The sequence below is a fragment of the Humibacillus xanthopallidus genome (genome assembly GCF_044793955.1).
Classification (GTDB): domain Bacteria; phylum Actinomycetota; class Actinomycetes; order Actinomycetales; family Dermatophilaceae; genus Humibacillus; species Humibacillus xanthopallidus_C.
On record NZ_CP084995.1, the window covers coordinates 1950516 to 2007441 of the forward strand.

A 56926-nucleotide genomic window follows, 5' to 3' on the forward strand; every position below is an offset into this window, starting at 1 on the left:
CCGAGAGCCACCTCGTGCGGGTGCCCCTGACGACCCTCGCCGACAGCTGGGCCGGGGCGGGCTTCGTGCGCATCCACCGCTCCTCCCTGGTCGCGCTCGGCCACATCACCGAGTGGCGCACCGAGGGCGGTCGCACGACGGTCGTCGTCGGCGGGCACGAGCTCGTCGTGAGCCGGCGACACACGCGCGAGCTGCGCGACCTGCTCGTGCGTCGTGCCCAGCCGCTGCGCGGGGCGCCGTGAACGAGCGCCCGGCCCGCGAGCAGCCGCCGCGTCGGGTCAGGGTCACGAGTCCCCGAACGGGAGCGACCCGCACCCGCGTGACGTCGGTGGCCTCCGAGATCGACGCCCAGACGCGCCTCGGCGAGGTCTATGTCACCTCCCTCATCCGCAGTCAGCTGCGGCTCGCGCTCGGGGTGCTCCTCGCCCTCGCGCTCACCCTCGGGGCGCTGCCGCTTCTCTTCCACCTCTTCCCGGCCATCGGGCGCTTCGAGGTGCTCGGCATCCCGGCGCCGTGGCTGCTGCTCACCGTCGTGGCCTCATCGGAGATCATCGGGCTCGGCTGGCTCTACGTGCGCCAGGCCGAGCGCAACGAGGAGAACTTCAGCGACCTGCTGGAGGGCCGGTGAGCACCGCCGCCGCAAGCATCGTCGCGGTCGTGCTCGTCTCCATCGCCACCCTCGCCGTGGGGGCCTTCGGACTGCGCGTCTCCCGCACGATGAGCGACTTCTACGTCGCCTCCCGTGGGGTCGGTCCGATCCTCAACGCCTCGGCCATCAGTGGCGAATACCTCTCTGCCGCATCGTTCCTCGGCGCCGCGGGGCTGATCCTCGCCCGAGGTGTCGACATGCTCTGGCTGCCGGTCGGCTGGACGGCCGGCTACCTCGTGCTGCTCGTCTTCGTGGCGGCGCCCCTGCGCCGGTCGGGGGCCTACACGCTGCCCGACTTCGCGCAGCTGCGCCTCGAGTCGATGCACGTGCGGCGGCTCTCCAGCGTGCTCGTCGTGGCCATCGGGCTGCTCTACCTCATCCCGCAGTTCCAGGGCGCCGGCCTCACCCTGCGCACCCTCACCGGGGCGCCGCTGTGGGTCGGGCAGGTCGCCGTCGCCGTCGTCGTCTGCCTCAACGTGCTGCCGGGCGGCATGCGCAGCGTGACACTCATCCAGGCCTTCCACTACTGGCTCAAGCTCGTCGCGCTCCTGACGCCGATGTTCTTCTTCGCCGGCATGTGGGCGACCGACCGGATGCCCTCCGGCGTGGGCGCCGTCGAGATGGCCGACTGGATCGAGCCGCTGAGTGGCGACCACGCCCTCTACCTGACCTACTCCCTCGTGCTCGCGACCTTCTTCGGCACGATGGGCCTGCCCCACGTCGTCGTCCGCTTCTACACCAACCGCGACGGGCGGGCCGCTCGGCGCACGACGCTCGTCGTGCTCGTGCTGCTCGCGAGCTTCTATGTGCTGCCGGTCCTCTACGGGGTGCTGGGGCGGAAGCTCGCCTTCGACCTCGTGGCGCAGGGCCGCGCCGACACGGTCGTCCTCGAGCTGCCGAGCCGCGTCTTCGACGGTGCGCTCGGTCAGGGGCTCACGGCGCTCGTCGCGGCAGGGGCCTTCGCGGCGTTCCTGTCGACCTCGACCGGCCTCGTCGTCTCGGTCGCTGGTGTCCTCAGCCAGGACCTGCTGCGCCGTGGCACGGGGTCGGGCCTGCGGGGCGGCATACGGTCGTTCCGGCTCGCGACGGTGCTCGCCGTGAGCATCGCGGTCGTGCTGACCTTCGTGTCCGCGGGGGTGCCGGTGGCGAGAGCCGTCGAGCTCGCCTTCGCCGTCGCCGCGTCGACCTTCTGCCCGATGCTGCTGCTCGGCATCTGGTGGCGTGGCCTCACGGCGCGCGGTGTCATCGCCGGACTCGTCGTCGGGGGAGGGCTCTCGATGTCGGCCGTCGTCGCCACGACCTTCGGCGCCGACTGGGAGGGCTGGTTCGGGGTCGTCATCCGCCAACCGGCCGCGGTGACGGTGCCCATGGCCTTCGCCACGATGATCATCGTCTCGATCATCACGCGGTCGACGGTGCCCGAGCACGTGGGCCTCACGATGGTGCGGCTGCACGCCCCCGAGCACATCGACCTCGACCGGGGCTCCTTCCACCCGGATCCGTCGCGCAACCCCCAGCGGTCGGTGCAGGGCGCTACCGCTCGTCGTGACAACGTGACCGTTCGTCGCGGCTGAGACGGCGCACGGCGACTCGACGAGCCCTTTCACAGATCAGGCCGGTTCTGCCGCTGCGCAGCCGGGCCCGCCCCTCCTAGCGTGTGCACCGCCGGTCGCATGATCGGCGAGCGCCGAGCGACAGCGACGTCGAACGCATCACCACAGGGGGGTGGGCGGCCGACGGGGCTGGCGCGACGCGCTGACAGACACCCAGGCACCGGCACGACCCAACCGCCCCGGAGGTGGCCCCGTGAGCAACGAAGCTCCAGATCTCGTGGGCGACGATCCCAACGTCGCCATGCAGAACTCCCCGGAGTTCGAGCAACTGCGAAACAAGTTCCGCAAGTTCGTCTTCCCGCTGACCGCGATGTTCCTCGCGTGGTACTTCCTGTTCGTCCTGCTCTCCGTCTTTGCCAAGGACTTCATGGGCACGCGGGTCTTCGGCAACATCACGTGGGGCCTGATCCTCGGGCTCCTGCAGTTCGTGACGACGTTCGCCATCACGATGTACTACGCCCGCTGGGCCGACCGGGTCTTCGACCCCGAGGCCGAAGCCCTTGCTCAGAAGATGGGAGGGTCGCAGTGAGCTCGCTCCTCGCCTCCGCGCCCGCACTCGTGCCCACGGCCACCACGGTGGGCAACCCGGCCATCAACATCGGCATCTTCGCCCTCTTCGTCGTCGTCACGCTGGCGATCGTCATCCGCGCCTCGCGCAACAACCGCAGCGCCGCCGAGTACTACGCCGGCGGTCGCGCCTTCACCGGTCGCCAGAACGGCATCGCGATCGCCGGTGACTACCTCTCGGCCGCCTCGTTCCTCGGTATCGCCGGCGCCATCGCCATCAACGGCTACGACGGGTTCCTCTACTCCATCGGCTTCCTCGTGGCCTGGCTCGTGGCCCTGCTGCTCGTCGCCGAGCTGCTCCGCAACGTCGGCAAGTACACGATGGCCGACGTGCTGAGCTTCCGGCTGCGTCAGCGGCCGGTGCGCATCGCGGCCGCGATCTCGACGCTCGCCGTCTCCTTCTTCTACCTGCTGGCCCAGATGGCCGGTGCCGGTGGTCTCGTCGCCCTCCTGCTCGGCATCGAGGGGGTGCTGGGGCAGCGGCTCGTCATCGTGGTCGTCGGACTCATCATGATCTTCTACGTCATCTACGGCGGCATGAAGGGCACGACGTGGGTGCAGATCATCAAGGCCGTGCTGCTCATCATCGGTGCCGGCGTCATGACGGTCTGGGTGCTCAGCATGTTCGGGTTCAGCCTCTCGACCCTGCTCGGTGAGGCCACGGCGGCATCGCAGGAGGCCGGCGGCAAGGACCTGCTCCAGCCGGGACTGCAGTACAAGAACCCGATCGACTTCATCTCGCTGTCGATGGCACTCGTCTTCGGCACGGCGGGTCTGCCGCACGTGCTCATGCGCTTCTACACCGTGCCGACCTCCCGCGAGGCTCGCCGCTCGGTGGTGTGGGCCATCTGGCTCATCGGCATCTTCTACCTCTTCACGCTGGTGCTGGGCTTCGGCGCAGCCGAGCTCGTGGGAGCCTCGACGATCAAGAACGCCCCTGGTGGCGTCAACTCGGCAGCCCCGCTGCTCGCCTTCGAGCTGGGTGGCGAGATCCTCCTGGGCATCATCTCGGCGGTGGCGTTCGCGACGATCCTCGCGGTCGTCGCGGGTCTGACGATCACGGCCAGTGCCTCGCTCTCGCACGACGTCTACAACACGGTCGTCAAGAAGGGCACCGCCACCCCGGAGGAAGAGGTCAAGGTGGCTCGCATCTCGGCCCTCGTCCTCGGCGCGATCGCGATCGTCGGCGGCATCTTCGCCCTCGGGCAGAACATCGCCTTCCTCGTGGCTCTCGCCTTCGCCATCGCGGCGAGCGCGAACCTGCCGACGATCCTCTACTCGCTCTTCTGGAAGCGGTTCAACACCCGTGGCGCGTTGTGGAGCATCTACGGCGGCCTGATCAGCGCCATCACGCTGATCATCTTCAGCCCCGTCGTGTCGGGCAAGCCGGTCGACCCCATCACCGGCAAGAGCCCGTCGATGCTGCAGGGTGTCGACTTCCACCTCTTCCCGCTCGACAACCCGGGCATCATCTCGATCCCGCTGGGCTTCATCCTCGGCTACATCGGGACGGTGACGAGCAAGGAGTACAGCGCGGCGAAGTATGCCGAGATGGAGGTCCGTTCGCTCACCGGCCACGGCGCCGAGACGGCCTCGAGCCACTGATCCACCCACACCACGGAGGTCGGCCTCGACCTCTCGCACCGGACGGCCACGCCCAGCAGGGCGTGGCCGTTCGGTCGTGATGTGCCGATTTCCTTGCGGGGGTGTCTGTGCGGGCGGACTCTGGGGGGAGCGGGGATCCCTGACGTGGGAGGCGCGAGATGGACACGGTCCTGGAGCTCGAGATCGAGCCGGGCACGGCACCCGGGGAGTTCACGGTGCGCGTCGCCCGCTCGGTGGCGGGAGGGGAGCCGACCGCGCGCTTCACCCTCGACGTCGACGCTTTGCTCGCGACGCGCCAGCAGCTCGAGTCGGTGCTGCTCGCCTCCTCGGTGTCGAGCCGGCGGATCCTGCCCGCGGCCGAGGTGTCGGTGCAGTCGACGGGGGCGATGCTCTTCGACGCGATCTTCGTCGGCGAGGTGGCGGCCACCTACCGAGCCAGTCGCGCCGTCGCCGCCGATCGCGGTCGCGGACTGCAGATCCGGTTGCGGTTGGGGGCGCCCGGGCTCGCGGCGCTCCCCTGGGAGATGCTCTACGACCGCGACAGCCAGGCCTACCTCTGCCGGCAGGAGCCCCTCGTCCGGCAGGTCGAGGGAGCCCACCCGCCCTCGGCCCTCGCGATCAAGCCACCGCTGCAGGTGCTGGCCGTCGTGTCGTCGCCGCGCGGGCTCCAGCCCCTCGATGTCGCCGTCGAGCGTGAGCACCTCGAGGAGGCCCTCGCCCAGCACGTGCGCTCGGGTCGCGTCCGACTCGAATGGGTCGAGCACGCCTCCTGGGAGGAGCTGCACGACCGACTGCTCCGACGGCCGTGGCACGTGCTGCACTTCATCGGGCACGGCACCTTCGACGACGCCGCCGACGAGGGCCTCATCGCCCTCGTGGGCTCGGACGGGCGCGCCGACTTCGTCAACGCCAGCAGCCTCGCGGACCTGCTGCACGAGGCCTCCCCGACGCCGCGCCTCGTCGTGCTCAACTCGTGCGAGTCCGGCGCCTCCAGCTCCGATGACCCCTTCTCCGGCACGGCTGCGGCGCTGGCGCGCAGCGGCATCCAGTCGGTGGCGGCCATGCAGTTCACCATCAGCGACCGTGCTGCCCTTGCCTTCGCCCGCGGCTTCTACACGGCGCTGGCCAACGGGCGCACCATCGACGAGGCCATGCGCAGCGGCAGGATCGGCATCCTCGGCCTCGGCCGGGGCACCCTCGAGTGGGTCACGCCCGTGCTCTATGTCAGGGGCCCCGACACCCGGCTCTTCGATGTCGCCGACCTGCCACCTGAGGACGAGGCTGCCCCCACGGCGCCGGTGGTCGCGGCGCCGGTGGACACCCCATCGACCCCGCCACCCGAGGCTGCGGAGCCGTCAGGGCCGCCAGAGCCGCCAGGGCCGTCGGGGCCGGTGGTGCCGTCGGTGCCCTCAGGTCGTGACGGCCGAGGGCGGCTCATCACGACGGGCATCGTGCTCGCGCTGGTCCTCGTGCTCGGCGGTGTGGCCACGGCCGTCTACCGGTCGGTGCGCGGCGACGACGCCACGGCGCTGGGAACGGGGCCGACCACCTCACAGACGAGCGAGGCGGCGACGGCGCCCGAGTCCGGCGGCGAGGCGCCCACCCCGGTCGAGCTGGCCGTGCCAGGTGACACGCGGTGGCTGGCCAGCGGAGTCACGTGTGCTCCCGGGACCACCCTCGACATCTCGGCCTCCGGCACGATCCAGCACGACCAGTCGGCGGACTCGACGGTCGGGCCGGACGGGCTGACCGACGAGCGCTACCACCAGTACAACGTCGAGGGCCTCCCCGATGCCAACACTGCAGGTCTCATCGGCGGCCTCGACGAGTCCGAGCCCTTCTTCATCGGCACCGGTGTGAGCTACGACTGCCCTCGCGACGGGGAGCTGACCCTCGGCATCAACGACATCAACCTCGAGGCGAACTCCGGTGCGCTGACGGTGACGATCGCCTCCCGACCGACGTGACCGGCCCTGCCCGGTGGGGTGGTCTCAGAGGATGACGAGGTCGTCGCGGTGGATGACCTCGCGCTCGTACTCCGGCCCGAGCTCTCGGGCCAGCTCCTTCGTGGAGCGACCGAGCAGGCCCGGCAGCTCGGCGGAGGAGTAGTTGACGAGGCCGCGGGCGACGGAGGTGCCGTCGGGTCCGCAGACGTCGACGGGGTCGCCGTCGTGGAAGGTGCCCTCGACGCCGACGATGCCGGCCGGCAGCAACGACTTCTTGCGGTGCACGAGCGCGGCCACCGCGCCGTCGTCGATGATGAGCCGGCCACGCGCGGTCGTCGCGTGCTCGAGCCACAGCCGCCGCGAGCGGCCGCGCACGCCGACGGGCAGGAAGATCGTGCCGACGTCGTGGCCCGCGAGCACCTCCGTCACCCGGTCGGCGGCGGTGACGGTCGTGACGACCCCGGCCGCGGTCGCGATGCGGGCCGCCTCGATCTTCGTCGTCATGCCGCCGGTGCCCACCTTGGAGCCGCTGCCGCCGATCTCGATGCCGACGAGGTCGTCCGGCCCGGCGATCACCGGGACCCGGCTCGTGCCGGGTCGGCTCGGCGGACCGTCATAGAGCGCGTCGACGTCAGACAGCAACACGAGCGCGTCGGCGTCGATGAGGTGGGCGACGAGCGCCGCGAGCCGGTCGTTGTCGCCGAAGCGGATCTCGCTCGTCGCCACCGTGTCGTTCTCGTTGACGATGGGCAGCACGGCGAGGTCGAGCAGGCGCTCGAGCGTGCGACGGGCGTTGGCGTAGTGCGAGCGCCGCGTGACGTCGTCGGCGGTGAGCAGGACCTGGCCCACGGTGACCCCGTGCGCGCCGAAGGCATGGCTGTAGGCCGCGAGCAACGCTCCCTGACCGACCGATGCGGCGGCCTGCTGGGTGGCGAGGTCGCGCGGTCGGGCTGCCAGGCCGAGCGGGTGGATGCCGGCGGCGATGGCTCCCGAGCTGACGAGGACGATCTGGGTGCCGTGCGCGTGGCGGTGGGCCAGCGCGTTGGCGAGCGCGACGAGGCGCCCCCGGTCGATGCCGCCGTCGGCACCGGTCAGAGAGCTCGAGCCGACCTTGACGACGATGCGGCGAGCACTGCTGATCGCGGAGCGAGGAGACACAGGACCGACTGTAGTGAGCGTGGCGGCCCGTCGCCGCGCGGCCACGTCCCGTGGGCACCCAGGGTCACCCAGGGTCACCCAGGGTCACCGAGGCTTCATCGACGAGGAGCAGTCCGTATGCCGTCCGGCCCGGTCCTCAGGGAGCGACGCGTCGGGCGCACGAGGCGATCCCGAGCCAGGAGTGGCGGTTGCCGGCCCAGCAGAAGCCGAGCTTGGGTGCCCGCTTGCTGATCCACAGGCCCGGCACGCGACGGTCGCCGATGCGGGAGCCCGGGGTCTGGAAGCAGTGGTTCTTCTCGAGCGCCTCGGGGTTGGCCGTCAACAGGGCGAGGCCCTCGACGATCGTCAGCGGCGACCGTCCCTCCGAGGCGAAGTCGACCATGGCCTCGTCGGGGGTGCGACCCAGGTGCTCCTCGCCGCGGCGGACGTCGACGACGGCATACGGCACGGTCGGCACGTCGAGCCCCTCGATGGGCGTGAAGTCGTCGATGTCAGCCGTGTCGCCGGAGAGGACGCCGGCCCGCGACCCCAGGTGCTGGGTCGTGATGGCGTGCGACGGGCGGAGCGTGGGCAGCACCACGACGAAGGGCATGCGCTCACGACTGGCCTGCGGCAGGTGGGCGGCACTCTCGCGCAAGGGCGCTCGCAGTCCGTCGACCCGTGCGGCCAGGTCGGCCGGCGACCAGCCGAGGTGGCGCAGGTGTCCGACGGCGTGCAGCCGCTCGATCTGACGATCGAGCTCGGCGTCGACGTCGGCGGGGGTCAGGTGGGGGAGCGAGGTCGGCAGAGCAGTCATGAGGTCCTCTCGGTGGTGGCCATGGTTCAACGAGGTCGGGCGCCGCAGGGTTCCGCCGCACGGAGCGTACTGCCGTCCATCCCACGGGAGGCCCGGTGCGGGTGCGGTCCCACGACCTACGCTTGAGACATGTCCACGCCGATCGACCCCGCCGTCGCCTCACAGGTCAACGCGCTCGCCGACCTCGCCCGGGCGGCCTCGCGGCGCCTCGCCCTCATGTCGCGCGCCGAGAAGGACGCCGTCCTGCTGCACCTCGCCGACGCCGTCGAGGCGGCCACGCCGGCCGTCATCGCCGCCAACGCCGAGGACCTCGAGCGCGGCCGCGCCCGGGGCATGAGCGAGAGTCTCCAGGACCGGCTGCGCCTCGACGAGACCCGCGTCGCCGCGGTCGCCCAGGCGCTGCGCGACGTCGCAGCGCTGCCCGACCCGGTCGGCGAGATCGTGCGCGGGTCGACCCTCGCCAACGGCTTGCAGATCCGCCAGGTGCGGGTGCCGATGGGCGTCATCGGCATGATCTACGAGGCCCGTCCCAACGTCACCGTCGACGCTGCGGGGCTCTGCCTCAAGTCGGGCAACGCCGTGATCCTGCGCGGAGGGTCGGCAGCTGCCAGCAGCAACCACGCCCTCGTCGAGGCGATGCGCGCATCGCTGGCGGCGCAGGGGCTCCCGGTCGAGGCCGTCACGCTGCTCGAGGAGGGCGGCCGAGACGCGGCCCGAGCGCTCATGACGGCCCGCGGCCACGTCGACCTCGTCATCCCGCGCGGGGGCGCCGACCTCATCCAGACCGTCGTCACCGAGTCGACGGTGCCCGTCATCGAGACCGGGGTCGGCGTGTGCCACGTCTACGTCGACCGCGCCGCCGATCTCGACAAGGCACAGGCGATCACGCTCAACGCCAAGACGCACCGGCCGAGCGTGTGCAACGCCGCCGAGTCCCTCCTCGTGCACCGTGACGTCGCCGCCGACTTCCTCCCCAAGGCGCTGACCGATCTCGCCGGCGCAGGGGTGCGACTGCACGTGGCACCCGAGGTGGCCGACTACGCCGAGGCGGCCGGGGCGGCATACGACCTCGCGAGCGAGCGCGACTTCGGCACGGAGTGGCACGGCCTGGAGATGAGCGTCGCCGTCGTCGACGACCTCGACGAGGCGGTGGAGCGGATCCGACGCTTCGGCACCGGGCACACCGAGGCCATCGTCACCGAGGACCGCGGGGCGGCACGACGCTTCACGGCCGAGGTCGATGCGGCGGCCGTCATGGTCAACGCGAGCACCCGCTTCACCGACGGCGGTGAGTTCGGCTTCGGGGCCGAGATCGGCATCTCGACCCAGAAGCTGCACGCGCGCGGCCCGATGGCGCTGCCCGAGCTGACGACGACGAAGTGGATCGTCGAGGGCGACGGACACGTCCGCTGAGGCGCCGCCTCCCGAGATGGGTCTGTGACGTGGCCGTGGCACAGCGCCCACACAGCCCCGTGCATAATGAGGCGCAATGGAAGCCACAGAGGTCCGCAAGCTCGCCCAGCTCGAGGATGGGCACTGGTGGTATCGGGAGCGTCGGCACCTGCTCGCCAAGGCGATCGCAGGTCTGACCCCGGGCCGCGCCCTCGACGTCGGGGCAGCCGGTGGGGGCAACACCCGCGTCCTGCGTGACCACGGTTGGCAGGCCGTCGCGCTCGAGTACGGCGCCGACGGTGCCGAGGTGGCCGCCGGTCGCGGGCTCGCGACGCTGCGTTCCGATGCGACCTCCCTGCCCCTCGCCGACGACAGTCTCGACCTCGTCGTCGCCTTCGACCTGCTCGAGCACCTGCACGACGACGACGCCGCCGTCGCCGAGGTGCACCGGGTGCTGCGCCCCGGCGGCACCTACCTCATCGCCGTGCCGGCAGACCCGCGGCTCTGGTCGAACCACGACGAGGCGGTCGACCACGTGCGCCGCTACACCCGGCCCGGCCTCGTCGACCTGCTCCAGCGCGGCCGCTTCGAGGTGGAGTCCGTGCAGTCCTGGAACGTGCTGCTGCGCCCGGTCGTGGCGATGCGACGCAAGTCGAGCTCCGGCTCCGACCTCGATGACCTGCACCCTGTCGTCAACTTCGGGCTGCGCACCATCATCACGGCCGAGCGCTACCTGCCGGTCAAGGACCTGCCCGGCGTCAGCCTGTTGATGCGGGCCCGCCCGATCGCCTGATCAGCGACCCGGCGTGCTCACCGTGGTGCGCTGGGCCTCACCCGCCGGCTCACGGGCCGGCTCATCCATCGGCTCCCGGACCGGCTCACGGATGCGGCCCTCGGCCGGGTTGGCGGGCAGGGGCGTGTCGGTGGGTCCGTGCTCGCTCCGGTCGGTCGTCAGCGAGTCGTAGGCGATGAAGTAGGTGGGCCGGCCCTGCATGTGCGCATACATCCGCCCGATGTACTCGCCGAGGATGCCGACGCAGACGAGCTGCACGGCGCCGAAGGCCGACACGATCGCGACCGTCGAGGTCCAGCCGGCGACGGTGTGGCCCTGCGACCGCGCGATGAGCGTGTAGAGGAAGAGGAGCACGGCGATGACGGCGCCGCCGAGCCCGGCGAAGGTCGCCATGCGCAGCGGCGCGGTCGAGAAGCCGGTCAGCGAGTCGAGCGAGAGCCGGATCATCTTGAGGAGCGGGTACTTCGACGTGCCGGCGGCGCGCTCGTCGCGCTTGTACTCGACCGTGTCGGAGGGGAAGCCCAGCGCAGGCACGATGAAGCGCAGCACCCGGTTGTGCTCCGGGAGGCTGTTGACGGCATCGACAGTGGCGCGCGACATGAGGCGGAAGTCGCCGGCGTCGGCGTGCGCCTTGGTCTGCGACATGACGGTGATGAGGCGGTAGAAGGCACGAGCGGAGGCCCGCTTGAACCACGTGTCGGTCGAGCGGTCGGCGCGCACCCCGTAGACGACGTCGACGCCGTCGTCCTTGGCCGCCGCCAGCATCTGGGGGATGACCTCGGGCGGGTCCTGCAGGTCGGCGTCGAGCGTGACGACGTAGTCGCCGAGGGAGCTGACGAGCCCGGCCGAGATGGCAGCCTGGTGGCCGGCGTTGGCCCGCAGGCGCACGACGCGCAGCGCGGGCCACTCGCGGTGGTAGCGCTGGAGCAGCGCAGCCGTGAGGTCCGAGCTGCCGTCGTCGACGGCGACGACCTCGTAGCTGACGTCCATCCCGTCGAGGAGGGGGCGCAGCCGCTCGACGAGCAGAGGGAGCACCTCCTGCTCGTTGTACATCGGGATGACGACGGACAACTGCGGGACCATGGGCACCAGCCTACGGCCGCGCGTGAGGTGGGACTGTCACGTCGCTGTGACGGTGCTGTGGTGGCGTCTGCGACGCCGTCGGGGCGCCCGGCGTCGTAGCGTGGGGCCCCGTGAGCCCCGCACCTGCGTCCCCAGCAGCCGGTATGCCGTCCGGCCGGCCCCCGATCGGGGCGCCGGTGCTCGGGCGGTTCACGAAGTGGGGTGACGGCAGGCACTGGGAGTGGGTCGGGCGCTACCTCGGGGCCGACGAGCACGGCGACTGGTGGTTCGCCCCACCCGGCACGCGCTGTGTCCGACCCGGCCGGGACTTCATCGAGGACGTCGGTTGGGTCTCCGTGACTCCGGTCGGCAGGGGGTGGGCGGCGAGCTTCTACCCCGACCCCAAGCACATCTCCGTCTACGTCGACATGACGACTCCTGCCGTCTGGCAGAAGCGCGCGGGCACCGGCGGGCAGGGCGACGAGGGCCCCGAGTGGGAGGTGACGATGGTCGACCTCGACCTCGACGTCGTGCTGACCCGTGAGGGCCACCTCTTCGTGGACGACGAGGACGAGTTCGCCGAGCACCAGGTGTCGCTCGGTTACCCGCCAGAGGTCATCGACCTGGCCCGTCGGGCGTGCGACGAGGTTCGCGCCGGCATCGAGGCTGGAGCCGAGCCCTGGCGCTCGGTCGGTTTCGCCCGCCTCCATGCCGCCCTGTGGGGCTGACTGCGCCCCGCGAGCGCTAGGCTGGCGGCATGTCTCAACGGGTCAGCGCGCTTGTTGCCGCGACGGAGGAAGCCACGCGTGAGCTTCCGATGCCGGTGATCGCCTACTTCATCATCGCCTTCGTGTCCTTCATCGTGCTGCTCGGCATCACGTGGAGCTTCCGCAACACCGCTGCCAAGGTGGGCCAGCCGCGCCGTGCTCCGGGAGCGCCGGGCACCGGCCAGCCCGGCAGCGCCGACCACGCGCGCGACACCGACGGGACCAGCCACTGAGCATGCGCCTCGGGGTCATGGGCGGGACCTTCGACCCGATCCACCATGGCCACCTGGTCGCCGCCAGCGAGGTGCAGTCGAGGTTCGCGCTCGACGAGGTGGTCTTCGTGCCCACCGGCGAGCCGTGGCAGAAGGCCGACCGGCACGTCTCCCCGGCCGAGCACCGCTACCTCATGACGGTCATCGCGACCGCCTCCAACCCGCGCTTCACGGTCAGCCGCGTCGACATCGAGCGTCCCGGCCCGACCTACACGATCGACACCCTGCGCGACATCCGGGCCGAGCGGCCCGACGACGAGCTGTTCTTCATCACCGGCGCCGACGCCCTCGCCGAGATCCTCTCGTGGAAGGACGCCGAGCAGCTCTGGCAGCGCGCCCACTTCATCGGGGTGACGCGGCCGGGGCACGAGCTGTCCGACAAGGGCCTGCCGGAGGACCGCGTCACGCTGCAGGAGGTGCCGGCGATGGCGATCAGCTCCACCGACTGCCGTGCCCGCGTGGCCGCCGCCGAGCCCGTCTGGTACCTCGTGCCGGACGGGGTCGTCCAGTACGTCAACAAGTACCACCTCTACGTCAACCCGCAGGGGCCTTCGCCCCTCGTGCACTCCTCGACCCAAGGACTTCCGTGACTGCCGCCCAACGCTCACTCCAGCTCGCCAAGGTGGCCGCCCTGGCCGCCGAGGAGAAGATCGCCGAGAAGGTGATGGCGATCGACGTGAGTGACCAGATGCCACTCACCGACGTCTTCGTCATCGCCTCCGCTCCGTCCGAGCGCCAGGTCGGCGCCATCGTCGACGAGGTCGAGGATCGCCTCCGCGAGCTCGGCAGCAAGCCGCTGCGCCGCGAGGGTGAGCGCGAGGGGCGCTGGGTGCTCATCGACTTCGGCGACATCATCGTCCACGTGCAGCACGAGGAGGAGCGCGACTACTACGCCCTCGAGCGGCTCTGGAAGGACTGCCCCGAGATCGACCTGTCGCTCGTGGAGCCCTTCCCGCGACCGGTGAAGCAGGATGCCGACGACGCACAGGACGCCACACCGGACGACGCCGAAGACGACGCCGAGGCGTGAGCCCCGTGCCGGGCGGCCCGCCGCCGCGGCGGATCGTCGTGATGCGCCACGCCGAGACGGTCGACAACGCCGCCCGCGTGTGGCAAGGACACCGCGACTCGGCGCTGTCCGACCGGGGCAGGGAGCAGGTGGCGGCCGCGGCACCCCACGTGGCGGCATACCGCCCCGTGGTGATCGTCTCGAGCGACCTCCAGCGGGCGGTCTCGACGGCCCGAGCCGTGGGCGAGCTGACCGGGCTGCCGGTGCGTCTCGACGAGCGGTTGCGCGAGGTGCACGTGGGGGAGTGGCAGGGACTGCACGTCGACGACGTGCACGCCCGCTACCCCGACCTCGTCGCGGCACTCGACCGCGGTGAGGACGTGCGCAAGGGCGTGACGGGCGAGACGCGCGAGGAGGTTGCGACCCGGGCGGGGGCCGTGCTGCGCGAGGTCAGCGATGGTCTGGCACCCGGCGCGACGGCGCTCGTCGTGGCGCACGGCGTGTCGGCCCGGGTCGGCGTGAGCGACCTCGTCGGCCTCGACCAGGACCTCTCCGACCGCGTCCTCCGTGGCCTCGACAACTGCCACTGGGCCCTGCTGGTGGAGGCGGGCAAGAGCTTCTCGGCGACGGTCCGATGGCGCATCGCGGGCTGGAACCTGGGCCCCTCGACGACCTGAGCGGCGCGCCCGGGAGGGCCCGCGCGGAGCCCGGCTGGGCACGTGCCCCCGATTTGGGATCGGGCCGCGCGACCCGCTATTGTTACGCAGTCGCCTCAGCGGGGCGACACCCGAAAGGGGCTGTGGCGCAGCTGGTAGCGCACCTCCATGGCATGGAGGGGGTCAGGGGTTCGAGTCCCCTCAGCTCCACCGAAGAGGAAGGGCCGGACGCGATGCGTCCGGCCCTTCGTCGTGCGGGCCCGTCGCGGTCCTCAACCGTGGGGCCGCGTCGTCACGACGTCGATGCGGTTGGTGCGCCAGTCCGCGATCGTCTCGGTCGTGCGTGGCGGCAGGCGCCTCGTGGTGACGCTGCCGAGCATCCGCTCGAGGGTCGACCGGGGCTTGAACGCCGAGCGGGTCGTCGCGCCCTCCAGGCTGCGGGTGCCGTCGTGGCCCGGCACCGCGCTGACGGCCAGGTCCCCCTGCTGGAGCGACCGGGGGTCGAACTCGATGGTGCTCGTCACGACGACGAGCCGGTCGGTGACGGTGACGGTGCCCTCCTTCCAGAGAGCGTCCGGCACCTCGCCGCCGAGCTCGAGACTCGTCTTCTCGCCCGGGCCCAACGCCACCCGGCCGGCGGGGAAGGCGTCGGTGTAGATGCCGTAGGAGTCGGTGAGGTCGAGCAGTGCGGCCCAGAGGGGCACCTTCGTCGTGTTCTCGAGGGTCACGGTGAACTTCGGCGGCTTCTCGCCCGCGTAGGCGATCTCGACGGTTCCACCGTCCTCGGTGCTGCCCTCTGCCGTCACGACGGCAACGCGCACGGCATGGGTGCCGAGCTGGCTGGTCGGGTTGGTGAGGTTCGACAGGCGCAGCCACCGGGCCACGTGCTCGAGGGCGTCGATCGTGCGCTCCTCTCGCCCTTCCCCGGCGACGACGGGCACGAGCGGTCTCACGAGCCCCGGGCGCGTGATCACGAAGCCGCCCGGCGTCGCTTCGACCTGCAGGTCAGGCTTCGCCGGCGCGTCACCAGGTGCCTCGATCAGGTCGATGAGGGTCGAGTCGGCGTTGTCGGCGGCCGCACGCAGGGCGGCGGTGCCGGCAGCGTCCCCGGCCACGGCCACCGACAGGGGCTTGAGCGGGATGGACGTGACGACCGCACGGTAGATGGACGAGGGGTCGATCTCCGGCGTCACCGTCACCACGGACCGGTCGGGCAGCACACGCGAGACGAGGGCGGTGGCGAGGGGCTCGCGCGGGCCCTGGGCGGACAACGGGTAGATGGCCAGCTCGGTGGTGTCGGTCGTGTCACCGACGCGGATCGGCTCCGGCACCCCGTGCACCGCGCCCGAGTCGATCGTCCAGCCCTCCGGGCGCCTGCTCAGCGTCAGCGGGCGCGGTGAGTCCGGGATGGCGCCCCCGAGGAACGGGCGGTCGAGCTCGTTCGAGTCGACCGTCTCGAACTGCGGGTGCTGGTCGCGCACGGTGGTCGTGACCTGCGAGGTGACCATGAGCAGGATGTCGCGGTAGGACGGCTTGCCCTCCGACTGCACGAGCGCCTTCTCGAGCGCCGCCGACATCGCCCCCCGGTGCTGCCCCTGCGTCCTGATCTCCTTGGCCTTCTCCGAGGACCGACACGCGGCGAGCAGGACGTGCCTCCCCGCTGGTGGCGTCCACCGCTCGTGCGGTGCCTGGTCGAGGTCACGGGTGCCGGTGCCCGCCTGCGCGGCGGCCGCCTGGGCTGCGGCCTGCTGCACGGTGCCCGGCAGGAAGGTCTCGATGGGCCGGTGCCGCAGGTCCGGCGGGGCCTGGCGCACGACCTCGGTCACGTCACGGGTGGCGTCGCCGGAGTGGCAGCAGTCGAGCACGACGAGCAGGTGGCAGCCCGTCGCCGCGACCTGCGAGATGAGCACCGCCAGCTCCTTGTCCGCGAGGTCCCAACCCCCCGGCTCACGGCTGTCGACGAAGACGAGCGTCTCGTTCTGGTGGTCGGGCTCGAAGTCCCACAGCTCCTGCGGCGCCTCCTGGTGCGCGCCGTGACCGCTGTAGTAAAAGAGCGCGACGTCGTCCGCGTCGGCCTGCCCCAGGTGTGCGGCGAACTCCCTCGTGACGGCCTCGCGGGTCGCGTCCTCGTCCGTCACGATGACCATGCTGAGCTCGCCCGCGGGCACCCGACCCTTGAGGATGTCGCTGAAGGCGGTGACGTCGTTGACGCACCCCGACAGGGGCGGCACGACGCCGGTGTAGGCGTCGATGCCGACGAGCAGTGCGTAGACGTGTCCGGACATGGTGGTGGTGCTCCTACTCGTCGAGGGACAGGATGGCGGTCTGCCAGGCCCCGGGGTGCAACCGATCCCACCCGGTCCAGTTCGGACAACCGTGCGACGTGCGTGCGGAAGTCTCCTCGCCGACGCCGTCCGTCGCGAGCAGGCAGAGTGCGACGACCGAGTTGGCAGACGGGGTCTTCTCCCTGCCGAGGGTCGCCCACGGGATGCGCGCCTCGACCTCGTAGCCGTCTGCGCCTCGTGCGACCTGTGCCAGCACCTCAGGGGCATCAGTGAAGACGGGTAGCTGATCGTCGGTGGTGCGTCCCGAGGAGACGCCCTGCGTGGTGGTGGCCATCGTCACCGCCACGTCACCGGAACGCGCCTCGTCGGTGACCTGCAAGCGCTGCGCACTGTCACCGGAGAGCACGGTGACACCGTCGACATACGGGTATGCCGTCGCGCCGGCCACGGCATCCACGCCCGCTGTCGAGTCCACGACCTGCGCGTAGACGTAGAGCCCGGCGTTGTCCCACCGGGCCTTCCACGATGCGCGTGGGCCAGGTGCCCCACCCCGATCCGCCCCGACGAGCATCGGATGGCTGGCGCCGGTGGCCCACTCGTCGAACTGCCCGTCGATGCGAGGGACCTCGAGGGCACAGGGAACGATCAGCGGCTGGGCGACGTCGCCGCTCGAGGTGATGGATCGCCCGCACGTGTCCGAGTAGGGGCCGATCCGGATGTTCCACCACACCACCAACGCGACGATGACGACCACCGTCGCGACAACGGAGAGCAGGCACCCTCTGGCGCGGCGCCGACGCACCTGCGGGGGGCTCGGTGTGCCGACGGCCAGAAGCACCTTGCGCACCCGTGACCCAAGCGTGGGCGGTGCCGCAGGCGTCGATGCCGCGGCGGACCGCGGTGCCGGCCCAGGCGCAGGAGCGACCGCGTCCGGTGCGATGCGAAGCGGCACCTGGGGGGCCGGGCCGGCGTCCTCCAGGCCGTCTAGGAGGTGCTGCACGTCGCGGTGGCCCGGCTGCTCGAGGGCCACCTGCTCGAGAAGTGGCCGCGCGATGTCGCGCCTGCCGGCCTCGAGGGCGGCGACGGCAGCGTCGTAGAGCGAGGCGACGCGCCGGTCTGCCGCCGCCGACGAGAGCGGGGCTGGCCCTGCCGCCAGCTGGCCGTCCTCGTCGCGCGCGGCGGGCGAGCTGAGGACGGTGAAGGGCTGACCGGTCTCGGACCGCAGCAGGACGGGGGTGCCCCACTCCGAGGCTTCGTCCGAGACCGCCATGGCCTTGCGGACCTCGCACAGGGTGGCCTCGATGCCGAGTCCCTGGGTGAGGAACCAGTAGAACTGGTGGCTGAAGTCGAGCGCCGCGCGGTCGGAGATCTCGGACTGCATCGCCACGACGGCTGGCAGGCCTTGGCGGACGAGGGCCTGACCCACCCCGGAGAAGGCGTCTCCGCTGCTGGTCCGGGCACCCTCGCAGGCGTTCAGGACGGCGAGCTGGAGACTGCTGGCGTCGTGCAACAGCGTTCCGAGTCGGGCGCCGGTGACGAAGTGGGCGGCACCGTGGTCCTCGCGTTCGAGGGCGAGAACGCCCTCCTGCGTCACCTCGTCAAAACCGCCGTGACCGATGAAGTGGAAGACGTGGACGTCCTGGAGCAGCGCCCGCTGCAGGTTGGCGAGCGTGGCATCGGCGACCACCACGAGCTCGAGCAGGCCCGACGCCACGAGGTCCTCGGTCGTGAGACGCAGGAGGCGCTCTTCCCGCTCGACGTCGAGCCGGGCCAGGTCGGACGGACTCGAGATCATGACGAGCACCCGAAGCGGCGGGTGCACGGTGACGGGCGGCGCCGGGTCCGCCGAGGAGAGCACCCGCACCACCGGCGTCTTCTTCGACAGCGTGAGAAAGCGTTCCAGCTCGCTGTCGTAGAGGTACTCCCACGGCAGCGCATCGAGGTCGGGGACTGCCTCGAGCCGCAATCTGATCCGCAGCTCAGAGCCGTCCCTCACACAGGCTGCAAGGCTCTCGCGGAAGGTCGCTCCGACGTCGCCGGCGAAGAGCGCGTCCGCGAGCTGCTGGCCGTATGCGCGCACCTCGGTGACCCGGCCCGCGAGCGGCACGAGTCTCCGAGAGGCAACCCGGGGAGGACCGACCGCATTGATGAAGCGGGCGAGCTCGACGGGGGCGAAGGGGTTGACGAAGGGGGCAGACGCCTCGCCGGCGGGCGAGGCCAGGACCCGGACGGCATACCCCGCCGGCGTGCCGACGATGTCGACGTCGAAGTTCGCGTAGCCCCCTCCCATGGCGGTGCTCCTTCCGTCGGGTCAGGAGCCGGCTTCGTCGTCGAGGACGAGGTGCTGCCAGGTGGCGGGGAGGCCCTGGTTCGTGCCGGTGCGCACCGGGTTGCTGCTGATCATGCGGGCGAGCTTCCACGTCGTCGTCGAGTTGGCCGCGTCGCTGACGTTGACGTTCATCGCCCACAGCGAGCCGCGTGCGGGTGGCGTCGAGAGGCCGACGTCGGCCCAGGGCACTGCCATCTCGACGTCGTAACCGCCCGGTCGGTCGGTGCGCGAGAGGATGACGTCGCTGAGCGCGCCGCCGGCCCGGATCGCCCCCGCGTTGGCCATGTTGAACGACGCGAGGCCCCCGAGCGGGGTGACGCCGACCATGACGTGGAAGTCCTTGCCGGAGCGGGGTTTCGTCGAGGGCGGCAGCGTCGAGACGTCGGGGCCGAACTCGAAGCTCACACCGTCGCCCTGCCAGAACTGGGTCGGCTTGTTGGCCTCGACGTTGCGGCGGTTCGCGTCGTCGACGGTCAGGCGAAGGTAGAGGAACCGGGAGTCCCACTGGCCCTGCCAGGTGGCTTGCAGGTCGTCGGGCCCGGGCTTCGGCTGCCCGGGGAAGACCTGGGTCGCGAGGCGTCCCTCCGGCACGTCGGCCCAGTCGGCGAAGCTGCCGTCGATCTCGGGGGCCGTCGCCGCGCACCCCAGGGTCACGGCGTCGTCGGGCACGGTGGGGAAGACGGACTCGGAGCCGCAGGCCTGCGCGACGGACGACGAGGTGGAGTACCACCAGGTGAAGCCGGCGAACGCGAGCACGAGCACGCCGACCACGGCGCCGACCCAGGTGAGGACGCGACGGAGGCCGCTTGGCCGGGTGTCACGCGCAGCCCACCCGCCCGCAGACCCGCCACCGCCCGCAGAGCCGCCACCGCCCACCGAGCCGCCTGATGACCCGCCCGGGGTGGGCGGGGGAGGCGGTGGGGCCTGCCGTTGCCGAGGAGGCGGCACCCGCGACGGGCCAGGGTCGACCTCCGGGGTGGACTCGACGACGTCATGGTGGGTGTCAGTGGGGCCCGAGCCGTCGCCCGGCTCCGGGGGCCGCACGCGTTCGAGGAGCAGGGTGGCGTCGCGGAAGTCGGGGCTCTCGGCCGTGATCTGCTCGAGCAGCGGCTGGGCCGTGCCCGGCGCCCCGGCGCTGATCGCGACCCGCGCGGCGTCGTAGAGCGACTCGAGACGCGTCTCCGGCGTGGCCGCCGTGGAGGGGCTGCCCGTGAAGGTGAACGGCTGGTCGGTGCCGGAGCGGAGCAGCACCGCGGTGCCCCACTCGGAGGCCTCGTCGGACACGGCCATCGCCTTGCGGACCTCGCACATGGCGGCGTCGATGCCGAGGCCCTGGGTGAGGAACCAGTAGAACTCGTGGCTGAAGACGAGGGCGGCGCGGTCGGAGATCTCGGTCTGCATGGCCACGACGGCAGGCAGACCCTGACGCACGAGGGCCTGGCCGACGCCGGAGAAGGCGTCGCGCCCCGACGTGCGGGCACCCTCGCAGGCGTTGAGGACGGCCAGCTGCATGTTGCGGGCGTCGTGCAGCAGGGTGCCGAGGCGGTTGCCGGAGACGCGGTGGCTGCTGCCGTCGTCCCTCTCCAGCACGAGCACGCCCTCCTGGGCGTCGTCGTCGAACCCGCCGTGGCCGATGAAGTGGAACACGTGGTAGTCGCCGAGCAGCGCCCGCTGGAGAGCCGTGAGGGTGGCGGTGTCGAGCACGGTCACGGCCAGCTGGCCGCTCTTGACCATGTCGGCCGTCGTGGCGAGCAGCAGGTCCTTCTCGCGCTCGACAGCGAGCTCGGGCATGTCCGACGGGCTCGAGATCATGACGAGAACCCGGAGCGGCGACTCGACGAGGACGGCCGGCGGCCGCTGGAGCGAGTCGAGCAGTCGCACGACCGGCGTCTCCTGCGACAGGGTGAGGAAGCGCTCCAGGCGGCTGTCGTAGACGTACTCCCACGGCACCGGGTCGAGCTCGGGCACCGCGTCGAGACGCAACCGCACCCGCAGGTCCTTGCCCTGCGCCCCGGCCGTGTCGAGGCTCGAGGTGAAGGCGTCGCGCACGGGCCCGGTGAGCAGCGCGTCGCCCAGCCGTCGCCCGTAGTCCTTCACCCCGCCGACGCGGGCGGCGACGGGGACGAGCCTGCGCGAGGCGACCCTCGGTGGCCCGACGGCGATCATGAACTGCGCGAGTTCCGTTGCCACGAAAGGCAGCACGAAGGGCGCTGACGTCTCGCCAGCGGGCGAGGAGACGACGCGGACGGCATACGTCGTGCCGTCGCGTGTCAGCGCGAGGTCGAAGTCGAGATAGTCACGGCTCATCGCAGTCCTCTATCCGCAGGAACCGCTCCCTGCACCTGACAGTACGCCCGCCGGCGGCCGGTGATACGGGATTCGGCGAGTTCGCACGGTTCGCCGAATTCGCCCGGGGCGCACGACATCCGTAGAATGGCGGGCGAGCGCGCGGTCGCGCTCGCGGACGAGGGAGCCGTACCCGCCCAGCGACAAGACGGCCAGATCGGGAACTCATGTTCTGGTTCGTGCTCTTCCTCTCCGGTGCGTTGGAGGCCGTCTGGGCCACCGCGCTCGCTGCCTCCGACGGCTTCCGCCGCCCCCGGCCGACGATCCTCTTCGCCATCTCGCTCGTGCTCAGCATGGCCGGCCTCGCCTGGGCGATGACGGGCCTGCCGGCCGGCACGGCGTATGCCGTGTGGGTGGGGATCGGCGCCGTGGGCACCGTCCTGCTCGCCGTCGCTCGCGGCAAGGAGCGCCTCGACCTCGCGCGGGGGCTGCTGCTGCTCCTGCTCGTCGGGTGCGTGGCGGGCCTCAAGGCGGTGGCATGATGCCGTGGCTCGTTCTGCTCGCCAGCGCTGTCCTCGAGGCGGTCTGGGCCTCGGCGCTCGCCGCCTCCGACGGCTTGTCCCAGCTGCTGCCGACGATCGTCTTCCTCGTCGCGGGGGCCCTCTCGATGCTGGGGCTCGCCCACGCAGTCCGCACCATCCCGATCGGCACGGCGTATGCCGTGTGGACCGGGCTAGGGGCCGCGCTGACCGTCGCGTGGGCCATGACGTTCGGGGACGAGGCCTTCTCCGTGGTCAAGGTCGTGCTGCTCGCCGGCATCGTCGGCGCCGTCATCGGGCTCAAGGTGGTGGGGCACTCATCGACCGACGAGCCCACGCCGGAGGCGTGACGCCGCTAGGGTCGCCACATGGGCTCGTGGTGGCTGGAGGCGCTCGGCTGGGCCGGCTCGGCCGTGCTCGTCTGGTCTCTCCTGCAGACCCAGCTGCGACGGCTGCGGGTCATCAACCTCGTCGGCTGCGCCGTGCTCATCGTCTACAACGTGGCCAACGAGGTGTGGCCCATGGTGGGTCTCAACATCGTGCTCGCGGCGATCAACATCACCTACCTCGTGCGGATGTCTCGCGAGAAGCACGACGCGCAGGCCTACGAGGTGCTCGAGGTGGCCGGTGACGACACCTACCTGCGTCACGTGCTGCGGGTGCACGAAGCCGACATCCGGCAGTTCAACCCGGAGTTCGTCCACGACCCCTTCGCGGGCGACCCGTCCTACCTCGTGCTCAAGGGTGACGAGACGGTCGGCGCCGTCATCCTGCGTGACGCGGGGTCGGGCACCGCGCAGCTGCTCCTCGACTGGGTGACGCCGCGCTATCGCGACTACTCACCGGGGGAGTTCGTCTTCGGTCCCGAGGGTCCGTTCCGCCGGCGTGGCTTCCGTCGCGTCCTGACGCCGGCCGGGATGGTCGACCCCTACTACGAGCGCCTCGGCTTCCGCCGGGAGGGCGACGCGTTCGTGCTCTGACGTGCGGGTGCCTCGGTGGTGGGGCGCTCAGACGAGCCGCTGGCACTTGCTGAGGAAGCGGTCGGGGTCGACGACGGCACGGTGCACCTCGCCGCGGGCGACCTCTTCACCCTCGGAGTCCTTGACGACCACGTGGCACACGAGGCGGCGCCCGTCGTTGATCGGCTCGGCGCAGAGCACGGTGATCTCGGCGCCCACCGGGGTGCCCTTGACGTGCTCGATCTTGATCATCGTGCCGACCGTCGTGTGGTCGGCGTCGATCTGCTGCTGACACACCTGGAAGGCGGCGTTCTCGCACCAGGTGATGAGGCGCGGCGTGGCGAGCACCTCGAGGTCACCGCTCCCGACGCTCGACGAGGTGTCATCGGCGGAGACGGTGTGCTGGAACTTGCGCATGGGCATTGCTCGAGTCTTGCAGAGAATCGCGGCGGTGCCGACTCGGCGCCCGATGGCGCCCATCAGACGGATTCCGCGTGTCGTGCCAGTCCGGGGCCCGAGCTGCTGTCACCCTGTGGCCGTGACCGACCACCTCTGGGTCCTGGCGGTGGCGCTCGGGGTGACAGCGCTGATGAACTGGGTCTCCGTCGTGCGCGGAGACGTCCTCGTCGAACGGCTGACGAAGCCGCTCTTCATCCTGCTGCTCATGGGGCTCGCCTGGTCGCTCGACCTCGAGGGGAAGGTGCCGGGAGCACCGAGCCTGCTGACCGTGCTGGTGGCGCTCGCCCTGTCGCTCATCGGCGACATCGCCCTGCTCAACGCCACGGCTGGCCGCTTCCTCGTGGGGCTCGGGGCGTTCCTGCTGGCCCACGTCGCCTACGTCTTGGCCATCCTCGAGTCGACCGGCGCCGGGGGCTTCCCGTGGTGGCTGCTGGCCGTCGTGCCCGGTCTGGTCCTGCTGCACGCCAAGGTCGGGCGCGACATCGTGCGGCACGCAGGGCCGCAGCGGGGTGCGGTCCTGCTCTACCAGCTCGCCCTCTTCGCCCTGCTGCTCGCGGCGGCCTGGCGGGGCGACGGGGTCGTGCTGCTCGGCTGCGCGCTGTTCACCGCCTCGGACACCATCCTCGGGCACGACCGTTTCGTGCTCGAGCGCCGCTGGGCGCCCCTTGCGGTCATCGTCACCTACCACCTCGCCCAGGTGCTCATCGTCGTCGGCCTCTTCCGCTGATCCGCCGGTTCGAGAAGGTCGGATCCTGACGTTCCGGCCCACGAGGGCCTCACTCGGGTGCACGGTGGGAGGGCGCGAAGTGGGGGCTTCGTCGGTCCTGTCCTCGGGGGGCCGCGCAGGACACCCGTTCCATGCCGAGGAGGCACAGCCATGACACAGACGCGAGGAAGCGTCGAGAAGGCTCGGGGGGAGTCGACGAGGGGCCGATGGGCCCGCGTCGCAGGGGGTGCGCTCGCAGCAGGTGCGGCGCTGGCGCTCGTGGCAGGAGTCGGGGCCGCCGGCGCAGCGCCGTCGGCCGACGCGGAACCGCACAAGTCCTACGTCTGCAAGTACGTCTCGAAGCCGGGCGAGGCGACGGAGAGGCTCCAGACCGGCAAGAACCCGATCTGGGTCGACAATCACGCGCTGCTCGGCTACGACGGCCCGGTCAGGGTCGGCCAGGAGTTCAAGGACGGACAGCGCCGCTCGGTCGTCATCGTCGCCAACACGGTGAAGCTGAAGCCGGAGCCCTCGGTCGCGGCCTGCCCGCCGGCCACCCCGCCGACGAAGACCACGACGACCCCGCCGACCACGAAGACGACGCCGCCGACCACGAAGACGACGCCGCCGACCACGAAGACGACGCCGCCGACCACGAAGACGACGACGCCGCCCGCCACGACACCGGGCACGACGGCGGCGCCCGCCCCCTCGACCTACCCGCTGCTCCCGGTCATGGGCGGTGCGGACGAGGGTGCGGCGATCACCTCCGCGGGCTCCACGGGTCAGCTCCCGGTCACCCCGGTGCAAGCGCTCCTGGTCGCCCTCGCCCTGCTCGGCCTACTCGTCGCTCTGGGCGTGCGCCTGCCCCGGGTGGTTCGTCCGGGCGGCGGCGAGGACGCCTGACCGCCAGCATGCGGCACGGCCAGGCCGTCACCGGCTCCAGCACCCCGAGTGCACCCAGAGCACTCGGGGCGTTCGGGGCGGCGCTGCTGTGCCTGGTGATGCTGCTCGCCGCCTGCAGTGGTCAGGGGACGACCACCGCAGCCGGGCTGCGGCAGGAGCCGAGCGGCATACCCGGTGGTGCCGCGTCCTCGACGGTCGGCACGACGCCTTCCGTGGCGGCGAGCCCGGCCCCGTCGAGGCCGGCGTCGATCGAGCCCGCCTCGGCCATCAAGCCCGTGGCGAGGGGCGAGCTGACGCACTTCACGGCATCGCGCGGAAGGCGCACCATCGTCGACGCCGCATCCTCGGGTCTGGCCCGCTACAACAGGTCGCCGACCTGCGAGGTGCCGGGCCAGCCCTGCTACGACGCGCCCTACCTCGACAGGGTCGCCCGCATCGACCTCGGCGGGCCTCCCATGGTCCCGGGCACCCAGACCACCTTCGTGACGGGCCACGCCAACCGATTCCACCCCGACGACCCGAGTCGAGGGGTGTTGACCCGGCTCCAGGAGGTGCGCATCGGCGACACCCTCGTACTCACGACGACGCGGGGGCGTTTCATCTACGCCGTCACGGAGGTCCTGACCGTGCCCTTCGACAAGCTGACGTCGCACCCGGCCGTCGTCACCGTCCGCCCCGACACGGTGGTCGCGATCAGCTGCGTCATCGCGCCGGACCGGCGCTCCTACACGGGCAACTACGTCGTCATCGGCACGCTCACGGCCTCGAGCCCTGCCTGACCCCGGCCGCGGGCGTCGTGCTCAGGGCGGGGAGCTGGATGGCGGCGGCAGGCCGTTCGCGCCCTGCGCTAACCTAGGCGCATGGCTGGTCTGCTGCTCCTTCCGCAGCCGCGTTGACGAAGGTCGGGACTCCCGACATCAGCGCGGCTCCCCCTCCTGTGTGAGGGGTTTTCTTTTGCCCAGACCGAGCAGCGACGAAAGAGAAGACATGACCGAGCAGAGCAACGAGACGCCGTTCCGCTACACCGCACGGATGGCGCAGGACATCGAGGTCGCGTGGCAGGACCGCTGGGAGGAGGCCGGCACCTTCAACGCCCCCAACCCGGCCGGCCCCTGGGCCGAGCCCGAGCGGGTCGAGTCACTCGGTCAGAAGCTCGTTGTGCTCGACATGTTCCCCTACCCGTCCGGCGTGGGCCTGCACGTCGGCCACCCGCTCGGCTACATCGCGACCGACGTCTACAGCCGGTTCCACCGCATGCTCGGCAAGAACGTGCTGCACGCCCTCGGCTACGACGCCTTCGGCCTGCCGGCGGAGCAGTACGCCGTCCAGACCGGTCAGCACCCTCGGAAGACCACCGAGGAGAACATGACCAACATGAAGCGGCAGCTGCGTCGCCTCGGGCTGGGCTTCGACAACCGGCGCACCTTCGCCACCATCGACGACGAGTACTACCGCTGGACCCAGTGGATCTTCCTCAAGATCTGGGACGCCTGGTATGACGCCGACGCCGTGCGCCCCGACGGTGGCCGGGGTCGGGCCCGTCCGATCAGCGAGCTCGTCGAGGAGTTCGAGTCGGGCCGACGCGCACCACTCACCGACGACGGTCGCGGCTGGGCCGAGCTGTCGGCGACCGAGCGCGCCCGCGTGCTCGCGGACTTCCGCCTCGTCTACCAGTCCGAGGCGCCGGTCAACTGGTGCCCCGGCCTCGGCACGGTGCTGTCCAACGAGGAGGTCACCAACGACGGCCGCTCCGAGCGCGGCAACTACCCCGTCTTCAAGCGCAACCTCTCGCAGTGGATGATGCGAATCACCGCGTATGCCGACCGGCTCGCCGACGACCTCGACGGCGTCGACTGGCCCGACAACGTCAAACGCCTGCAGCGCAACTGGATCGGGCGTTCGCAGGGCGCCCGCATCACCTTCCCCGTGACCCACGCCGCAGGCGACCTCGCCGGCCAGCAGGGCGGCATCGAGGTCTTCACGACCCGGCCCGACACCGTCTTCGGCGCGACCTTCATGGTCATCGCTCCCGAGCATCCGCTCGTCGACCAGCTCGTGCCCGAGGGCGGCTGGCCCGAAGGGACGCACAGCGACTGGACGGGCGCGGACGCGGCAGCGAGCGCGACCCCGAAGGAGGCCGTCGCGGCATACCGGCTGGCGGCATCGCGCAAGAGCGACGTCGAGCGGCAGACGGAGGGCAAGGACAAGACCGGCGTCTTCACCGGGTCCTTCGCCACGAATCCCTTGACGGGAGAGTCGATCCCGGTCTTCGTCGCCGACTACGTCCTGATGGGCTACGGCACCGGCGCGATCATGGCGGTGCCCGGTCACGACGAGCGCGACTTCGAGTACGCGACGAAGTTCTCCATCCCGATCGTGCGCGTCGTCGCCTCCACGCCCGACGGTGCGGACGAGCCGCTCGACGAGGCCTTCGTGGCGAGCGGCTTCGCGGTCAACTCGGCGAGCCCGGTCGTGAGCCTCGACGGGCTCGCGGTCGAGGACGCCAAGGAGCGCATCATCGCCTTCCTCGAGGACGCCGGTCACGGTCGCGGCACCGTCAACTACCGCCTGCGTGACTGGCTCTTCAGCCGCCAGCGCTACTGGGGCGAGCCGTTCCCCGTGATGTTCGACGACGACGGCGTGGCGTATGCCGTCCCCGACGACCAGCTGCCCCTGACCCTCCCCGACGTGCCGGACTACTCACCCAAGACGTTCGACCCCGACGACGCGACCAGCTCGCCCGAGCCGCCGCTGTCGCGGGTGCCCGAGTGGGTCAACGTCGAGGCAGACCTCGGCGACGGGCGCGGCGTGCGGCACTTCCGCCGCGAGACCAACACGATGCCCAACTGGGCCGGGTCGTGCTGGTACTACCTGCGCTACCTCGACCCCGCCAACCACGAGGCGTTCGTCGACCCGGCCAACGAGAGCTACTGGCTCGGCCGTCACGCCGAGCCCGTCGCCGGAGCGCCGGCCGGCACCGTCGACCCCGGTGGTGTCGACCTCTACATCGGCGGCGTCGAGCACGCCGTGCTGCACCTGCTCTATGCGCGCTTCTGGCACAAGGTGCTGCACGACCTCGGCTACGTCTCGAGCGAGGAGCCGTTCCGCAAGTACTTCAGCCAGGGCTACATCCAGGCGTGGGCCTACACCGACAGTCGCGGGCAGTACGTCCAGGCGGCCGAGGTCGAGGAGCACCCGGGCGGGCACGGCGAGGAGCCGACCTTCACCTGGCAGGGCGAGCCGGTGAGCCGGGAGTACGGCAAGATCGGCAAGTCGCTGAAGAACTCCGTCAGCCCCGACGAGATGTACGACGCGTTCGGCGCCGACACCTTCCGCGTCTACGAGATGTCGATGGGCCCGCTGGAGCTGAGCAAGCCGTGGGAGATCCGCGCGGTCGTCGGCAGCCAGCGCTTCCTCCAGCGGCTCTGGCGCAACGTCGTCGACGAGGAGACGGGTGCCGTTCCTGTGTCCGACGACGCCCCCGACCAGGCGCTGACGACCCAGCTGCACCAGACGATCGCCGGCGTGCGCGAGGACTTCGAGGCGCTGCGCTTCAACACCGCGATCGCCAAGCTCATCGAGCTCAACAACGCCGTCACCAAGCTCGACGTGCCGCCACGCGAGGTCGTCGAGGCGATGGTGCTCATGGTCGCGCCGGTGGCGCCGCACATCGCCGAGGAGATGTGGTCGCGGCTCGGGCACGACTCCGGGGTGTCGCACGCCGCCTTCCCGGTGAGCGACCCCGCCAAGATCGTCCAGGGCCAGGTCACCTGCGTCATCCAGATCAAGGGCAAGGTGCGTGACCGCGTCGAGGTGTCGCCCGACATCAGCGAGGACGAACTGCGCACCCTGGCGCTCGCGCGTGACAAGGTGAAGGCGGCGACCGAGGCCGGTGTGCGCACCGTCATCGTGCGCGCTCCCAAGCTCGTCAACGTCGTGCCCCTGTGAGACCCCCCAGCATCGTCAGGCAGTGATCGTCGGAAGGAGCGCGTCATGACCGTCCGGGTCGTCACGGACTCCACGGCATACCTGCCCGCGGAGGACGTGCAGCGGCACGGCATCGAGGTCGTGCCGTTGCACGTCATCGTGGGCGGCCGCGACCACGTGGAAGGCCGCGACGTCACGGCCGAGCAGGTCGCAGAGGCGCTGCGCCACTACACGATCGTCACGACGTCGCGGCCGACGCCGCAGGTCTTCGCCGAGACCTACCAGCGGCTGGCCGACGAGGGGGCCTCGGCCGTGGTCTCCATCCACCTGTCCTCGCAGATGTCGGGCACCATCGAGGCCGCGCGGCTGGCCGCGTCAGAGGCGCCCATCCCGGTCGAGGTCGTCGACAGCGGGACGCTCGGCATGGCGATGGGGTTTGCCGTCATCGCTGCGGCCGAGGTTGCGGCGCAAGGAGACTCGCAGGACGGCACGCCCGGTGTCGAGGCGGTGGTTGCTGCGGCTCGGGCCCGCCTGGACCTGTCGGCCGTGCTCTTCTACGTCGACACGCTCGAGCACCTGCGCCGGGGCGGGCGCATCGGTGCGGCCTCGGCGCTGCTCGGGTCGGCCCTCGCGATCAAGCCGATCCTCACCGTGCGCGGCGGGCGCATCATCCCCGTCGAGAAGGTGCGCACCTCCTCGCGGGCCCTGGCCCGCATCGTCGCCATGGTGGGTGAGCGGGTGCGCGCCAGTGGCCTGCGGGTCGACATCGCCGTGCACCACCTCGACGCGGGCAGTCGCGCCGAGCAGCTCGCCGCCGACCTGCGCCGCGTCGTGCCCGGCTCGCCCCGCGTGATCGTCGTCGAGCTGGGAGCGGTCGTCGGGGCGCACGTCGGACCGGGCACCGTGGCCATCGCGCTGTCCCCGCGCCCGGGGGAGCCGCTGCCCGAGTCGGCCGAGGCCCTCGCGCCGTGACCGTCGGCGTGGTGCTCGGCTGGGTCGCGGCCGTCGTCGCGGCCTTCCTCGTGGGGTCGGTCAACCCCGCGACGCTGATCGCCCGGGTGCGCGGCACGGACCTCTCGGTCTCCGGCTCCGGCAACCCTGGCGCCACGAACGCCGGTCGGGTGCTCGGCCGCAAGTGGGGCGTGCTCGTCGGGGTGCTCGACGTGCTCAAGGGATTCGTGCCGACGGTCATCGCCGCGCACTGGGTCGGCCCCCACCTCGCGTATGCCGTGGGGCTCGCAGCCGTGCTGGGCCACATCTGGTCGCCCTTCCTCCACGGCCGCGGCGGCAAGGGGGTCGCGACCACGCTGGGCGCGGTCCTCGGCGTGCACCCGCTGATCGCCGTCGTCGTGCTCGCCGCCTTCGCCCTCGGTTTTGCGGTCACCCGGTGGGTGGCTGCCGGCTCGATCCTCGGCGCCACGGCGATGCTCGTCATCGCGGTGCTCGTGTGGGCGGGTCACTGGCCGGGGGACGCGTGGACGGGCATCTGGCTCACCGCGATCGCGCTCGTCGTGCTGGTCCGCCACAAGAACAACGTCGTCGGCTGGTGGCGCCAGCGCCGCGTCGGGTGATCACGGGCCGGCCCCGCCGCTCGGCGCGGACATATCCCCACAACGCGGGCAGCCCTGTGAGATAGGTGATTCCGCTGACCAGCCTCCTCCTCTGGGTCTAGGTTCGAGAGGTCACTCGGGGTCGGATCGGCCTGCTCGCGGGCCGTGAGCGAGGAGCCTCAATGACGAGGAGATGGCGCAGGACACGGATGGTGGTGGCAGCAGCTGCGCTCGGCTCGCTGCTCGTCGGCGGCGCTGCGGCGCTGGCCGCACCGGGGGGCAACGCCTGGAACTCGGCGGGCGGGGACCGCCAGAACACCAGGCACGCGGCCAGCGAGAGCAAGATCTCGCCGAGCACCGTGACGGGTCTGGAGAAGAAGTGGGAGCTCACGACGGGTGGAGACGTCTCGGCCACGCCCGCCGTCGACGGCCAGCGGGTCTACGTGCCCGACTGGGCCGGCAACCTCTATGCCGTCGACCGCGCCACGGGCGCGGTGGTCTGGCAGAAGAAGGTCTCCGACTACACCGGCGTCCCGGGCGACAAGGCGAGAGTCACGCCGGCGTTCAGCGAGACGGCACTCGTGCTCGGCAACCAGGGACCGTTCGGCGGCGGCGGTGCCGTCATGGCGGTCTCCAAGGACACGGGCGCCCTGCTCTGGAAGACGCAGGTCGACCCGCACCCGGCGGCGATCATCACCCAGTCGGCGACCATCTTCGACGGCGTCGTCTACGTGGGGGTGGCCTCGCTCGAGGAGGGCTTCGCCGTCCTTCCCGGCTACCCGTGCTGCACCTTCCGCGGCAGCATGGCAGCCCTGGACCTCGCCACGGGTCGGCTGCTCTGGAAGACGTACATGACCCCGGAGGACTTCCCCGGCAACGCCGTGTGGGGCAGCTCGCCTGCAGTCGACCCCAAGCGGGGGTCGGTCTACGTCGCGACCGGCAACAACTACGACGTGCCGCAGTCGGTGCTCGACTGCGTGGCGGCGGCGACGGACCCGGCGGTCTGCCTCCCGGCGAGCGACCACTTCGACTCGATCGTCTCGCTCGACATGCGCACCGGCGCGATCAAGTGGGCGACCCGAGCGCTGCCCTTCGATGCCTGGACGGTCGACTGCATCCCCTTCATCGGTGACGGGGACAACTGCCCCGAGCCGGCCGGCCCCGACTACGACTTCGGTCAGGCCCCAGCGCTGTTCTCCGTCAGGGACGGCGCAGGCAAACTCAGGGACGTCGTCGGAGCGGGGCAGAAGAGCGGCCAGTACTGGGCGCTCGACCCCGTCACGGGCGCTGTCCTCTGGTCGACGCAAGCCGGCCCCGGGGGCATCGCGGGAGGACTCCAGTGGGGGTCGGCCGTCGACGGCAAGCGGGTCTACACCGCCAACGCCAACAGCAACGGCGTCCTCTACGAGGGGGAGACCAGCGGGGTGTGGTCCGCACTGGACGCAGCGACGGGTGAGCGCCTCTGGGAGACGCGTCCGCCGAACGGCGGCAGCACCTCGGGTCCGGTGACGACGGCCAACGGTGTCGTCTTCGGGTGCTCGCTCGATCCGCAGGGGCACATGTACGCGTTGGACGCCGCGTCCGGAGACGTGCTCTGGACCTTCGCCAGCGGAGGCTCGTGCCTGTCCGGTGCCGCGATCTCCAACGGCTCCGTCTACTGGGGCTCGGGCTACGCGAACAACTTCTTCGGCACGCCGAACAACAAGCTCTACGCCTTCGGGCTGAGCTGACGGGCTGGGCTGAGGGGGTGGGAGGGCCGGCACCGGGCAGTGCCCGGTGCCGGCAGCCCCGGTCAGAAGACGATGGTGCGGTGCCCCGAGAGGAAGACGCGGGACTCCGCGTGGTCGCGCACGGCGCGTGACAGGACGCGCCGCTCGACGTCGCGCCCGATCGCCACGAGCCGCTCCGGCGACTCGGCGTGGGTGACCCGCACGACGTCCTGCTCGATGATCGGGCCCTCGTCGAGGTCGGCGGTCACGTAGTGGGCCGAGGCGCCGATCAGCTTGACGCCGCGGTCGTGCGCCTGGTGGTAGGGCTTGGCGCCCTTGAAGCCGGGCAGGAAGGAGTGGTGGATGTTGATCGCACGCCCCTCGAGGGCCCGGCACAGCCCGTCGCTGAGGATCTGCATGTAGCGCGCCAGCACGACGAGGCCGACGCCCTCGTCGTCGACGAGCCGGAGCAGCTCGGCCTCTGCCTCGGCCTTGGTCTCCCTGGTCACCGGGATGACGACGAACGGCAGGCCGTAGTACTCGACGAGCCCGCGGCAGTCCTCGTGGTTGGAGACGACGGCGACGATGTCGATGGGCAGGTCGCCCGACTTCCAGCGGTGCAGCAGGTCGAGCAGGCAGTGGTCGAACTTGCTGACGAGGATGACGGTGCGGCACCGCTCCGCCTCGGGGCGCACCTCGAGGTGCTGGTGCGCGATGGCCGGGCTCGTGCGCACCGTGTCGAGCACCCGGGCCACGTCGCCCGCCTCGGCATCGAAGACGGTGCGCATGAAGAAGAGGTTGGTGGCCTCGTCGGAGTACTGCTGGTTCTCGACGATGTTGGCCGAGACCGCGAGCAGCGCCGCCGAGACCGCGGCGACGATGCCGGGTCGGTCGTCGCAGGTGAGGGTCATGATGTGCCGGGCCATTGGAGCAGTCTGGACCAGCCGGGCGCGTCGCTGTGAATCGGGTCCCGGGACGTCTCGGGTGCTGGCCGCTGTCCACACCTCCCTCGGACCCGGGCGGCGTTGTCCCCAGACGGCTTCCGGTGGCCCGTCGCCTTTGCCGGGGCTTCCTACGGTCGGGGTATGCCGTTCCGCCGCGCCCAGCCGCCACCTGACCTTGCGCGGGTGGCTCGCATCCTGAGGGGTGACGTGGGCGCGCAAGAGGAGAACGAGCAGGAGCGAAGCGGGTGGGTGCCCGCGCTGCCGTCGTCGAGGTCGGCTGCGCCCAGCGCGCTCGAGGAGCTGGACGCCGATCTGCGGCGAGCCCGCCGGCCCGGGGTCGTGACGACCCCGGAGCCGTTGCGGCTGGGGCGGTGGTCCGTCTCGAGTGCCACGGTGGTCGCGCTGATCGCGCTCGTCGTGGCGGTCGCCTGCGTCTTCGCGGTGCGGGTGCTGTGGGCTGAGCGCTCGGCCGGCTCCGCCGTGCCGGCGACCGAGGCCCCGGCGCAGACCCGGGTCGTCGTGACGGGAGCGGACGGCGCGCCGGTCGCCGCGCGCATCCCGGACGACGCGGCCACGACCCTGAGCCCGCGACCAGTGGGGTCGGTGTCGGCGTCATCATCGGCACCGGGTGCCGCCGAGATCGTCGTCCACGTCGTCGGCCAGGTGGTGCGGCCCGGCCTCGTCCGGTTGCGATCGGGGGCGCGGGTCGCCGACGCGGTGGCTGCTGCCGGCGGTGCGCGCCCCGGCGCCGACGTCGCGGCCCTCAACCTCGCGCGGCTCGTCGTCGACGGCGAGCAGCTGCACGTGCCGAAGCCGGGGGAGGTGGTCACACCTCCCGCTTCCGCACCCGGCGGTGGTGACGGAGGCTCGGGAGGCGGCGACCCGGGGAGCGACGCTCGCGGCAGCGAGGTCGTCGTGAGCCTCAACACGGCCGACCTCGCCGCCCTCGACACGCTGCCTGGGGTCGGGCCGGTGCTCGCCCAGCGGATCATCGACTGGCGGGCCGAGCACGGCCGCTTCACGTCGGTCGACGAGCTCGGCGAGGTGAGCGGCATCGGCGACAAGCTCCTCGCCCAGCTGCGTCCGAGGGTCTCGCTGTGACGAGCACGAAGCCACGCCAGGCCGCCACCGTGCGCACCTGGCGCGGTCTCGCGCCCCGTCGTCGTCAGCAGGTGGAGCGGCGTCTCGACCTGCGTCTCGTCGCTCCCGTTGCCATCGCCTGGGTGGCGACCGCCTTCGGGGGTCTGCTCCTCGACCCGGCCGCGGCGTGGGCCGGGTCGGCCCTGGCGCTCACTGTCGCAGTGCTGCTGGTCGCACCCCGAGGTCGGACCCGCTCGCCGGATGGGCCACGCCGTCTCGTCGCGCTCACCCTCGCGACGACGTCCCTGCTCCTGCTCTCGTGCGCCGCACAGGGCTCGATCCGCTCTGCCGGGCCCATTGCCGACCTCGCCCGGTCACAGGCCGTCGTGACGATGAGCGGCACCCTCACCGCCGACCCCCGGCCGGTGTCCACGGCCGGACGGCGAGGGGCTCCCGTGGTCGTCGTCCGGCTCCACGTCACCACCGTGGTCGGTCGAGGAGTGCGCACCCAGGTGCAGACGCCGGTGCTGGTCATCGGCCCGGCCTCAGTGTGGGGCGGGCTCGGGTGGAACGACGACGTCGAGGTGGTGGCTCGTCTCGCCCCGGCCGAGCCGGGCGACGACGTCGTGGCGGTCGCTCGACCGCTCGGGCCGCCGCGGGTGACGGGCGGCCCCGGGCTGATCCTCGAGGCGGCCGCGACCGTGCGAGAGCGCAACCGGGTGGCCACCGACCACGTGTGGACCGACGCGCGTGGGCTCGTGCCGGCCCTCGTGGTCGGTGACACCAGCCGCACGCCGCAGGACCTGACCGAGGCCATGCTGGCGACGGGGCTGAGCCACCTCTCGGCCGTCTCCGGCACCAACGTGACCCTCGTCGTCGCCGCAGCCGTCTGGGTCTGCGGCCTGCTCGGGGTGAGGCGGCGCTGGCGACCTCTCGTCGCGGTCGTCGTCCTGGCCGCCTTCGTCACGGTGGCGCGACCGGAGCCGAGTGTCATCCGTGCGGCGGTGATGGGCACGGTCGGCCTGCTCGCGCTCTCGACGTCGCGGCGCCGGGCCGGGGTGCCGGTGCTGGCCGGTGCCGTCGTGGCCCTGCTCGTCTGGGACCCGTGGCTGGCCCGGTCCTACGGTTTCGCGCTGTCGTCGGTCGCCACCCTGGGGTTGCTCGTGCTCGTGCGCCCGTGGGGCGAGGTCATCGCGACCGGGCTGCCCCGCCGCTTCGCCCGGCTGGGCCCGGTCATCGCCGTGCCCCTCGCTGCGCAGGCCCTCTGTGCGCCCCTCGTCGTGCCGCTCCAGGGGTCGGTGTCGGTCATCGCGGTCGTGGCCAACCTGCTCGCCGCGCCGTTCGTCGCGCCGGCCACCATCGCCGGCGTCGTGGTCGCGTCCCTGGCCGTCGTCTGGCCTGCCGCGGCCGCCGTGCTGGCGTGGACCGCTGCGGCGCCGGCGCAGGCCATCGCCGGGGTGGCGCGCCAGTGCGCCGAGGCCCCGATCGTCGCGATCCCCTGGGGTGAATCCGCTTGGCACGCCGTGGCGCTCGCCGCGCTGACGGCCGCCGGCATCGTCACCATCCCGTGGGCCTGGCACCGGGGCCGGACTCGACCGGCCGTGGCCGTGGCGGTCGTGCTCGTGGCCGCTGGCGTGGGAGCACCGACCCGTGCGATCGCCTGGCCGCCGCCGGGCTGGCTCCTCGTCGCGTGCGACGTCGGGCAGGGTGACGGGCTCGTCGTCAACAGTGGTCCGGGTCGCGCGGTCGTCGTCGACACCGGGCCCGACCCCGAGCTCATCGACGGGTGCCTCGCGCGCCTGCGCATCGAGGCCGTCGACCTCGTCGTCCTCACGCACTTCCACGCCGACCACGTCGACGGGCTGGCTGGGGTGTTGGCCGACCGTCCGGTGGCCGAGATCCGCAGCTCGCCCGTCAGGGACCCGCCCGGTGAGGCCGAGGCGGTCGTGCGGCTCGCCGCGACGAAGGGCACGCGCATCGGTGAGTTGCGGGCCGGCCAGCATCTCGAGGTCGGCGCGGTGTCAGCCGACGTGTGGTGGCCGGCACGCGAGATCGACGCCGGCTCCGTCGCCAACAACGGGTCCGTGGTGCTGACCCTGCACGTCGGTGGTGTCAGCTTCCTGCTCGCCGGCGACATCGAGCGCGAGGCCGCGGCGGCCGTGCTACGCGAGGTGCAGCGCGACCCGGCGCGCTGGGGCACCGTCGACGTGCTCAAGGTCGCGCACCACGGGTCGGGCAACCGGGACGACCGCCTGCTCGACCACGTCTCAGGACGGATCGCCCTCATCAGCGTCGGCGCGGGCAACGACTACGCCCATCCCACGCCGTCCACCCTCACGGCGCTCGACGCCCGCGGCTTCGCGGTGCATCGAACGGACCTCGAGGGTGATCTCGCCGTCGTCAGCCGCGACGGCGAGATCACGGTGGTCTCACCCTGAGCGAGGCCCGACGTCGGCCATGCCAGCGATGCCTTCTACGTCGGCGACGACGTCGAGCGTCTCGAGCCGCGGGTCGGCTGCGTAGGCGATGCGCACCCCGGCGGCTCGAGCAGACTCCAGGGCGGCGACGACCTGCTCGGTCACCACCTCACCCGGTGCCAGCACCGGCACGCCGGGCGGATAGGGCGCGACGAGCTCGGTGCTGACCCGCCCGACCGCCGCCGTGAGCGCCACGCGCTGCCGCGGTGCGAAGAAGGCGTCGCGCGGACTGCAACCCTGCACCGGCGCCACCGACCACGAGGCTGCGGGCACGGTGTCTCGCGGCTCGCCGCGGTGTCGCTCCACGAGTGCCGCCAGCGTCGTCACGAGGTGGCCGATGCTCGTGGCGTCGTCGGCCAGGGTCGCGAGGGCCACGACCGTGTCACGGTCGGCCATCTCGACGGGCAGCCCGGCCTCGATGAGGCCCCGCTCGACGTGGACGCCGTCCGCACCGGTGCCGGCGAGCAGCACCACGAGCTTCACGGGGTCGACGTCGGGGCCCTCGAGCACGAGCAGGCCCTCCACGTCGGCCAGGGCCCGCCGGGCACCGGCGACGAGGTCGATGAGCCGGCCGAGCAGCGCGGTGCCGTGGTGCTCGAGCAGGGCCACGGCAGCGTCGGTGCTCGCGAGGATGGCGCCTGCCGGGCTCGTCGTGTGGGTCGCCTCGAAGGCGGCGTCGAGGCGGGCCGGGTCGATCCGCTCGGTGCGCGCCAGCACGATCGCCGCCTGTGACCACGCCGGCAGCGTCTTGTGCGCGCTCGTCACGAGAGCATCGGCCCCGAGCGCGATCGCGTGGCGCGGCAGGTCGGGGTGCCACCCGAAATGGGCTGCCCACGCGGCGTCGACGACGAGCGGTATGCCGTGGGCGTGGGCCACGTCGGCCAGCTCGCCGAGGCGACCCACCGTCCCGACGTAGGACGGGTCGGTGACGAAGACGGCCCTCGCGTCGGGAGCCGAGGCGAGCGCGGCGGTCAGGGCCTCGGGGGCCAGGCCGGACGGCATACCCCATCGGTCGTCGAGCTCGGGCGCGACCCACACCGGCTCGAGCCCGGCGAGCACGAGGCCGAGCAGCATCGAGCGGTGCAGGGTGCGCTGGACGATGACCCGGTCGCCGGGGCGGCCTACGGCCAGGGCGAGGGCCTGGTTGCCGTGGGTCGAGCCGCCGACGGAGAAGCGGCAGAGGTCGGCGCCCCACAGCCGCGCTGCGCGCGCCTCGGCCCGCTGCAGCACGCCGCCGCTCAGCCTCACCTCGTCGAGGCCGCCGTAGAGCGGCACGTCATCGCGCACGATGTCGCCGACGAGGTCGGTGCGCTGCTTGTGCCCGGGGATCGTGAAGGGGTGCGGTGATCGCTGGCCGTGGCTCAGCCACGCAGCGAGCAACGGAGCATGGGCGCTCAGGCCGCGAGGGTCCCGCGGGTCGGGCGCAGCGCCAGCCCCGGGCGAAGCGTCAGCCACGGGCGAGCTCGAAGTCGGCGAAGTCGAAGCCGGGGGAGACGAGGCAGCTGACGAGAGCGTCGGCATCGGAGGGCACCGTGCGCTGCCAGACTCCAGCGGGCACGAGCGCCTGCGAGACCTCGCCCGAGCCCGCGTCGACGCCGACGGTGAGCCGGCGCTCGGCCTGTGGCTGCGCCCCCGAATCGCCGAGCTCGAGCACGACGGCGCCGGTGTGCGCCAGCCAGATCTCGTCGGAGGCGACCCGGTGCCACGCGGAGTGCTCACCGGCCGGCAGGAGGAAGTGGATGAGGGTGGCGGTCGGACGCACCCGTCCGTCCGGCAGGGTCACGATCTCGGGGGAGGCCCAGGTCTGACGAAACCACCCACCCTCGGGGTGCGGCTGCAGGTCGAGCATCTCAGCGAGGGCAGGGCGCATGCGCCCATCATCGCCGACGAGCCTTCGGCGGCCACGGGAAGAAGCCGCTCGTGCGCCGCACGTAGTCGGCGTAGTCGGGTCTCCGGTCGCCGATGTCCTTCTCCAGCAGCTTCTTCCCCGTGCCGCTGTAGAGGTTCCACACCATGACAGCGGGCGACAGTGCGGTCAGCACGCCCGGCCAGGCGCTGGCCGCGATGAGGAAGAGCCCGGTCCAGACTGCCGCGTCGCCGAAGTAGTTGGGGTGCCGCGTGTAGCGCCACAGCCCGGTGTCGAGCACCCTGCCCCGGTTGGACTCCTCGCCCCGGAACCGGGCCAGCTGCAGGTCCCCGACGGACTCGAAGACGAAGCCCACGGCCCACACGGCGACGCCCAGCCACAGCACCCAGCCGATGCCCCCCTGCACGACCATCGCAACTTGGACCGGGAGGGAGACGAACCACATGACCAGCCCCTGCGGCACGTAGATGTGCAGCAGGGCATACCGTGCGCGGCTGCCGGTGGCACGCTCCAGCATCGCCGCGTAGCGAGGTTCCTCGCCCTTGCCCCGCGACCTGGTGAGGATGTGAGCAGCCAGCCGCAGCCCCCACGTGGCGGTCAGCCCGAGCGCGAGCCACCGCCGCAGACCGTCGCCGGCGCCCGCGGTGGCCACGAAGGCGGTGAGCGCGATCGCCACGAAACCCAGTCCCCAGGCAACGTCGACGACCGCCTGCTTGCCGACGCGCTGTGCGATGGCGAAGGTCGCCCCGAGCACGACGACGACGGCGAGTGCTGTCAGCTGCAGGACACGGACGACGGTGTCCGCGTCGAAGCCGGTCACCGCGCCCGCACGGACGGCATGCCGCTGCGACCGTCGACGGTCGGCTTCACCGCGAGGATCTGGTCGACGCCCATGCGTCCCTCCTCGAAGGCGAGTGCGCCCCCGACGAGGTAGAGCCGCCAGACCCGCCCGACCTCCTCGCCGACCAGCGCGACGACGTGGTCCCAGTTGGCCTCGAACGTCGCGTACCACGCAGCAACGGTCCGCACGTAGTGCTCCCGGAGGGCGTGCACGTCGCGGACCTCGAGCCCCGCCTCCTCGATGAGTGCGACCGTCTCGCCGACCGGGCGCATGTGCATGTCGGGCGCGATGAACGCCTCGATGAAGGGCCCACCACCCGGCCGCGTCGTGCGCGACATCTGCTGGACGAGCGCCCGGCCACCGGGTTGCAGCAGGGAGTGGATCTGGGACGTGAAGGTCGGGTAGTTGGCCTTGCCCACGTGCTCGCCCATCTCGATCGAGGAGATCGTGTCGAAGGGGCCGTCGGGCACCTCGCGGTAGTCCTGCAGCCGGATCTCGACTCGGCCCTCGAGACCGCGCTCGCGAATTCGATTGTCGATGAAGGCTTTCTGCTCGCTGGAGATCGTCACGCCGACGACCTGCGCCCCGTAGTGCTCGGCCGCGTGCAGTGACAGCGAGCCCCAGCCGCAGCCGATGTCGAGGTGTCGCCCACCGGGCTCGATGCCGAGCTTGCGGCACACGAGGTCGAGCTTGTCGCGCTGAGCGTCCTCGACGGTGTAATCGGGAGCGTCGCTCGTCCAGTAGCCGCACGAGTAGGCCATCTGCCGGTCGAGGATGAGGGCATAGAAGTCGTTCGAGAGGTTGTAGTGGTGCTCGATCGCACTGCGGTCGCGCGCCTTGGTGTGCAGCCGCCCGCGCAGTCGCGCCTGCGACGCCGGGGGCTCGGGCGGCAGCCCGAGGGCGCCGAGGCCGTATGCCGTGCGCACCCCGTTCGCGATCACGCCCGGTCGCATCGCGGTCGGCTTCGCGCTGCGGGCGCTCGACCAGACCCGGCGGAAACCGTCGAGCAGGTCGCCCTCGACGTCGACCTCACCGGTGACGTAGGCCTGCGCGAGGCCCAGCTCCCCGGGGTGGCGCACGAGGCGGCGGAGGGCGTCACGGTCTCGCACGACGACCGTCGGGGCGTCCGTCGAGCCGTCGGTCGGCCCCGCGGTGGTGCCGTCCCAGGCGCGGATCCGGATCGGCAGGCGGCCTCCGAAGAGAGGCGTGACGAGGTCGGCGAGTCGGGGGGCGATGCCGTCGGTGCGGGCCGGGCGGGCCGGGCTTGCCGAGGCGGCGGCGTCGGGGCGGTCGTCGGTCAGGGTCATCGGGCGGGCCTCTCTGCAGGGTCGACTCGGGTGGGTCGTCTCCGTGGAGGTTCGGTGCGGGTGGTGGCGCCGGATGGGTGCCGGCCCGGACGGACGTGCTAGGGAGATACCCCGACGGCCGCCTCGCGTCGCGCGTCACCGGCCGCGATGAGGCCCTGCGGCCCGAGCTCGGCGGCGCCCACCCCGCCGAAGTACATGTGCGGGCCAGGGTATTCGTGCGAGGCGAGCCCGAGCCGGGCGATCCCCTCGGAGATCGTCTCGGACGGCTCGTGGTCGACGCGGATGGAGCCGTCGGGCATGAACCGCACGTGCGCCCGCGCCTCGTCGATCGCCTCCTGCAGGGTGTCACCGCCGAGCATCGTGTGCCCGAGCACCTGGAGCAGGGCCGTCGTGATGCGGTCGGCGCCGGGCGAGCCGACGGCCAGGGCCGACCCGGCTGCGCCGCGAGCCGTGGTGGGCGCCATGTTGGACGCGAGGCGCGTGCCCGAGGCCACCGCGTGCAGGCCGAGCCGGTTGAGCTCGGGCTCGCCGAGGGCGTTGTTGAGCAGGATGCCGGTGCCGGGGATCACCATGCCCGCGCCGTAGCCCGACGACATCGTGATGGCGCAGGCGTTGCCGTGCTCGTCGACGGCTGAGATGTGCGCCGTCGAGGCCGAGGTCGGCAGGCCGGCGAGCCCGTGGCGCTCCACTTCGGCGAGCAGGGCGTGCCCGTCGCGCTCGAGGTCACGCGACTGGTCGTGCACCGAGAGGCGGTAGGAGAGGACCCGGCGCTGGATGTCGAGCACGTCTGCCCACGACCGGTGGTCGCGGTGGGCCAGCTCGCCGAGCATCACCGCGAGCATCGGTCCGCCGACCGACGGTGGTGGGTTGAGTGCGACGGTCCACCCACCCACAGCCCGCAGGGTCGGGGTGCGCACGACGGGCTCGTAGGCCTGAAGGTCGGCGCGCGTGATGAGGCCGCCGTTCGCCGCCATGTCGTCGACGAGCACGCGACCGACAGCGCCGGTCGTGAAGAGCGAGGGTCCTTGCACCGCAAGGAGCTCGAGGATGTCGGCGAGGTCGGGGTTGGTGGAGATCTCGCCCGGTTGGATGGCCCCACCGTCGGCGCCGGTGACGAGCGAGTGCGCCTCGGGGTCGGTGCCGAAGAGGGTGTCGCGCACGATGCCGAGGTAGAGGGCGGCGGAGGCGCCGACCGGATAGCCCTCCCTGCAGATGCGGGCGGTCGGCTCGACGAGCCGCCGCCAGGGGAGGATGCCATAGTGGTCGCGCGCGAGCGACAGCGCCTGCACGGCGCCGCTGTTGGCGACCGACCCGTGGCCGGCGCCGATGGTGACGCCTCCGCCGTAGTCGGTGCGGACCTCGCGCACGCTGTGGCCGAACGCCGACTCCGGCAGACCGCGGCCGGGCATCTCGACGTTGCCGTCGACGACGACCGGATGGTCGCCGGCCTGCCAGACGTTGACGAAGGCGCCGCCCATGATGCTGACGACGCCGGGCTCGGTGCACATGGCGGCGAGTGCTGCCGCGATCGCGACGTCGACGGCGCCTCCGCCCTCGGCTGCGCACTCGAGGCCGGCTTCGAGCGCAGCGGGTCCAGTGGCGGCGAGGGCGACACGCGTCATGACGGCATTGTGTCGCTCGGACGGGAGGGCGGCATACCGTCTCGCCTCACGGGCGCCCGATCGCGTGGTACTCGGCGTTGGGCACGAAGCCCAGCGCCGTCGAGACGCGGTTGGTGAGGTTGAACATGCCGACGACCTGCACGAGTTCCACGATCTGGTGGTCGTCGAGACCCACGGCACGCAGCGGCTCGAGGTCGTCCTCGGTGACCTCGGCCGGGTGGAGGGTCAGCTTCTCGGCGTAGGCGCACATCGCGCCCTCGCGCTCGGGCAGGTCGGCCTGGCGCCAGTTGGAGGCGACGAGGTCGGCGGTGACGGCGTCGTCGCTGAACGTGCGCAACGCCGCGCCGTGGCTGATCTCGCAGTAGGTGCAGCGGTTGACGCTGCTGACGACGACGGCGAGCAGCTCCCGGTCGGCGTTGCTGAGATGCCCCTCCTTGTTGACGAGGAGGTTGAAGTAGCCCCACCACGCGAGGAACTGCTCGCCGTTGACGGCCTGCGCCCGGAAGACGTTGGGCACGAAGCCGAACGCCTCCTGCGACTTGTCCCACAGCCGCGTGACCCCCTCGGGCACGTCCTCGCGGTCGGGCAGGGGCAGGTAGGAGATGCGCGTCGAGTCACCCATGACGACACCGTATGCCGGGTGGCCGGCGTCAGCGCGTCAGTGCCTCAGGCTGGGGTTGCGGCGAGCTCGGCGGGCGAGGCCGCGGGGTCGGCCCCGGCTGCGGCGCAGAGCGCGTCCATGGCGGCCGCGACCGCGGGCACGCGCAGCAGGTCGGGGGTCGTCACGGCGAGGATCTGTCGGTGCGAGGCCGGCGAGAGCGACAGCGTCGCGACGTCGTCGTGCTTGGCGGCGTTGAGGATGATGTCGGGCACGAGCGCGACCCCGAGGCCGGCGGCAACGAGGCCGAGCTGTGCGACGTAGTCCTCGATCTCGAAGGAGACGGTCGGCCGGAAGCCGGCCTTGTCGGCGAGACCGACGAGGTGGGCGCGGCAGCGGGGACAGCCGGCGATCCAGTCCTCCGAGGAGAAGTCGGCGAGGGTGGCCGTGCCGGTCTGCGCCAGCGGGTGGTCCTTCGGGGTGGCGAGGCGGAGCTCGTCGTCGAGCAGGTGCCGGGTGACGAGGAGCGAGAGGTCCTCCTCGAGCTCGCCGGCGTCGACGTCCGTGTTGGCGAAGATGACGGCGACGTCGCAGTCACCGGCGCGCAGGGCCGCGAGCGACTGCGGCGGCTCGGCCTCGGTGAAGGTCATCGTGATGTCGGGGTGGCGGGCGCGTAGGATCGCGAGAGCCTTGGGCACGAGCGTCGCCGACGAGCTCGGGAAGGCCTGCAGCCGCACCCGGCCCGCACGCAGGCCCGCGATGGCGGTGATCTCCTCCTCGGCCGCGTCGAGCGCGGCGAGCACCCCGACGGCGTGCCGGGCGAGCACCTGACCGGCCTCGGTGAGGCGCACCTGGCGACCGTAGCGCTCGACGAGGACGGTGCCGGTGCGCTGCTCCAGGCGGCGGACCATCTGCGAGATGGCCGGCTGGGTGAAGCCGAGCGCGTTGGCGGCGCTCGTGAAGCTTCCCTCGTCGGCGATGGCCTTCATGACCCGGAGCCCGGCTGCATCAATCACAACGCCAACCATAACTGATCATTATGCAAACCGCACGAAGCAGCGACGGAAGCGCGACGTCGTGAGAGAACTCTCATGTAACTGTCCCTTATCCAATTCTGGACCTTCTGCCGATCTCATGATAATGCCGTGCTCTCGCCCGTACGGGAGAAACATGGACAGGTCAGGGGATTCTGCTCGGGGACACACGGGGAAGGAACGACTTCATGACCAGACGCCTCGTTCCGAGACTGCTCGCAGTCTCGATGGTGGCCGCACTCCTACCGATGACGGTGGCCCAGGCCGACCCGGCCGCACCGTCCACCGCGCCGAGCGCTCGCGCGTCCGCCGGTCACCACTATGTGAGCCCGCCCTTCGCGGGGGCGCTGACGACCAAGCCGCTCAAGGCGATGGACCAGGGCCGGGGCGTCCGGTCGACGGATCCGGGCGAGGGTCTCGGCCGAGGTCGGCTGACGGCCAAGACGAAACCGACTGCGGGACAGAAGGATCCGCTGCTCAAGACCCAGAGCGGTGCCGGCGTGGGTGCGACTGCGGGTGAGGCTCCGAGCCTCACCGAGGCGGTGCAGGAGCTCACAGCGCCGCTGGTGTCGTTCGTGGGTCAGGGCGGTGCCAACCCGCCCGACCCCAACGGCGACGTCGGACCGGGCCACTACGTCCAGATGGTCAACTCGACGATCCAGGTGTGGGACAAGCAGGGTGCCTCGCTGCTCGGCCCGACCGCGATCAACCAGATCTGGGTCAACGCGACGACCGCCGGCACCGGCTTCGACCAGTGCCGCACCCAGAACGCCGGAGACCCGATCGTCCTCTACGACCAGCAGGCCGACCGCTTCATGATCAGCCAGTTCACCAGCCCCTCGACAGCGACCGGCCCGGGCGGCACGTTCCCGATGTGCATCGCCTACTCGCAGACCGGTGACCCGACGCTCAACTGGTTCGTCTACCAGTTCAACCTTCCGGCCTCGCACGACTACATGAAGTACGGCATCTGGCCCGACGGGCTCTACATGTCGACGTACGAAGGTGGCTCGGTCGGCGCCTACGTCTTCGACCGTTCCCAGATGATCTCGGGCTCTCCCGCGACCTTCCAGGCCTTCACCGGACTGGCCGTCGGGGCCGGGGTCGACGGCCGCGAGACCCGCACCGTCCCCGCTGACTGGGACGGCGACAACCCGCCCGCTCCCGGTGCTCCCAACCCGTTCGCCATGTCCTTCGACGGAGCGGTGGACGGCGGCAACGACCGCATCGAGATCAGCGAGTTCCACGTCGACTGGGCCACTCCCGCCAACTCGACGTTCACCCTCGCCACGACCCTCAACACCGCGGCCTTCGACACCGACCTCAACTGCGTGGCCAACTTCCGTGACTGCATCCCGCAGCCCGGCACCGCGACCCGCCTCGACTCCTTGTCCAACCGCCTCATGGCGCGGCTGCAGTACCGCAACTTCGGCACGCACGAGTCGATGGTGATCAACCAGACCGTCGACTCGGACGGCGCAGACCGTGCGGGTGTGCGCTGGTACGAGCTGCGTGACACCGGCGCCGGCTGGTCCATCTACCAGCAGGGCACCTACGCGCCCGTCGACGGCATCCACCGGTGGATGGCGGCGGCGGCGATGGACGGCCAGGGCAACATCGCGCTGGGCTACACGGCCTCCGACGGGACCTCCACGTTCCCTGGTCTGCGTTACACCGCGCGACTCGCGGGTGAGCCCCTCGGCGCGATGACCCAGCCGGAGCAGGTGCTCGCCAACGGCACCACAGCCGAGACCTCCAACCGCTGGGGCGACTACGCCGGCCTCGTCGTCGACCCGGTCGACGAGTGCACCTTCTGGTTCACCGGCGAGCGCGACAACAGCGCGACGTCGATCGGCTCGTTCCGGCTCCCGTCGTGTCTCTCGGCCGACCTGCGCCTCACCAAGACGGACGCGCCCGACCCCGTCGCCGCGGGTCAGGACGTGACCTACACGCTGACGGCGACCAATGACGGCCCGGCAACGGCGGAAGACGTCACGGTGACCGACACCCTGCCGGCGGGCGTCACGCTGATCAGCGCACCGGGCTGCATCCTCGCTGCTGGCGTGCTGACCTGCAACGTCGGGCAGCTGCTCGCGGGCCAGAGTGTCGTGGTGGCCGTGCAGGTGCACGTGCCCGCCGACTTCCTCGGGGCCGCCACGTCGGGTCTGCTGACCAACACCGCCTCGGTGGCGGCAGCCGACCAGACCGACCCCAACCCGGGCAACAACACCGTCACCGCGACGACGACCGTGCTCGCACGCGCCGACCTCGCCGTGACCAAGGTGTGCAAGCCCGACTCCTCGGCGCCCGCGGGCACCCAGGCGTTCTGCGACATCCACGTCGACAACCTCGGTCCGTCGGACGCCGTGGACGTCACGCTCACCGACGTGCTGACCTCGGCAACGGGCTTCAACGTCGTCGGCGCCTCGGTCTCACCCGGGGGTGTCTGCGTCGTTCCGCCCCAGGGCGCCCCAGTCACGACCATCACGGTGACGTGTGACCTCGGCACCGAGCCGGCGGGTGGGCGCACGACCATCCGGGTCACCGTGACCTCGACCGACACCGCCGAGATCAACGACGTCGCCACCGTGACGAGCCCGACGCCAGACCCGAACTCGGGCAACAACCAGGCCATCGGCAAGGTCGTCTTCAGCGGATCGGCAGATCTGGCCGTGACGAAGTCCGGCCTCCCGGCCGTCGTCGTCGCGGGGGAGACTCTCACCTATACGATCGGCGTGACCAACAACGGTCCGTCGACCGCGGTCGCGACCGTGCTGACCGACCGACTGCCTGCGGGCCTCTCGTTCGTCAGCGTGAGCTCGACGGTCGGATCGTGCACCTATCCGCAGCCGGTGCCAGGCACCCTCACCTGCAACCTCGGGTCCCTCGCAAGTGGTGCGAGCGCGACGATCACCGTCGTGACGCGCGTCGCTCCGGACGTCGCTCCCGGCACCATCCTCGCCAACGTGGCCGTGGTGTCGAGCGCGACGAGCGACCCGAGCAACGCCAACAACCAGGTCACCGTGGACAACGAGGTCTCGGCCCTGGCCGACGTCTCCGTCACCAAGACCGACTCGCCCGACCCCGTGCTCGCCGGCAACCCGCTGAGCTACACGATCAAGGCGTCCAACGCCGGACCGTCGACGGCGCAGTCGGTGCTCGTCACCGACACGCTGCCCGACGGGACGAGCTTCGTGACCGGGGTCGACAACAACGGCCAGGTGGTCTGCACCCTCGTGCAGACGGCGACGGTCGAGTGCGCCGTGGGGACGCTCCAGCCGGGGCAGACCGCGACGATCCAGCTGACCGTGAAGGTCGACGCGTCGCTGGCACCGGGAACGGTGCTCGAGAACGTCGCGGTCGTCTCTTCGGCGACGCCCGACCCGGCGGCCGGCAACAACACCGCCACCGCCACGACGACCGTCGCCACTCGCGCTGACGTCTGGCTCGACAAGCAGGCCGTCTACCGGTCGGGCAACCCGTCACCGGCGCTCGTCTACACCCTCGTCGTGCACAACGACCCGGGGTGTGAGACCGACGCACAGTCGACGCAGACGCCGACGTGCGGCACGGGTGGGCCGTCCGACGCGACCGGCATCACGGTGACCGACACCCTGCCGCTGACGAACAAGAAGCTCGTCGTGCAGTACGTCTCACCACAGTGCACCTACACCAAGGCCACCCACACGGTGACCTGCACGAGTGCTCGGGTGCCGGCCGGCACGTCGGTGACCTTCGTCATCGAGGCTCAGGTCTCGGGCAGCGTCGGCAACGTCCTCAACACGGCGTCGGTGACGAGCACGACACCGGACCTGACGCTCGCGAACAACACCAATGCGGCGTCGGTCGTCATCAAGGGAGGCACGGGCAAGAAGTGAGACGCACGGCTGCGTGACCTCCCGGCCGACGTCACTGGAAGCTGGACAGGTAGCGCAGGGTGACCGTCGTCGCGCTCGCTGCGGCGACGGTCACCCGCATCGGTCGAGGCGTGATGCGGGGCCCTCCTGCCGCTCCCGCCACCACGACATACGTGCCGGGCGCGACCACGAAGGCGGCCGCGCCGTCGGCGTCCGTCGTGGCCGTGGCGATCCGATCTCCCCCGACGGAGGTGAGTGTCACCTCGACCCCCGCCACCGGCTCGGTCGGGCAGGTGGGTGGGGCCGTGGCGGGATCGCCGAAGCACAGCGGCTCATAGCGTGCCGTGACGGTCAGGGTGCCGGCGGTGTCGCCGGGATCACCCACAGTCGTGGTGGCGCTCGGGCCGACGACCCCTGATGGGGCGGGGCTCGGCGACGTGGTCGAGCTGCTGCCCTCCGCCGTGCAGCCCGCGACGGCACCGATCAGGGCGATCGCGCACACGCAGGCGGCCAGACGCCTCATCCTCCGAGTATCCGCCCGAAAAGGCGCACCGAGCATCCCTCCGGCCCACGAGCGGGTTGCGGTCCGAGCAGCGCTGCCCCGACGACCTCGCTCGGCGCATGCTGGGGTCGTGGGCTCACGGTCCACAGCAGGGTTACCGCGATGGTGCCGGCACACACCGGGAGCCCGGCGCCGTCGTGGTTGTGCGTCCGGCATGGTCGATGACGACGTGACCCGGTGGGTGCTGCCTCGTGTGCTCGAGGAGCGCGGGTCGGCCTTGGGCGCCAAGGAGTTCGTCCACGTCATCGGCGAGGGCTCCTTGACGTATGCCGCAGCGGCCACCGAGGCGCGGCAGATGGCCTCGCGCCTCGCCTCCCTCGGGGTCCAGGCCGGCGACGCCGTTGCCGTGCTGCTGCCGAACGGCCTGGACTTCGTGCGCCTCTGGCTCGGCCTGGGCCGGCTCGGCGCGGTCATCGTGCCGCTCAACACAGCGCTCGAGGGCGACTTCCTCGCCCACCAGGTGCGCGACTGCGGAGCGCGGTTCGTCGTCGCCGACCCCGCGCTCGGGGGCAGTCTCCCTCACGGGGTGGCGCTGATCGATGTCGCTGGCTGGCGGGACGAGCCCGAGTGGGGCGGACCCCTGCCGACCGCGGGGGCGACCGCCTGCGTCATGTACACCTCGGGTACCACCGGTCCGTCCAAGGGCGTGCTCATGCCGCACGCCCACTGCTACCTCTTCGGCGTCGGCAGCATCGAGGGTCTCGGTGTCACGGGCGACGACCGCTACTACGTGACCATGCCGCTCTTCCACGCGAATGGCCTCTTCATGCAGCTCGGTGCGACCCTGCTGGCGGGCGCCAGTGCCGTGCTCCGGCCGCGCTTCAGCGCGAGTGCGTGGTTGTCCGACGTCCGGGACCACTGCGTCACGGTGTCGAACCTGCTCGGCTCGATGTCGGAGTTCGTCATCGCGCAACCTCCGAGCGCGAGGGACCGCGACCACGCCCTGCGCGTCGTCTGTCCGGTGCCGAACCCGCCCGCCCACGAGTCGGCCTGGCGCGACCGTTTCGGCGTGCCCGAGGTCGTCTCGGCCTACGGCATGACCGAGGTCAACATCCCCCTCTACGGCCGGCTGGGGCACTCCCGGCCGGGCGCGGCCGGGCTCGTGCTCGACCGCTGGTTCGAGGTCGAGATCCGCGACGCCGCGACCGACGCCCCCGTCGCGCGCGGTGAGGTGGGCGAGATCATGGTGCGGCCACGAGTGCCGTTCGGCTTCATGGCCGGCTACTACGGCCTGCCCGAGGCCACCGTCGAGGCCTGGCGCAGCCTGTGGTTCCACACCGGGGACTCAGGCGTCATGGACGAGCAGGGCTGGGTCACCTTCGTCGACCGCACGAAGGACTGCATCCGACGGCGCGGTGAGAACATCTCCTCCTTCGAGGTGGAGGGCGCGGTCGCCGCGCTCGACGGGGTGGCCGAGGTCGCGGCCTACGCCGTGCCGTCGCAGCCCGCCGGCACCGAGGACGAGGTCATGCTCGCCATCGTCGCCAGCCCCGGCGTCGTGATCGACTGCGCCGAACTCGCGCAGCGGGTCGACGCGGTGGTCCCGCGTTTTGCGCGGCCGCGCTACCTCGAGGTGCTCGACGCGCTGCCGCGCACCCCGACGGCGAAGGTGCGCAAGGCCGAGCTGCGCCGCCGGGCCGTCACCCCCGCCACGTGGGATCGGGAGGCCTCGCGCCCGACGTAGGCTGAACGCGTGCAGCAGCCGGCCGGCATACCCCCAGCAGTGACGACGCGGTTGGCGACGTCGCGCTCCCTCCCGCTCGAGACCCACGACCTCGGCACCTTCGACGACCTCGTTGACCTGGTGAGCGGGGGAGGCGTCGTCGTGCTGAGCGGCGCCGGCCTCTCGACGGAGTCGGGCATCCCCGACTATCGCGGCCCCGACGGCACGCGCCGCGTCGAGCCGATGACCTACGGCGAGTTCGCCGGGTCGAGCGAGGCGCGCCGGCGCTACTGGGCGCGCAGCTTCATCGGCTGGCAGCGCTTCAACGCCGCGGAGCCCAACGACGGACACCGCGTCGTCACCGAACTGCAGCGCAACGGCTACGTCGGACCGGTCATCACGCAGAACGTCGACGGGCTGCACCAGGCCGCGGGCGCCAGCGACGTCGTCGAGCTGCACGGCTCCCTCGACCGCGCGGTCTGCCTGACGTGCGGTGAGGTCACGACACGTCTCGGGTTGCACGAGCGGATGACCGAGGCCAACCCCGGCTTCATGGAGCGTTTCGCGGAGGCGGCGGCCGCGGTGGGCTCGCAGTGGGGCGAGCAGGTGCGCCCCGACGGCGACATCGTGCTCGAGGACTCTCTCGTGGAGTCCTTCCACACGCCGCGCTGCCTCGTCTGTGGCCATGACACGGTCAAGCCCGACGTCGTCTTCTTCGGCGAGTCGGTGCCGAAAACCCTTGTCGAGCGCTGCTTCTCGCTCGTCGAGTCCGCCGGTGCCGTGCTCGTGCTCGGGTCGTCGCTCGCGGTGATGAGCGGTTATCGCTTCGTGCGCCGGGCCCACCAGCACGGGGTGCCGGTCGCAATCGTGACGCGCTCGGCCACCCGCGGTGACGCCGAGGCGACCGTGCGCCTGCACGCGCCGCTAGGTCGCACGCTCACCCAGCTGCGCGGGGCCCTCGGTCACTAGACCGCTGGCGCGGCGCCGGTATGCCGGGTGGCGCGGTCAGGCGCGCACCCCGCTGACCTCACGCGCCTCGGGGTGCTCGTCGTCGCCGAGGTCCCACAGCTCGACGGTCTGCGCCACCCAGTAGGCGCCGAAGAGCACGAGGATGACGACCTCGGCGATGAGCACCGTGAGGCCGAAGCCGCCCACCGACAGGTGGAGGACGACCGTGACAGCCAGGAGCACCCCGAGGGTCGTCGCGAGCGCGAGGTAGGTGCGTCGGTAGGCCGCCGCGGTCGCCAGCTCAGACGGATCGGCACCGTGCCGCTCGTCGACGCGGAGCGCGCTGCACACCATGACGGCGATGGCCCCGGCGACCATCGTCGAGGCGGCGACGCCGTGGGCCACCGCGACGAGCGGACCGCGCAGCACGGCCACGAGGACGAGCTCGATGACGACGATGCCGGCGCACACGACCGAGAGCACGACGGTGCTCGTGGCGGGGCGTGCAGCGCTGCCGTCGCGCATCGAGCGCACCCGGATGGCAGCGACGACGGCGAGTGCGACGAGTGTCGCGACGACGAGCGTCGGCACGCTGATGGCAATGCCGGCCGCGATCGCGTCGGTCGTCTCGTCGAAGGCGCTCGGCCCACAGCGGGCGTCGGGCACGGTCGGCACGGCGGCGACGAGCAGCGCCATGAAGCCGGAGAAGTCGAGCAGGACGTTCTCCTCGGGCGAGTGGCCCTCGTAGGCGATGAGCGCGATCCCCAGGGCGCAGAGAGTGCCGACGACGACGGTGCGGGCCGGGGTGAAGTAGTAGGCGCTGATCGAGCCGAGCCAGCAGGACCGGTCGGTGCCGAGCCACCACTGGAGCACGACGGACAGCAGCAGGGCGAGGAGCAGGCCGACCATGGCGCCGCGCAGGTAGCGGTAGGTCTGCACCACGTCACGGGTGGGCGCCACGGCGGGAGTCGGCGTCGGGGCGGACGGGGAGGGCGGCATACGGCAAGCCTGTCAGCGACCACCGACGCCCGCCCGACGAGGGGCCGGGCGGGCGGCCGTGCGTCGGCGACGCGTTGCTCGCCGCCTCAGAGGCGACGCAGGACGGCGGTCACCTTGCCGAGGATGGTGGCGTGGTCGCCGTCGATCGGGTCGAAGGCGGGGTTGTGCGGCATGAGCCACACGTGCCCGTCCTTGCGCTTGAAGGTCTTGACGGTGGCCTCGTTGTCGAGCAGGGCCGCGACGATCTCGCCGTTCTCGGCCGTCTGCGAGCGTGAGACGACGACCCAGTCGCCGTCGCAGATGGCGGCGTCGATCATCGAGTCACCGACGACCTTGAGCAGGAAGAGCTCGCCCTCGCCGACGAGCTGCTTGGGCAGGGGGAAGACGTCGTCGACGACCTCCTCGGCCGTGATCGGCACGCCGGCGGCGATCCGGCCGAGCACCGGCACGTAGGCCGCCTGCGGACGGGCGTCGCCGGAGTCGGTCTCGAGGTCGTGGCGGCTGCCGTGGTCGGCGCTCGAGGAGGCGATGTCGATGACGTCACCGCCGCGGTGGCGCAGCTCGGCCGGTGACGTGTCGGGCGAGACGATCTCGAGGGCGCGCGGGCGGTTGGGGTCGCGGCGCAGGTAGCCCTTGGTGACGAGGGCATTGAGCTGGTGGGAGACGCTCGAGGGGCTCGCCAGGCCGACCGCGTCACCGATCTCGCGCATGCTCGGCGGGTAGCCGCGGCGGTCGACGGAGTTGCGGATGACCTCGAGCACGCGCCGCTGGCGCACGGTCAGCCCGTCGCCCTTGTCGCGGTCGGGAAACTCGGTCACGCCCATGCTCGTCCCCTTGCGGTGCGGCCAGTGTCAGTGGTGACTGGTGTGGTGTGTGGTGTGAGGAGAGACTATGAGATTCGAACACAGTTGCCAAACATCTGTTCGACGCGTGTCTCGACTTCTTCGAACGGGCGTGCTACAAATCGTACAGGCGTTCGATCGAACACCCGTTCGCCGCAGCAGCCCGCATCACCGCACAGGTCACACCACCGGGAGGTCACCATGAGCGCCACCGCCCACCAGGCACCGATCATCGAGCACCACGATCGACGCGCGCACCTCGTGCTCGTGCCCACCGGTCCCGACGCCGTGCGGGCGGCGCGTGCTGCGCGGGCGACCCAGCCCCCGCTGCGGCTCACCCGCCTCGGGCGCCTCGTCATCGCCCTCGTCATCGCGACGGCCATCGCGGTGCTGGGTGTCGGTCTCGCCGGCCAGCTGGCGACCGCGAGCTCCGCGCCGCGCGCCGTGACCGTCGTCGCGGGCGACACGCTCTCCGAGATCGCCGCCCGCGAGCTGCCCGGCCTGCCCATCGCCGACGGCGTCATCGAGATCCAGCTCGCCAACGGGCTGTCCTCCAGCCAGGTCAGCGCCGGGCAGGCGCTGCTCATCCCGACGCCGTGACCGGCTGACCCCCCTTACGGCCGCGTTGGCTCCACCATCAGCGGCTGGTGTGCGACGGCGATTCGACCCCGCCTCAGCGCGCCCAAAGCGCCGCACCCTCTCTTGGGGGTGCGGCGCTCTGCTGTCCTGCCACGGCTGGCACGCCTGACCTGTGGACGACGGCGACCACGTCGTGACGTGCTGTGGACGAGCCGGAGCACCGGTGGCCCTTCCCTTCCTAGCCTGCTCGCACGTGGAGGGAGTGGGAGATGCAGTTCAGAGTGGAGACCGGCGGTCTGCGTGCAAGCGTGACCGCTGTCGAGGAGGCGCTGGCCCGGCTCGAGCGGGTGCGGGTCGCGGACGACGTCGGGCTCGTGGGTGCGGCGTTCCGCGGCGGCGAGACCGCGGCGTCGACGGGGCACGTGTGCACGGTCTGGGGTCGGCGACTCGCGGCGTTGCGCTGCCAGGTGCGCACGACGGGTGCGGCCCTCGAGGTGGCAGCGGCCGGTTATGACGCCGTGGAGGAGGTGGCCGGGCGAGCACTGGGATCTCTCGCGTCGCCGTGACCGGTGTGTCGGTCGGCGACCTGCGGGCGGCGAGGCCCGAGGTGCTCTCGGCAGTGGCCCGGCGAGTTGAGGAGCATCGGCACACCGTCGCGGGGGTGATCGAGGCGGTGCTGCGGGGCCGGTCGGTCGCCCTCTCGAGGGCAGGCGCCGCCGGCGCGATGACCTCGCACTGGTCCGGACCTGCGGCCTCCGCAGCCGCGGGCCGGTTCTCCGGTCTCGTGGGTGAGCTGGCGCACCTGGCCGGCGATCTCGGCGTCTGTTCCCAGGCTCTCAGCCACGCAGGCCTGCGCCTGCGAGCAGCGGTGGATCTCCTCGAGAGAGCGGGCGCCCGTGCGCAGGATCGCGGTGCCCGGGTCACCGAGACGGGCAGTCTGGTCCTGCCGCTGCGGGTGCCCACGGGCGATCCGGTGCTCGACAGCCACGAGGCGCGGGCCGACGCGCTGATGGGCGCGGAGGTGGCGGCCTACCTGAGGCAGGCCGAGCGGGTGGCCACGGAGACCGACCTCGACCTCGCGCGACATCTGCTCGCGTCGGCAACGGGCGCCGCTGCCGCAGGTGACCGGGGCGTGCTGGCTTCGCTGCCCCCACCCGGCGCCGGCGGGTCTGGACCGTCGGGCCCGTCGCCCGGCCCGTCGTCCGGCGATGTCTTCGCCAACGCTGCCTGGTGGCGCAGCCTCACGAGCGAGGAGCGTGGCCGGATCATCCGCGACCACCCGGAGTGGATCGGGCCGCGCGACGGACTGCCTCCGGCCGACCGAGACCACGCCAACCGGATCCTGCTCGACCGGGCGCAACACGCCGCGGCAGGTCGGCTGGCGGCGCTCGAGGCCGGTGGGGCGGTGCGGCCCGACGAGGTGGGTGCCGGGGGAGCGGTCGTCCTCGGTCTCGGACTCTCGGAGCGGGCCGCCGCGGTCGAGCTGCTGCGGCGGCGCCTCGACGCGCTGCGGGCCGTGCGAGGGGTGTTGTCGCGCACGGACGGCGCCCGCCGGCGGCTGCTGCTGCTCGACGTCACGGGTCGACATCCGAAGGCGGCGGTCTCCATCGGCGAGATCGACACCGCTGCGCACGTCGCCACGTTCGTCGGCGGCTTCACCACGACGGTCGCGGGTGACCTCGACCGGCACGACCGTGACCTCGCCCGGCTACGGTCGAGCGCGCAGGGAATGGCTCGCGGCGACGTCGCGATGGTGACGTGGCTCGGCTATGCGGCCCCCCAGGCCGACGAGGTGCTCTCGCCGTCGCGCACGGTGATCTCGCCCGGGGTGGCGGCCCGGGCGGCACTGGACCTGGCGGCCTTCGTGACCGGCCTCGATGCCGCGCGTGAGACGCCACCCGACCAGAGCGTGCTCGCCCACTCCTACGGCTCCGTCGTGCTCTCCTTCGCGTTGCGTCGGCCGACGGGCATCGACCGGGTCGCCCTCTTCGGCTCGCCCGGCACCGGGGGAGCGGTGCGCTCGATCGTCGACACCGGTCTGAAGCCGGGAGGTTTCAACGTGCTCGGCTCGATCGATGACCCGGTGGTCGCGAGCGGCCGCGTCGTCCTCGGCCCGGCCGCGGCCGCCGTCGTGGGCGCCCGGACACTGTCGACCTTCGCGCCGGGCGGAGCAGGGTCGCCGGGCGCCGGTCGCACGTCTCGCGGACACTCCGACTACCTCAAGGCGGGCAGCGACAGCGCCTTCAACCTCGCCGCCGTCGTCGCCGATCGGCGCGACGCGACAGTGGCCGAGTCCGAGGCGGAGCGCCGGCGCAAGAGGGGGCGGTGACGCCACATCGGGGAGCAGAGCCGCGCGCCCACCCCCAGATGTTGTGGCGACACGCCGTGACCGCTGTGACTGCTGAGGTGTTTGCGCAGGTCAGCGACTCGTCGCCGCGAATCGTCAGCGTGTGCTTGCGGTCCAGGTCACACCGTGCCTACAGTTACCCCTACATCTAGTAGTTACACGGATGTAAGACGTCCACATGTAGTCCCCAGGCAAACGGGGGTTACGCACAGGTCGTCCCCAGGTCATCCCCAGCTCGACCCCTGATCCGTCCACAGGCCCGCGCCGGGCCCACGAACACCGGCGCGGGTCGGTGGGCCAAATCGGGAGCCGGCCGGACGGCATACGGGATGGGCGCCGGGCGTTTCACCAGCGGGGAATCACGGGGAAGGGGAGGTGACCGACGTGCACTGTCCGTTCTGTCGCCACACCGACTCGCGGGTCATCGACTCGCGCACCACCGACGACGGCGCGGCGATCCGCCGCCGCCGCCAGTGCCCCGAGTGCAACCGCCGTTTCACGACGCTCGAGACCTCGAGCCTCAGCGTCATCAAGCGGTCGGGGGCCTCCGAGCCGTTCAGCCGGGCCAAGGTGCTCTCCGGAGTCCGCAAGGCCTGTCAGGGCCGACCGGTCACGGAGGACGACCTGGCGCTGCTGGCCCAGAGGGTCGAGGAGACCATCAGGGCGCTGGGCAACGCCGAGATCGAGGCCCACGAGGTCGGCATGGCCGTCCTCGAGCCGCTCCGAGAGCTCGACGAGGTCGCCTACCTCAGGTTCGCCAGCGTCTATCAGGGCTGGGAGAGCCTCGAGGACTTCGAGGGCGCGATCGCCCTCCTTCGAGCCGAGCGTGACGCGCTGGGGGAGGAGCCCTCGGCTCCGAGCCCGCTCGGCGCGCCACGGTGACCAGCGGCACCGATTCACGCACCACCATCCTCCACGAGCACACCCGCCGAACGACCACGGGGACTGTCAGACCCCGGCGAGACACTGGCATCGACGAGACGAGCACGAAGCCCATCGGGCCCCCGGGAGGGGCCCACCACGGTCAGGGAGGCCGCACGACATGACGGAGATCGGTAACCGGAGCTCTCGCTCGAAGACTGGCGCCAAGGGCGTCAAGATCGAGCGCATCTACACGACCCCGGGAGTCCACCCCTACGACGAGGTGACCTGGGAGAAGCGCGACGTCGTCCAGCAGAACTGGAAGACCGGCGTGACGATCTTCGAGCAGCGCGGTGTCGAGTTCCCCGACTTCTGGTCGGTCAACGCGAGCACCATCGTCACCACCAAGTACTTCCGCGGCGCCGTCGGCACGGCCGCCCGCGAGACCTCGCTCAAGCAGCTCATCGACCGGGTCGTGCTGACCTACGGCGCCGCGGGCAAGAGCAACGGCTACTTCGCTTCGCCGGAGGACGCCGAGGTCTTCGAGCACGAGCTCAC

Annotated in this window: 51 protein-coding genes, 1 tRNA gene and 1 riboswitch (2 of these 53 only partly in view); of the genes, 34 read left to right on the forward strand and 18 right to left on the reverse strand. The window is 71.6% G+C overall.

Going from position 1 to position 56926, the window contains the following annotated elements:
- The 6 genes from LG278_RS08635 to LG278_RS08660 form a co-directional block, all read left to right on the forward strand.
- On the forward strand, positions 1 to 242 hold the 3' end of the coding sequence (locus LG278_RS08635) for a LytR/AlgR family response regulator transcription factor (RefSeq protein WP_404392875.1). Its footprint begins 550 nt before the window's first position; 242 of the gene's 792 nt are visible here — the last part of the coding sequence; its start codon lies off the left edge, out of view; its stop codon occupies positions 240 to 242.
- Positions 243 to 319: 77 nt separating this feature from the next.
- Entirely contained in the window at positions 320 to 628 is a 309-nt protein-coding gene (locus LG278_RS08640) for a hypothetical protein (protein ID WP_404392877.1), read from the forward strand.
- Positions 625 to 2223 carry a cation acetate symporter gene (locus LG278_RS08645; RefSeq protein ID WP_404392879.1) on the forward strand — a complete coding sequence of 533 codons (1599 nt, stop codon included), beginning with the start codon at positions 625 to 627 and terminating at the stop codon, positions 2221 to 2223. The genes LG278_RS08640 and LG278_RS08645 overlap by 4 nt, the downstream gene beginning before the upstream one ends.
- A gap of 280 nt (positions 2224 to 2503) precedes the next feature.
- Positions 2504 to 2791 (forward strand): DUF485 domain-containing protein, encoded by a 288-nt coding sequence (locus LG278_RS08650; RefSeq protein ID WP_404393589.1) that lies wholly within the window; start codon positions 2504 to 2506, stop codon positions 2789 to 2791.
- Complete coding sequence (locus tag LG278_RS08655; RefSeq protein ID WP_404392881.1) at positions 2788 to 4434, forward strand: cation acetate symporter; 1647 nt, start codon at positions 2788 to 2790, stop codon at positions 4432 to 4434. The genes LG278_RS08650 and LG278_RS08655 overlap by 4 nt, the downstream gene beginning before the upstream one ends.
- Positions 4435 to 4592: 158 nt before the next feature.
- A complete protein-coding gene (locus LG278_RS08660; protein ID WP_404392883.1) occupies positions 4593 to 6401 on the forward strand; it encodes a CHAT domain-containing protein in 1809 nt (602 codons plus the stop codon).
- Between the two features lie 24 nt (positions 6402 to 6425).
- Here the strand turns inward: LG278_RS08660 and proB are convergent, their stop codons facing one another.
- A complete protein-coding gene (proB, locus tag LG278_RS08665) occupies positions 6426 to 7538 on the reverse strand; it encodes a glutamate 5-kinase (protein WP_404392885.1) in 1113 nt (370 codons plus the stop codon).
- Positions 7539 to 7674: 136 nt separating this feature from the next.
- Positions 7675 to 8334 (reverse strand): DUF5701 family protein, encoded by a 660-nt coding sequence (locus LG278_RS08670; protein WP_404392886.1) that lies wholly within the window; start codon positions 8332 to 8334, stop codon positions 7675 to 7677.
- 129 nt (positions 8335 to 8463) lie between these two features.
- On the opposite strand from LG278_RS08670, the gene LG278_RS08675 reads away from it, so the two are divergent.
- Entirely contained in the window at positions 8464 to 9747 is a 1284-nt protein-coding gene (locus LG278_RS08675) for a glutamate-5-semialdehyde dehydrogenase (protein ID WP_404392888.1), read from the forward strand.
- Between the two features lie 76 nt (positions 9748 to 9823).
- The gene (locus LG278_RS08680) at positions 9824 to 10519 is read left to right on the forward strand and encodes a class I SAM-dependent methyltransferase (protein WP_404392890.1); all 696 of its coding nucleotides are present in this window, start codon (positions 9824 to 9826) and stop codon (positions 10517 to 10519) included.
- On the opposite strand, the gene LG278_RS08685 is transcribed toward LG278_RS08680, so the two are convergent.
- Positions 10520 to 11602 (reverse strand): glycosyltransferase family 2 protein, encoded by a 1083-nt coding sequence (locus LG278_RS08685; protein ID WP_404392892.1) that lies wholly within the window; start codon positions 11600 to 11602, stop codon positions 10520 to 10522.
- A gap of 110 nt (positions 11603 to 11712) precedes the next feature.
- Here LG278_RS08685 and LG278_RS08690 point away from each other — a divergent pair, with 110 nt between their 5' ends.
- From LG278_RS08690 to LG278_RS08715, 6 genes are all read left to right on the forward strand, one after another.
- Positions 11713 to 12309, forward strand: coding sequence for a DUF402 domain-containing protein (locus LG278_RS08690; RefSeq protein WP_404392894.1), 597 nt, complete (start codon positions 11713 to 11715; stop codon positions 12307 to 12309).
- Between the two features lie 29 nt (positions 12310 to 12338).
- On the forward strand, positions 12339 to 12581 hold the full coding sequence (locus LG278_RS08695) for a hypothetical protein (protein ID WP_404392896.1): 243 nt from the start codon (positions 12339 to 12341) through the stop codon (positions 12579 to 12581).
- A 17-nt stretch (positions 12582 to 12598) separates the two neighbouring features.
- On the forward strand, positions 12599 to 13210 hold the full coding sequence (nadD, locus tag LG278_RS08700) for a nicotinate-nucleotide adenylyltransferase (RefSeq protein ID WP_404393591.1): 612 nt from the start codon (positions 12599 to 12601) through the stop codon (positions 13208 to 13210).
- The gene (gene rsfS / locus LG278_RS08705) at positions 13207 to 13650 is read left to right on the forward strand and encodes a ribosome silencing factor (protein ID WP_404392898.1); all 444 of its coding nucleotides are present in this window, start codon (positions 13207 to 13209) and stop codon (positions 13648 to 13650) included. Before nadD ends, rsfS begins: the two co-directional genes overlap by 4 nt.
- Positions 13647 to 14306, forward strand: a complete 660-nt coding sequence (locus LG278_RS08710) for a histidine phosphatase family protein (protein ID WP_404392900.1) — start codon at positions 13647 to 13649, stop codon at positions 14304 to 14306. Before rsfS ends, LG278_RS08710 begins: the two co-directional genes overlap by 4 nt.
- Before the next feature lie 116 nt (positions 14307 to 14422).
- Positions 14423 to 14495: transfer RNA gene (locus tag LG278_RS08715), tRNA-Ala, on the forward strand.
- Positions 14496 to 14557: 62 nt separating this feature from the next.
- Here the strand turns inward: LG278_RS08715 and LG278_RS08720 are convergent.
- The 3 genes from LG278_RS08720 to LG278_RS08730 are packed head-to-tail and all read right to left on the reverse strand — an operon-like array spanning position 14558 to position 21206.
- The gene (locus tag LG278_RS08720) at positions 14558 to 16570 is read right to left on the reverse strand and encodes a caspase domain-containing protein (protein WP_404392902.1); all 2013 of its coding nucleotides are present in this window, start codon (positions 16568 to 16570) and stop codon (positions 14558 to 14560) included.
- A gap of 13 nt (positions 16571 to 16583) precedes the next feature.
- Positions 16584 to 18860 (reverse strand): CHAT domain-containing protein, encoded by a 2277-nt coding sequence (locus tag LG278_RS08725; protein WP_404392904.1) that lies wholly within the window; start codon positions 18858 to 18860, stop codon positions 16584 to 16586.
- Between the two features lie 21 nt (positions 18861 to 18881).
- Positions 18882 to 21206, reverse strand: a complete 2325-nt coding sequence (locus LG278_RS08730; RefSeq protein WP_404392906.1) for a CHAT domain-containing protein — start codon at positions 21204 to 21206, stop codon at positions 18882 to 18884.
- 132 nt (positions 21207 to 21338) lie between these two features.
- Positions 21339 to 21403: riboswitch (guanidine-III (ykkC-III) riboswitch) on the forward strand.
- Between the two features lie 9 nt (positions 21404 to 21412).
- Between LG278_RS08730 and LG278_RS08735 the strand changes: the two genes are divergently transcribed.
- Genes LG278_RS08735 through LG278_RS08745 form a run of 3 tightly spaced genes read left to right on the forward strand, consistent with a single transcriptional unit; the run spans position 21413 to position 22704 of the window.
- Positions 21413 to 21727 carry a DMT family transporter gene (locus LG278_RS08735; RefSeq protein ID WP_404392908.1) on the forward strand — a complete coding sequence of 105 codons (315 nt, stop codon included), beginning with the start codon at positions 21413 to 21415 and terminating at the stop codon, positions 21725 to 21727.
- Positions 21727 to 22074 (forward strand): DMT family transporter, encoded by a 348-nt coding sequence (locus LG278_RS08740; protein ID WP_404393593.1) that lies wholly within the window; start codon positions 21727 to 21729, stop codon positions 22072 to 22074. Before LG278_RS08735 ends, LG278_RS08740 begins: the two co-directional genes overlap by 1 nt.
- 18 nt (positions 22075 to 22092) lie before the next feature.
- On the forward strand, positions 22093 to 22704 hold the full coding sequence (locus LG278_RS08745; RefSeq protein ID WP_404392910.1) for a hypothetical protein: 612 nt from the start codon (positions 22093 to 22095) through the stop codon (positions 22702 to 22704).
- 27 nt (positions 22705 to 22731) lie between these two features.
- On the opposite strand, the gene LG278_RS08750 is transcribed toward LG278_RS08745, so the two are convergent.
- Positions 22732 to 23106: a thioesterase family protein gene (locus tag LG278_RS08750; protein WP_404392912.1), complete on the reverse strand. Its 375-nt coding sequence runs from the start codon at positions 23104 to 23106 to the stop codon at positions 22732 to 22734.
- A gap of 115 nt (positions 23107 to 23221) precedes the next feature.
- Between LG278_RS08750 and LG278_RS08755 the strand changes: the two genes are divergently transcribed.
- The 7 genes from LG278_RS08755 (at position 23222) to LG278_RS08785 (ending at position 31961) form a co-directional block, all read left to right on the forward strand.
- Entirely contained in the window at positions 23222 to 23869 is a 648-nt protein-coding gene (locus tag LG278_RS08755; protein WP_404392914.1) for a lysoplasmalogenase family protein, read from the forward strand.
- A gap of 150 nt (positions 23870 to 24019) precedes the next feature.
- The gene (locus LG278_RS08760; RefSeq protein ID WP_404392916.1) at positions 24020 to 24754 is read left to right on the forward strand and encodes a hypothetical protein; all 735 of its coding nucleotides are present in this window, start codon (positions 24020 to 24022) and stop codon (positions 24752 to 24754) included.
- A gap of 8 nt (positions 24755 to 24762) precedes the next feature.
- Positions 24763 to 25533 carry a sortase domain-bontaining protein gene (locus LG278_RS08765; protein WP_404392918.1) on the forward strand — a complete coding sequence of 257 codons (771 nt, stop codon included), beginning with the start codon at positions 24763 to 24765 and terminating at the stop codon, positions 25531 to 25533.
- Positions 25534 to 25741: 208 nt separating this feature from the next.
- Positions 25742 to 28702, forward strand: a complete 2961-nt coding sequence (locus LG278_RS08770; RefSeq protein ID WP_404392920.1) for a leucine--tRNA ligase — start codon at positions 25742 to 25744, stop codon at positions 28700 to 28702.
- A 45-nt stretch (positions 28703 to 28747) separates the two neighbouring features.
- Complete coding sequence (locus tag LG278_RS08775) at positions 28748 to 29653, forward strand: DegV family protein (protein ID WP_404392922.1); 906 nt, start codon at positions 28748 to 28750, stop codon at positions 29651 to 29653.
- Positions 29650 to 30252, forward strand: a complete 603-nt coding sequence (locus tag LG278_RS08780) for a glycerol-3-phosphate acyltransferase (RefSeq protein WP_404392924.1) — start codon at positions 29650 to 29652, stop codon at positions 30250 to 30252. Before LG278_RS08775 ends, LG278_RS08780 begins: the two co-directional genes overlap by 4 nt.
- A gap of 161 nt (positions 30253 to 30413) precedes the next feature.
- A complete protein-coding gene (locus LG278_RS08785) occupies positions 30414 to 31961 on the forward strand; it encodes a PQQ-binding-like beta-propeller repeat protein (RefSeq protein WP_404392926.1) in 1548 nt (515 codons plus the stop codon).
- 62 nt (positions 31962 to 32023) lie between these two features.
- Here the strand turns inward: LG278_RS08785 and purU are convergent, their stop codons facing one another.
- Positions 32024 to 32866 carry a formyltetrahydrofolate deformylase gene (gene purU, locus LG278_RS08790; protein ID WP_404392928.1) on the reverse strand — a complete coding sequence of 281 codons (843 nt, stop codon included), beginning with the start codon at positions 32864 to 32866 and terminating at the stop codon, positions 32024 to 32026.
- Between the two features lie 159 nt (positions 32867 to 33025).
- Between purU and LG278_RS08795 the strand changes: the two genes are divergently transcribed.
- Positions 33026 to 33985 carry a ComEA family DNA-binding protein gene (locus LG278_RS08795; RefSeq protein WP_404392930.1) on the forward strand — a complete coding sequence of 320 codons (960 nt, stop codon included), beginning with the start codon at positions 33026 to 33028 and terminating at the stop codon, positions 33983 to 33985.
- Positions 33982 to 36402 (forward strand): ComEC/Rec2 family competence protein, encoded by a 2421-nt coding sequence (locus LG278_RS08800; protein ID WP_404392932.1) that lies wholly within the window; start codon positions 33982 to 33984, stop codon positions 36400 to 36402. Before LG278_RS08795 ends, LG278_RS08800 begins: the two co-directional genes overlap by 4 nt.
- Here LG278_RS08800 and LG278_RS08805 read toward each other — a convergent pair.
- From LG278_RS08805 to LG278_RS08835, 7 genes are all read right to left on the reverse strand, one after another.
- Positions 36394 to 37896, reverse strand: coding sequence for an aminotransferase class I/II-fold pyridoxal phosphate-dependent enzyme (locus LG278_RS08805; RefSeq protein ID WP_404392934.1), 1503 nt, complete (start codon positions 37894 to 37896; stop codon positions 36394 to 36396). The two genes, LG278_RS08800 and LG278_RS08805, sit on opposite strands and share 9 nt — an antisense overlap.
- Entirely contained in the window at positions 37889 to 38311 is a 423-nt protein-coding gene (locus LG278_RS08810) for a cupin domain-containing protein (RefSeq protein ID WP_404392936.1), read from the reverse strand. Before LG278_RS08810 ends, LG278_RS08805 begins: the two co-directional genes overlap by 8 nt.
- A 7-nt stretch (positions 38312 to 38318) precedes the next feature.
- The gene (locus LG278_RS08815; RefSeq protein WP_404392938.1) at positions 38319 to 39128 is read right to left on the reverse strand and encodes a DUF1295 domain-containing protein; all 810 of its coding nucleotides are present in this window, start codon (positions 39126 to 39128) and stop codon (positions 38319 to 38321) included.
- The gene (locus LG278_RS08820) at positions 39125 to 40456 is read right to left on the reverse strand and encodes a class I SAM-dependent methyltransferase (protein ID WP_404392939.1); all 1332 of its coding nucleotides are present in this window, start codon (positions 40454 to 40456) and stop codon (positions 39125 to 39127) included. The genes LG278_RS08815 and LG278_RS08820 overlap by 4 nt, the downstream gene beginning before the upstream one ends.
- Positions 40457 to 40554: 98 nt before the next feature.
- Positions 40555 to 42078 (reverse strand): gamma-glutamyltransferase, encoded by a 1524-nt coding sequence (locus tag LG278_RS08825; protein WP_404392941.1) that lies wholly within the window; start codon positions 42076 to 42078, stop codon positions 40555 to 40557.
- 46 nt (positions 42079 to 42124) lie between these two features.
- On the reverse strand, positions 42125 to 42700 hold the full coding sequence (locus tag LG278_RS08830; protein WP_404392943.1) for a peroxidase-related enzyme: 576 nt from the start codon (positions 42698 to 42700) through the stop codon (positions 42125 to 42127).
- A gap of 44 nt (positions 42701 to 42744) precedes the next feature.
- Positions 42745 to 43692, reverse strand: a complete 948-nt coding sequence (locus LG278_RS08835; protein ID WP_404392945.1) for a LysR family transcriptional regulator — start codon at positions 43690 to 43692, stop codon at positions 42745 to 42747.
- Between the two features lie 206 nt (positions 43693 to 43898).
- Between LG278_RS08835 and LG278_RS08840 the strand changes: the two genes are divergently transcribed.
- The gene (locus LG278_RS08840) at positions 43899 to 47588 is read left to right on the forward strand and encodes a DUF11 domain-containing protein (protein ID WP_404392947.1); all 3690 of its coding nucleotides are present in this window, start codon (positions 43899 to 43901) and stop codon (positions 47586 to 47588) included.
- A 31-nt stretch (positions 47589 to 47619) separates the two neighbouring features.
- Here LG278_RS08840 and LG278_RS08845 read toward each other — a convergent pair whose 3' ends face one another.
- The gene (locus tag LG278_RS08845) at positions 47620 to 48090 is read right to left on the reverse strand and encodes a carboxypeptidase regulatory-like domain-containing protein (protein ID WP_404392949.1); all 471 of its coding nucleotides are present in this window, start codon (positions 48088 to 48090) and stop codon (positions 47620 to 47622) included.
- A 193-nt stretch (positions 48091 to 48283) separates the two neighbouring features.
- Between LG278_RS08845 and LG278_RS08850 the strand changes: the two genes are divergently transcribed.
- Together LG278_RS08850 and LG278_RS08855 are read left to right on the forward strand one after the other, a co-directional pair.
- Complete coding sequence (locus tag LG278_RS08850; protein ID WP_404392951.1) at positions 48284 to 49813, forward strand: AMP-binding protein; 1530 nt, start codon at positions 48284 to 48286, stop codon at positions 49811 to 49813.
- A 9-nt stretch (positions 49814 to 49822) separates the two neighbouring features.
- The gene (locus LG278_RS08855) at positions 49823 to 50761 is read left to right on the forward strand and encodes a Sir2 family NAD-dependent protein deacetylase (protein ID WP_404392953.1); all 939 of its coding nucleotides are present in this window, start codon (positions 49823 to 49825) and stop codon (positions 50759 to 50761) included.
- A 36-nt stretch (positions 50762 to 50797) separates the two neighbouring features.
- Here LG278_RS08855 and LG278_RS08860 read toward each other — a convergent pair whose 3' ends face one another.
- Positions 50798 to 51739 carry a hypothetical protein gene (locus tag LG278_RS08860; protein WP_404392955.1) on the reverse strand — a complete coding sequence of 314 codons (942 nt, stop codon included), beginning with the start codon at positions 51737 to 51739 and terminating at the stop codon, positions 50798 to 50800.
- A gap of 86 nt (positions 51740 to 51825) precedes the next feature.
- Entirely contained in the window at positions 51826 to 52563 is a 738-nt protein-coding gene (lexA, locus tag LG278_RS08865) for a transcriptional repressor LexA (RefSeq protein ID WP_404392957.1), read from the reverse strand.
- A 219-nt stretch (positions 52564 to 52782) separates the two neighbouring features.
- Here lexA and LG278_RS08870 point away from each other — a divergent pair, with 219 nt between their 5' ends.
- From LG278_RS08870 to LG278_RS08890, 5 genes are all read left to right on the forward strand, one after another.
- Positions 52783 to 53181 (forward strand): LysM peptidoglycan-binding domain-containing protein, encoded by a 399-nt coding sequence (locus tag LG278_RS08870; RefSeq protein WP_404392959.1) that lies wholly within the window; start codon positions 52783 to 52785, stop codon positions 53179 to 53181.
- A gap of 248 nt (positions 53182 to 53429) precedes the next feature.
- The gene (locus LG278_RS08875; RefSeq protein WP_404392961.1) at positions 53430 to 53726 is read left to right on the forward strand and encodes a hypothetical protein; all 297 of its coding nucleotides are present in this window, start codon (positions 53430 to 53432) and stop codon (positions 53724 to 53726) included.
- Positions 53723 to 55489 carry an alpha/beta hydrolase gene (locus LG278_RS08880; protein WP_404392963.1) on the forward strand — a complete coding sequence of 589 codons (1767 nt, stop codon included), beginning with the start codon at positions 53723 to 53725 and terminating at the stop codon, positions 55487 to 55489. The genes LG278_RS08875 and LG278_RS08880 overlap by 4 nt, the downstream gene beginning before the upstream one ends.
- Before the next feature lie 402 nt (positions 55490 to 55891).
- Positions 55892 to 56389, forward strand: coding sequence for a transcriptional regulator NrdR (nrdR, locus tag LG278_RS08885; RefSeq protein WP_404392965.1), 498 nt, complete (start codon positions 55892 to 55894; stop codon positions 56387 to 56389).
- Between the two features lie 160 nt (positions 56390 to 56549).
- On the forward strand, positions 56550 to 56926 hold the start of the coding sequence (locus LG278_RS08890; RefSeq protein ID WP_404392967.1) for a vitamin B12-dependent ribonucleotide reductase. 2542 nt of this gene lie beyond the right edge of the window; only the first 377 of its 2919 coding nucleotides appear in the window; the start codon lies at positions 56550 to 56552; the stop codon falls past the right edge of the window.

What these genes read in the sequence shown, in the direction of transcription:
- LG278_RS08760 (WP_404392916.1), top strand. Translation starts at nt 24,020, where the DNA reads ATGACACAGACGCGAGGAAGCGTCGAGAAGGCTCGGGGGGAGTCGACG.
- LG278_RS08825 (WP_404392941.1), bottom strand. Translation starts at nt 42,078, where the DNA reads ATGACGCGTGTCGCCCTCGCCGCCACTGGACCCGCTGCGCTCGAAGCC.
- LG278_RS08830 (WP_404392943.1), bottom strand. Translation starts at nt 42,700, where the DNA reads ATGGGTGACTCGACGCGCATCTCCTACCTGCCCCTGCCCGACCGCGAG.
- LG278_RS08875 (WP_404392961.1), top strand. Translation starts at nt 53,430, where the DNA reads ATGCAGTTCAGAGTGGAGACCGGCGGTCTGCGTGCAAGCGTGACCGCT.
- LG278_RS08675 (WP_404392888.1), top strand. Translation starts at nt 8,464, where the DNA reads ATGTCCACGCCGATCGACCCCGCCGTCGCCTCACAGGTCAACGCGCTC.
- LG278_RS08720 (WP_404392902.1), bottom strand. Translation starts at nt 16,570, where the DNA reads ATGTCCGGACACGTCTACGCACTGCTCGTCGGCATCGACGCCTACACC.
- LG278_RS08870 (WP_404392959.1), top strand. Translation starts at nt 52,783, where the DNA reads ATGAGCGCCACCGCCCACCAGGCACCGATCATCGAGCACCACGATCGA.
- LG278_RS08695 (WP_404392896.1), top strand. Translation starts at nt 12,339, where the DNA reads ATGTCTCAACGGGTCAGCGCGCTTGTTGCCGCGACGGAGGAAGCCACG.
- LG278_RS08730 (WP_404392906.1), bottom strand. Translation starts at nt 21,206, where the DNA reads ATGAGCCGTGACTATCTCGACTTCGACCTCGCGCTGACACGCGACGGC.
- LG278_RS08735 (WP_404392908.1), top strand. Translation starts at nt 21,413, where the DNA reads ATGTTCTGGTTCGTGCTCTTCCTCTCCGGTGCGTTGGAGGCCGTCTGG.
- LG278_RS08770 (WP_404392920.1), top strand. Translation starts at nt 25,742, where the DNA reads ATGACCGAGCAGAGCAACGAGACGCCGTTCCGCTACACCGCACGGATG.
- LG278_RS08765 (WP_404392918.1), top strand. Translation starts at nt 24,763, where the DNA reads ATGCGGCACGGCCAGGCCGTCACCGGCTCCAGCACCCCGAGTGCACCC.
- LG278_RS08840 (WP_404392947.1), top strand. Translation starts at nt 43,899, where the DNA reads ATGACCAGACGCCTCGTTCCGAGACTGCTCGCAGTCTCGATGGTGGCC.
- LG278_RS08685 (WP_404392892.1), bottom strand. Translation starts at nt 11,602, where the DNA reads ATGGTCCCGCAGTTGTCCGTCGTCATCCCGATGTACAACGAGCAGGAG.
- LG278_RS08795 (WP_404392930.1), top strand. Translation starts at nt 33,026, where the DNA reads ATGCCGTTCCGCCGCGCCCAGCCGCCACCTGACCTTGCGCGGGTGGCT.
- nadD (WP_404393591.1), top strand. Translation starts at nt 12,599, where the DNA reads ATGGGCGGGACCTTCGACCCGATCCACCATGGCCACCTGGTCGCCGCC.
- LG278_RS08860 (WP_404392955.1), bottom strand. Translation starts at nt 51,739, where the DNA reads ATGCCGCCCTCCCCGTCCGCCCCGACGCCGACTCCCGCCGTGGCGCCC.
- LG278_RS08785 (WP_404392926.1), top strand. Translation starts at nt 30,414, where the DNA reads ATGACGAGGAGATGGCGCAGGACACGGATGGTGGTGGCAGCAGCTGCG.
- LG278_RS08670 (WP_404392886.1), bottom strand. Translation starts at nt 8,334, where the DNA reads ATGACTGCTCTGCCGACCTCGCTCCCCCACCTGACCCCCGCCGACGTC.
- LG278_RS08775 (WP_404392922.1), top strand. Translation starts at nt 28,748, where the DNA reads ATGACCGTCCGGGTCGTCACGGACTCCACGGCATACCTGCCCGCGGAG.
- LG278_RS08660 (WP_404392883.1), top strand. Translation starts at nt 4,593, where the DNA reads ATGGACACGGTCCTGGAGCTCGAGATCGAGCCGGGCACGGCACCCGGG.
- LG278_RS08810 (WP_404392936.1), bottom strand. Translation starts at nt 38,311, where the DNA reads ATGCGCCCTGCCCTCGCTGAGATGCTCGACCTGCAGCCGCACCCCGAG.
- LG278_RS08745 (WP_404392910.1), top strand. Translation starts at nt 22,093, where the DNA reads ATGGGCTCGTGGTGGCTGGAGGCGCTCGGCTGGGCCGGCTCGGCCGTG.
- LG278_RS08845 (WP_404392949.1), bottom strand. Translation starts at nt 48,090, where the DNA reads ATGAGGCGTCTGGCCGCCTGCGTGTGCGCGATCGCCCTGATCGGTGCC.
- LG278_RS08740 (WP_404393593.1), top strand. Translation starts at nt 21,727, where the DNA reads ATGCCGTGGCTCGTTCTGCTCGCCAGCGCTGTCCTCGAGGCGGTCTGG.
- LG278_RS08850 (WP_404392951.1), top strand. Translation starts at nt 48,284, where the DNA reads ATGGTCGATGACGACGTGACCCGGTGGGTGCTGCCTCGTGTGCTCGAG.
- LG278_RS08680 (WP_404392890.1), top strand. Translation starts at nt 9,824, where the DNA reads ATGGAAGCCACAGAGGTCCGCAAGCTCGCCCAGCTCGAGGATGGGCAC.
- lexA (WP_404392957.1), bottom strand. Translation starts at nt 52,563, where the DNA reads ATGGGCGTGACCGAGTTTCCCGACCGCGACAAGGGCGACGGGCTGACC.
- LG278_RS08725 (WP_404392904.1), bottom strand. Translation starts at nt 18,860, where the DNA reads ATGGGAGGGGGCTACGCGAACTTCGACGTCGACATCGTCGGCACGCCG.
- LG278_RS08820 (WP_404392939.1), bottom strand. Translation starts at nt 40,456, where the DNA reads ATGACCCTGACCGACGACCGCCCCGACGCCGCCGCCTCGGCAAGCCCG.
- purU (WP_404392928.1), bottom strand. Translation starts at nt 32,866, where the DNA reads ATGGCCCGGCACATCATGACCCTCACCTGCGACGACCGACCCGGCATC.
- LG278_RS08750 (WP_404392912.1), bottom strand. Translation starts at nt 23,106, where the DNA reads ATGCCCATGCGCAAGTTCCAGCACACCGTCTCCGCCGATGACACCTCG.
- LG278_RS08650 (WP_404393589.1), top strand. Translation starts at nt 2,504, where the DNA reads ATGCAGAACTCCCCGGAGTTCGAGCAACTGCGAAACAAGTTCCGCAAG.